The organism is Arthrobacter sp. AG367, from assembly GCF_007828995.1.
Taxonomy (GTDB): domain Bacteria; phylum Actinomycetota; class Actinomycetes; order Actinomycetales; family Micrococcaceae; genus Arthrobacter.
Window position 1 is genome coordinate 1,439,758 of the sequence record NZ_VIVE01000001.1, and the last position, 57,190, is coordinate 1,496,947.

The 57,190-nt window shown below is 66.1% G+C and carries 55 protein-coding genes and 1 tRNA gene (2 of these 56 running past the window's edge); 18 read left to right on the forward strand and 38 right to left on the reverse strand.

Going from position 1 to position 57,190, the window contains the following annotated elements; translation table 11 throughout:
- Positions 1-129, forward strand: the 3' end of a protein-coding gene (locus FB478_RS06655) for an amino acid ABC transporter permease (protein WP_018768597.1). The gene continues 522 nt to the left of window position 1, outside the view; 129 of the gene's 651 nt are visible here — the last part of the coding sequence; the start codon falls outside the window, past its left edge; its stop codon occupies positions 127-129.
- A complete protein-coding gene (locus tag FB478_RS06660; protein ID WP_018768598.1) occupies positions 126-965 on the forward strand; it encodes an amino acid ABC transporter permease in 840 nt (279 codons plus the stop codon). The genes FB478_RS06655 and FB478_RS06660 overlap by 4 nt, the downstream gene beginning before the upstream one ends.
- Before the next feature lie 73 nt (positions 966-1,038).
- On the opposite strand, the gene dapE is transcribed toward FB478_RS06660, so the two are convergent.
- Entirely contained in the window at positions 1,039-2,175 is a 1,137-nt protein-coding gene (dapE, locus tag FB478_RS06665; protein ID WP_056394095.1) for a succinyl-diaminopimelate desuccinylase, read from the reverse strand.
- A 51-nt stretch (positions 2,176-2,226) separates the two neighbouring features.
- On the opposite strand from dapE, the gene dapD reads away from it, so the two are divergent.
- Entirely contained in the window at positions 2,227-3,249 is a 1,023-nt protein-coding gene (gene dapD, locus FB478_RS06670) for a 2,3,4,5-tetrahydropyridine-2,6-dicarboxylate N-succinyltransferase (RefSeq protein WP_144599991.1), read from the forward strand.
- 7 nt (positions 3,250-3,256) lie between these two features.
- A complete protein-coding gene (locus FB478_RS06675) occupies positions 3,257-4,114 on the forward strand; it encodes a hypothetical protein (RefSeq protein ID WP_018768601.1) in 858 nt (285 codons plus the stop codon).
- A 30-nt stretch (positions 4,115-4,144) separates the two neighbouring features.
- Here the strand turns inward: FB478_RS06675 and FB478_RS06680 are convergent, their stop codons facing one another.
- On the reverse strand, positions 4,145-4,756 hold the full coding sequence (locus FB478_RS06680) for a hypothetical protein (protein ID WP_018768602.1): 612 nt from the start codon (positions 4,754-4,756) through the stop codon (positions 4,145-4,147).
- 114 nt (positions 4,757-4,870) lie between these two features.
- Positions 4,871-5,479, reverse strand: a complete 609-nt coding sequence (locus FB478_RS06685) for a TetR/AcrR family transcriptional regulator (protein ID WP_144600057.1) — start codon at positions 5,477-5,479, stop codon at positions 4,871-4,873.
- Positions 5,480-5,588: 109 nt separating this feature from the next.
- On the opposite strand from FB478_RS06685, the gene galE reads away from it, so the two are divergent.
- Complete coding sequence (galE, locus tag FB478_RS06690; RefSeq protein WP_144599992.1) at positions 5,589-6,602, forward strand: UDP-glucose 4-epimerase GalE; 1,014 nt, start codon at positions 5,589-5,591, stop codon at positions 6,600-6,602.
- A gap of 76 nt (positions 6,603-6,678) precedes the next feature.
- Here the strand turns inward: galE and FB478_RS06695 are convergent, their stop codons facing one another.
- The 3 genes from FB478_RS06695 to fdxA form a co-directional block, all read right to left on the reverse strand.
- On the reverse strand, positions 6,679-7,965 hold the full coding sequence (locus tag FB478_RS06695) for a citrate synthase (RefSeq protein ID WP_018768605.1): 1,287 nt from the start codon (positions 7,963-7,965) through the stop codon (positions 6,679-6,681).
- 237 nt (positions 7,966-8,202) lie between these two features.
- Positions 8,203-9,354: a succinyldiaminopimelate transaminase gene (gene dapC, locus FB478_RS06700; RefSeq protein ID WP_056394105.1), complete on the reverse strand. Its 1,152-nt coding sequence runs from the start codon at positions 9,352-9,354 to the stop codon at positions 8,203-8,205.
- A 14-nt stretch (positions 9,355-9,368) separates the two neighbouring features.
- Positions 9,369-9,695 (reverse strand): ferredoxin, encoded by a 327-nt coding sequence (gene fdxA / locus FB478_RS06705; protein WP_026265673.1) that lies wholly within the window; start codon positions 9,693-9,695, stop codon positions 9,369-9,371.
- A gap of 137 nt (positions 9,696-9,832) precedes the next feature.
- Between fdxA and FB478_RS06710 the strand changes: the two genes are divergently transcribed.
- Entirely contained in the window at positions 9,833-10,072 is a 240-nt protein-coding gene (locus FB478_RS06710) for a hypothetical protein (protein ID WP_043424755.1), read from the forward strand.
- Positions 10,073-10,121: 49 nt separating this feature from the next.
- Here FB478_RS06710 and FB478_RS06715 read toward each other — a convergent pair whose 3' ends face one another.
- Both FB478_RS06715 and typA read right to left on the reverse strand, forming a co-directional pair.
- A complete protein-coding gene (locus FB478_RS06715) occupies positions 10,122-10,769 on the reverse strand; it encodes a hypothetical protein (protein ID WP_144599993.1) in 648 nt (215 codons plus the stop codon).
- 360 nt (positions 10,770-11,129) lie between these two features.
- On the reverse strand, positions 11,130-13,058 hold the full coding sequence (gene typA / locus FB478_RS06720) for a translational GTPase TypA (protein WP_018768610.1): 1,929 nt from the start codon (positions 13,056-13,058) through the stop codon (positions 11,130-11,132).
- Positions 13,059-13,326: 268 nt separating this feature from the next.
- Here typA and FB478_RS06725 point away from each other — a divergent pair, with 268 nt between their 5' ends.
- Complete coding sequence (locus tag FB478_RS06725) at positions 13,327-14,190, forward strand: SGNH/GDSL hydrolase family protein (protein ID WP_144599994.1); 864 nt, start codon at positions 13,327-13,329, stop codon at positions 14,188-14,190.
- A 58-nt stretch (positions 14,191-14,248) separates the two neighbouring features.
- On the opposite strand, the gene FB478_RS06730 is transcribed toward FB478_RS06725, so the two are convergent.
- The 6 genes from FB478_RS06730 to ychF all read right to left on the reverse strand — a co-directional run bounded on the left by FB478_RS06730 (position 14,249) and on the right by ychF (position 22,863).
- Entirely contained in the window at positions 14,249-15,955 is a 1,707-nt protein-coding gene (locus FB478_RS06730) for an ABC transporter ATP-binding protein (RefSeq protein WP_018768612.1), read from the reverse strand.
- Positions 15,956-15,966: 11 nt separating this feature from the next.
- The gene (locus tag FB478_RS06735) at positions 15,967-16,911 is read right to left on the reverse strand and encodes an ABC transporter permease (RefSeq protein WP_018768613.1); all 945 of its coding nucleotides are present in this window, start codon (positions 16,909-16,911) and stop codon (positions 15,967-15,969) included.
- Positions 16,901-17,830 carry an ABC transporter permease gene (locus tag FB478_RS06740; RefSeq protein ID WP_018768614.1) on the reverse strand — a complete coding sequence of 310 codons (930 nt, stop codon included), beginning with the start codon at positions 17,828-17,830 and terminating at the stop codon, positions 16,901-16,903. Before FB478_RS06740 ends, FB478_RS06735 begins: the two co-directional genes overlap by 11 nt.
- 126 nt (positions 17,831-17,956) lie before the next feature.
- On the reverse strand, positions 17,957-19,645 hold the full coding sequence (locus FB478_RS06745) for an ABC transporter substrate-binding protein (protein ID WP_018768615.1): 1,689 nt from the start codon (positions 19,643-19,645) through the stop codon (positions 17,957-17,959).
- Between the two features lie 286 nt (positions 19,646-19,931).
- Entirely contained in the window at positions 19,932-21,692 is a 1,761-nt protein-coding gene (locus tag FB478_RS06750; protein ID WP_018768616.1) for an ABC transporter family substrate-binding protein, read from the reverse strand.
- An 85-nt stretch (positions 21,693-21,777) separates the two neighbouring features.
- On the reverse strand, positions 21,778-22,863 hold the full coding sequence (ychF, locus tag FB478_RS06755) for a redox-regulated ATPase YchF (protein WP_056394238.1): 1,086 nt from the start codon (positions 22,861-22,863) through the stop codon (positions 21,778-21,780).
- A gap of 90 nt (positions 22,864-22,953) precedes the next feature.
- Here ychF and FB478_RS06760 point away from each other — a divergent pair, with 90 nt between their 5' ends.
- Positions 22,954-24,183, forward strand: a complete 1,230-nt coding sequence (locus tag FB478_RS06760; protein WP_018769255.1) for a DNA recombination protein RmuC — start codon at positions 22,954-22,956, stop codon at positions 24,181-24,183.
- A gap of 98 nt (positions 24,184-24,281) precedes the next feature.
- Here the strand turns inward: FB478_RS06760 and FB478_RS06765 are convergent, their stop codons facing one another.
- Both FB478_RS06765 and FB478_RS06770 read right to left on the reverse strand, forming a co-directional pair.
- Entirely contained in the window at positions 24,282-25,361 is a 1,080-nt protein-coding gene (locus tag FB478_RS06765) for a 4-hydroxy-3-methylbut-2-enyl diphosphate reductase (protein ID WP_026265762.1), read from the reverse strand.
- Positions 25,362-25,370: 9 nt separating this feature from the next.
- Positions 25,371-26,222 (reverse strand): hypothetical protein, encoded by an 852-nt coding sequence (locus tag FB478_RS06770; RefSeq protein WP_134163754.1) that lies wholly within the window; start codon positions 26,220-26,222, stop codon positions 25,371-25,373.
- Between the two features lie 164 nt (positions 26,223-26,386).
- Between FB478_RS06770 and xseA the strand changes: the two genes are divergently transcribed.
- Together xseA and FB478_RS06780 are read left to right on the forward strand one after the other, a co-directional pair.
- The gene (xseA, locus tag FB478_RS06775; protein ID WP_134163753.1) at positions 26,387-27,757 is read left to right on the forward strand and encodes an exodeoxyribonuclease VII large subunit; all 1,371 of its coding nucleotides are present in this window, start codon (positions 26,387-26,389) and stop codon (positions 27,755-27,757) included.
- Positions 27,754-27,972 carry an exodeoxyribonuclease VII small subunit gene (locus FB478_RS06780; RefSeq protein WP_018769251.1) on the forward strand — a complete coding sequence of 73 codons (219 nt, stop codon included), beginning with the start codon at positions 27,754-27,756 and terminating at the stop codon, positions 27,970-27,972. Before xseA ends, FB478_RS06780 begins: the two co-directional genes overlap by 4 nt.
- 65 nt (positions 27,973-28,037) lie before the next feature.
- Here FB478_RS06780 and FB478_RS06785 read toward each other — a convergent pair whose 3' ends face one another.
- The 6 genes from FB478_RS06785 to FB478_RS06810 all read right to left on the reverse strand — a co-directional run bounded on the left by FB478_RS06785 (position 28,038) and on the right by FB478_RS06810 (position 33,822).
- A complete protein-coding gene (locus FB478_RS06785; RefSeq protein ID WP_134163752.1) occupies positions 28,038-28,892 on the reverse strand; it encodes a polyphosphate kinase 2 family protein in 855 nt (284 codons plus the stop codon).
- 50 nt (positions 28,893-28,942) lie between these two features.
- Complete coding sequence (locus FB478_RS06790) at positions 28,943-30,163, reverse strand: pyridoxal phosphate-dependent aminotransferase (RefSeq protein WP_134163751.1); 1,221 nt, start codon at positions 30,161-30,163, stop codon at positions 28,943-28,945.
- Between the two features lie 143 nt (positions 30,164-30,306).
- Positions 30,307-31,269, reverse strand: a complete 963-nt coding sequence (locus FB478_RS06795; RefSeq protein ID WP_056394123.1) for an ABC transporter substrate-binding protein — start codon at positions 31,267-31,269, stop codon at positions 30,307-30,309.
- A complete protein-coding gene (locus FB478_RS06800; protein WP_056394126.1) occupies positions 31,266-32,012 on the reverse strand; it encodes an ABC transporter permease in 747 nt (248 codons plus the stop codon). The genes FB478_RS06795 and FB478_RS06800 overlap by 4 nt, the downstream gene beginning before the upstream one ends.
- On the reverse strand, positions 32,009-32,722 hold the full coding sequence (locus FB478_RS06805; RefSeq protein ID WP_018769246.1) for an ABC transporter permease: 714 nt from the start codon (positions 32,720-32,722) through the stop codon (positions 32,009-32,011). The genes FB478_RS06800 and FB478_RS06805 overlap by 4 nt, the downstream gene beginning before the upstream one ends.
- On the reverse strand, positions 32,722-33,822 hold the full coding sequence (locus FB478_RS06810) for an ABC transporter ATP-binding protein (RefSeq protein WP_134163749.1): 1,101 nt from the start codon (positions 33,820-33,822) through the stop codon (positions 32,722-32,724). The genes FB478_RS06805 and FB478_RS06810 overlap by 1 nt, the downstream gene beginning before the upstream one ends.
- Positions 33,823-34,027: 205 nt before the next feature.
- Between FB478_RS06810 and FB478_RS06815 the strand changes: the two genes are divergently transcribed.
- Complete coding sequence (locus FB478_RS06815; protein WP_018769244.1) at positions 34,028-35,044, forward strand: pirin family protein; 1,017 nt, start codon at positions 34,028-34,030, stop codon at positions 35,042-35,044.
- 52 nt (positions 35,045-35,096) lie between these two features.
- On the opposite strand, the gene FB478_RS06820 is transcribed toward FB478_RS06815, so the two are convergent.
- Together FB478_RS06820 and FB478_RS06825 are read right to left on the reverse strand one after the other, a co-directional pair.
- Positions 35,097-36,047: an N-acetylglucosamine kinase gene (locus tag FB478_RS06820; protein ID WP_144599995.1), complete on the reverse strand. Its 951-nt coding sequence runs from the start codon at positions 36,045-36,047 to the stop codon at positions 35,097-35,099.
- A gap of 96 nt (positions 36,048-36,143) precedes the next feature.
- Positions 36,144-37,118 (reverse strand): LysR family transcriptional regulator, encoded by a 975-nt coding sequence (locus tag FB478_RS06825; RefSeq protein ID WP_144599996.1) that lies wholly within the window; start codon positions 37,116-37,118, stop codon positions 36,144-36,146.
- Between the two features lie 119 nt (positions 37,119-37,237).
- Between FB478_RS06825 and FB478_RS06830 the strand changes: the two genes are divergently transcribed.
- Together FB478_RS06830 and FB478_RS06835 are read left to right on the forward strand one after the other, a co-directional pair.
- On the forward strand, positions 37,238-38,476 hold the full coding sequence (locus tag FB478_RS06830) for an MFS transporter (RefSeq protein ID WP_144599997.1): 1,239 nt from the start codon (positions 37,238-37,240) through the stop codon (positions 38,474-38,476).
- A 138-nt stretch (positions 38,477-38,614) separates the two neighbouring features.
- Positions 38,615-39,118, forward strand: a complete 504-nt coding sequence (locus tag FB478_RS06835) for an Lrp/AsnC family transcriptional regulator (protein ID WP_026265760.1) — start codon at positions 38,615-38,617, stop codon at positions 39,116-39,118.
- Between the two features lie 22 nt (positions 39,119-39,140).
- On the opposite strand, the gene FB478_RS06840 is transcribed toward FB478_RS06835, so the two are convergent.
- Positions 39,141-40,388 carry an MFS transporter gene (locus FB478_RS06840; RefSeq protein ID WP_018769239.1) on the reverse strand — a complete coding sequence of 416 codons (1,248 nt, stop codon included), beginning with the start codon at positions 40,386-40,388 and terminating at the stop codon, positions 39,141-39,143.
- Positions 40,389-40,558: 170 nt separating this feature from the next.
- Here FB478_RS06840 and FB478_RS06845 point away from each other — a divergent pair, with 170 nt between their 5' ends.
- Together FB478_RS06845 and corA are read left to right on the forward strand one after the other, a co-directional pair.
- Positions 40,559-41,053: an Lrp/AsnC family transcriptional regulator gene (locus FB478_RS06845; protein ID WP_026265759.1), complete on the forward strand. Its 495-nt coding sequence runs from the start codon at positions 40,559-40,561 to the stop codon at positions 41,051-41,053.
- Positions 41,054-42,049, forward strand: coding sequence for a magnesium/cobalt transporter CorA (gene corA, locus FB478_RS06850; protein ID WP_018769237.1), 996 nt, complete (start codon positions 41,054-41,056; stop codon positions 42,047-42,049).
- Here corA and FB478_RS06855 read toward each other — a convergent pair.
- From FB478_RS06855 to galU, 7 genes are all read right to left on the reverse strand, one after another.
- On the reverse strand, positions 42,046-42,738 hold the full coding sequence (locus FB478_RS06855; protein ID WP_144599998.1) for a Pr6Pr family membrane protein: 693 nt from the start codon (positions 42,736-42,738) through the stop codon (positions 42,046-42,048). The two genes, corA and FB478_RS06855, sit on opposite strands and share 4 nt — an antisense overlap.
- A gap of 157 nt (positions 42,739-42,895) precedes the next feature.
- Positions 42,896-43,048, reverse strand: a complete 153-nt coding sequence (locus FB478_RS21085) for a hypothetical protein (RefSeq protein WP_018769235.1) — start codon at positions 43,046-43,048, stop codon at positions 42,896-42,898.
- A gap of 10 nt (positions 43,049-43,058) precedes the next feature.
- Positions 43,059-43,277, reverse strand: a complete 219-nt coding sequence (locus tag FB478_RS06860; protein WP_144599999.1) for a hypothetical protein — start codon at positions 43,275-43,277, stop codon at positions 43,059-43,061.
- Between the two features lie 414 nt (positions 43,278-43,691).
- Positions 43,692-43,767: transfer RNA gene (locus FB478_RS06865), tRNA-Ala, on the reverse strand.
- A 131-nt stretch (positions 43,768-43,898) separates the two neighbouring features.
- Entirely contained in the window at positions 43,899-44,822 is a 924-nt protein-coding gene (locus FB478_RS06870) for a hypothetical protein (RefSeq protein WP_144600058.1), read from the reverse strand.
- Between the two features lie 105 nt (positions 44,823-44,927).
- Complete coding sequence (locus FB478_RS06875; RefSeq protein WP_018769232.1) at positions 44,928-45,548, reverse strand: GNAT family N-acetyltransferase; 621 nt, start codon at positions 45,546-45,548, stop codon at positions 44,928-44,930.
- A 4-nt stretch (positions 45,549-45,552) separates the two neighbouring features.
- Complete coding sequence (gene galU / locus FB478_RS06880; RefSeq protein ID WP_018769231.1) at positions 45,553-46,458, reverse strand: UTP--glucose-1-phosphate uridylyltransferase GalU; 906 nt, start codon at positions 46,456-46,458, stop codon at positions 45,553-45,555.
- 107 nt (positions 46,459-46,565) lie between these two features.
- Here galU and FB478_RS06885 point away from each other — a divergent pair, with 107 nt between their 5' ends.
- From FB478_RS06885 to FB478_RS06895, 3 genes are all read left to right on the forward strand, one after another.
- Positions 46,566-47,186, forward strand: coding sequence for a 5-formyltetrahydrofolate cyclo-ligase (locus FB478_RS06885; RefSeq protein ID WP_018769230.1), 621 nt, complete (start codon positions 46,566-46,568; stop codon positions 47,184-47,186).
- A 110-nt stretch (positions 47,187-47,296) separates the two neighbouring features.
- Positions 47,297-47,563, forward strand: a complete 267-nt coding sequence (locus tag FB478_RS06890; RefSeq protein ID WP_144600000.1) for an FmdB family zinc ribbon protein — start codon at positions 47,297-47,299, stop codon at positions 47,561-47,563.
- A gap of 112 nt (positions 47,564-47,675) precedes the next feature.
- Positions 47,676-48,419: a Flp pilus assembly protein CpaB gene (locus FB478_RS06895; protein WP_186447735.1), complete on the forward strand. Its 744-nt coding sequence runs from the start codon at positions 47,676-47,678 to the stop codon at positions 48,417-48,419.
- A gap of 27 nt (positions 48,420-48,446) precedes the next feature.
- Here FB478_RS06895 and FB478_RS06900 read toward each other — a convergent pair whose 3' ends face one another.
- The 6 genes from FB478_RS06900 to FB478_RS06925 all read right to left on the reverse strand — a co-directional run.
- Entirely contained in the window at positions 48,447-52,736 is a 4,290-nt protein-coding gene (locus FB478_RS06900; RefSeq protein WP_144600001.1) for a DUF4011 domain-containing protein, read from the reverse strand.
- A gap of 128 nt (positions 52,737-52,864) precedes the next feature.
- Complete coding sequence (gene guaA / locus FB478_RS06905; RefSeq protein ID WP_056394155.1) at positions 52,865-54,454, reverse strand: glutamine-hydrolyzing GMP synthase; 1,590 nt, start codon at positions 54,452-54,454, stop codon at positions 52,865-52,867.
- A gap of 127 nt (positions 54,455-54,581) precedes the next feature.
- Entirely contained in the window at positions 54,582-55,091 is a 510-nt protein-coding gene (locus tag FB478_RS06910; protein ID WP_056394158.1) for a DUF3817 domain-containing protein, read from the reverse strand.
- A complete protein-coding gene (locus FB478_RS06915; RefSeq protein ID WP_056394160.1) occupies positions 55,088-55,978 on the reverse strand; it encodes an SURF1 family protein in 891 nt (296 codons plus the stop codon). Before FB478_RS06915 ends, FB478_RS06910 begins: the two co-directional genes overlap by 4 nt.
- Positions 55,979-56,075: 97 nt before the next feature.
- Positions 56,076-56,564, reverse strand: coding sequence for a PTS sugar transporter subunit IIA (locus tag FB478_RS06920; protein WP_056394163.1), 489 nt, complete (start codon positions 56,562-56,564; stop codon positions 56,076-56,078).
- Between the two features lie 40 nt (positions 56,565-56,604).
- Positions 56,605-57,190, reverse strand: the end of a protein-coding gene (locus tag FB478_RS06925; RefSeq protein WP_056394166.1) for a glycerol-3-phosphate dehydrogenase/oxidase. It continues 1,154 nt past the right edge of the window; only the last 586 of its 1,740 coding nucleotides appear in the window; the start codon falls outside the window, past its right edge; its stop codon occupies positions 56,605-56,607.

The following is a 57,190-nucleotide window of genomic DNA, read 5'->3' on the forward strand; positions in this document are numbered from 1 at the left end:
CTGGCCAACGCCAACGGCGACGCCGTCATCACCGTCCTGCTGGGCACGGCGTTCTTCTATCTGCTCCTCACCGTTCCGCTGGGAATCCTCGCCAACACGGTGGAACGAAAGGTGGCGATTGCCCGATGAGCTCGGTTCTCTACGACGTCCCCGGCCCCAAAGCGCGCCGGGTTTCCCTCATTGCCTCCATCATCGGCGGCCTGCTGATTCTCGGCCTGCTGGCCTGGGTGGTTACGATCCTCGCCCAGCAGGGCATCTTCGAGGCGCGCCGCTGGCAAATCTTCACCCGCGGCGACGTGTGGCAACTGCTCGGTAAAGGGCTGGGGTCCACGCTTTCCGCAGCCGCACTGGCGGCAGTCATCGCGTTCCCGCTGGGCCTGCTGCTGTGCCTGCTCCGCATTTCGGATGCCGCATTCATCCGGATTCCCATGAGGATCATCCTGGAATTCCTCCGCGGCATGCCTGTGGTCCTCATGATGCTCTTCATCCTGCTCGGGTTCGGCACCTCGGCGTTCATCGCCGTCGTGGCCGGCCTGGTGCTGTACAACGCTGCGGTCTTTGCCGAGATCATCCGCGCCGGCATCCAGTCCCTGCCCAAGGGACAACGGGAAGCCGGCCTGGCCATCGGCCTCACCAGCTACAAGTCCCGCATGCTGATCGAGCTGCCGCAGGCGATCCGCCGCATGATGCCATCCCTCGTGGCGCAGATGGTGGTGCTGCTGAAGGACACCTCGCTGGGCTACATTGTGGCGTACGGCGAGCTGCTGCGCGCGGTGCAGGTCATGGCGGACTTCCTTGGCACGCAATACCTGTTCCCCATCTTCTTCGTGGCGGCGGCCATTTACATCGCCATCAACATCTCGGTCTCGCGGCTTGCCGTATGGATCGAGCGCCGCGGCTCCAAGAAGGCAGCCGGGGGCATGGCGAAGGCCGAACCCGATGTTTTGGAAGCTGCGGCTCCGTAGCTTCCAAGAGCCCACAACAGGAAAGGTCCGGAGCTCCCGTGGGGAGTTCCGGACCTTTCCTGTTCGTGGACCGTCAGGCAGCGAGCCAGCTCTCCAGGGCGGCCAGGCACTTGCGGATGGCGTCGGCGTGGACGTGCTCGTCGTCCTTGTGCGCCAGCAGCGCGTCCCCCGGGCCGAAGTTCACCGCCGGGATGCCCAGCTCACTGAAGCGGGCGACGTCGGTCCAGCCGTATTTGGGCTTGGGCTCGGCTCCCACGGCGGCCACGAACGAGGCGGCAGCCGGGTGCTGCAGTCCGGGCCGCGCGCCGGCGGCGGCATCGGTGCGGACCACGTCGAAGCCCGCCAGCAGCTCCCGGACGTGGGCTTCGGCCTGGTCCGGCGTCTTGTCCGGGGCGAACCGGTAGTTGATCTCGACGACGCAGCGGTCCGGGATGACGTTCCCGGCCGTGCCGCCGTTGATCTTCACCGCGTTGAGGCTTTCCCGGTAATCGAGCCCGTCGACATTGATGGTCCGGGGTTCGTAGGCAGCCAGGCGGGCAAGGATCGGTGCCGCGGCGTGGATGGCGTTGCTGCCCATCCAGGCGCGGGCCGAGTGGGCGGCCTCCCCCACCGTGCTTGCCTCGAACCGGCTGGTGCCGTTGCAGCCGCCCTCCACCGTGCCGTCCGTCGGTTCCAGCAGGATGGCGAAGTCCCCCTTCAGCAGGTCGCCGTGGTTGCGGACCAGGCGTCCCAGTCCGCTCTTCACGGCCTCCACTTCCTCGTGGTCATAGAAGACGAAGGTGACGTCCCGCTTGGGCTGCGCGCCGCCGTCGAACAATCCTGCCGCCAGTGCGAGCTGGACCGCCACCCCGCCCTTCATGTCCGTGGCCCCGCGGCCGTACAGGACGCCCTCGCCCGGAACACCCGATTCCCAGCTGGAGGGAACGGTGCCCCGGGATCCTTCGGTGAGCGGAAGCGGCACTGTGTCCAGATGGCCGGCAAGGATCACACGTTCGGCGAGTCCAAGTTCGGTCCGGGCGATGATGGCGTCGCCGTCGCGCACCACGGCCAGCTGGGGAATCCCAAGCAAGGCGGACTCAACGGCGTCCGCGAGCTGCTTTTCATTGCCGGACACGCTGTTGATGTCCATGAGCGCTGCGGTCAGCAGCGCCACGTCCTGGCGGAGGTCAAGGGTGGACACGGAAGAGTCTGGGGCGGTTTCAGCAGTCACGAAGCCAGTCTAGTTCGAACCCCATGCCCCGCCCTCGATAGACTGGGGCACATGACTGAGACCGCTTCCTCTGCCGTGCCCGAAACCCTGACCTCCAACGCTGATGACCGTTCCGCCTACGGTTTTGGCGTAGCCACCATTGCCACCGGCGACGCCACGGTCCTGGACGTCTGGTTCCCCGCGCCGGCACTGGGAGTTGCGGCGGAGAACCTCCGCACGGTGGACAACGCGGATGAAACCCTGGTGCAGATCGCCGAGAACGGCACTGACGAGGACCGCGGCACCGAGCAGAAGGTGGTCTTTGTCCAGATCAACCTCGATGAAGCCCCGGCGGACACCGCGGACGCCTACCTCCGCCTCCACCTCCTCTCGCACCGCCTGGCCCAGCCCAACACCATCAACCTGGACGGCATCTTCGGCAAGCTTCCCAACGTGGTGTGGACCAACTTCGGCCCGGCCGCCGTCGAAGGCTTCGAACTGACACGCGCAAGGCTTCGCCGCCGGGGCGCCGTCACCGTCTACGGCGTGGACAAGTTCCCGCGCATGGTGGACTACGTGGTCCCCTCCGGCGTCAGGATTGCCGACGCCGACCGGGTCCGCCTGGGCGCCCACCTCGCCGCCGGCACCACAGTCATGCACGAGGGCTTCGTCAACTTCAACGCCGGCACCCTGGGCACCTCCATGGTGGAAGGCCGTATCTCCGCAGGTGTCGTGGCCGGCGACGGCAGCGATGTTGGCGGCGGCGCCTCCATCATGGGCACCCTGTCCGGCGGCGGCAAGGAAAAGATCACCATCGGTGAGCGCGTCCTGCTCGGTGCGAACTCCGGCGTGGGCATCAGCATCGGGGATGATTCCGTGGTGGAAGCCGGGCTTTACGTCACGGCAGGCACCCGGGTCCGCGTTCCGGGCCCCAAGGACGAGGTGGGCGATGACACCACCAAGATCGTCAAGGCCGCCGAACTCTCCGGCGTGCCCAACCTGCTGTTCCGCCGCAACTCCACCACGGGGGCGGTGGAGGCCCTGCCCCGCAAGGGCCAGACCGTTGAACTGAACGACGCCCTGCACGCCAACTGATCCCTTCGTGGCACGCAGACGCGGCCTGCGCCGCCTGGCGGTGCTGCTGCTCACCCTCGCACTGGCAGCGGGCGGAATTTACACAGCAGTGTTCTTCGTGCAGCGTTCCGAAACCCTCGTTTCGGAGCGCTGCACCGCTGCGGCCGGCAACCGGACCGGTGAACTTGCGCCGGACCAGGCGGCCAACGCCGCGCTGATCACCGCGGCGGCCGTCAGGCGGGGACTGCCGGCGCGCGCCGCCACCATTGCCATCGCCACCGCCATGCAGGAGTCGAAGCTGCGCAACATCGGGCACGGCGACCAGGCCGGTCCGGACTCGCGGGGGCTTTTCCAGCAGCGTCCGTCCCAGGGTTGGGGCACGGAGGCCGAGATCATGGACCCCTACTATGCCGTCAATGCCTTCTATGACGCGCTGGTGAAAATTCCGGGCTACGAGGCGCTCGACATCACCGATGCTGCTCAGCGGGTCCAGAAGTCGGCCTACCCCAAGGCATATGCCCAGCACGAGGACATGGGCCGGGCCTTTGCCTCCGGACTCACCGGACAGACGCCGGCCGGAGTGCAGTGCACGCTCCGCTCCCCGGCGGCCGGCGGGACAACCGCATCGGTGGCCACCGACCTGGACCAGGCCTACGGCGGCGTGGACTCACAGGTTGACGGGGCCACCCTGGTGGTGGACGCCGACGGCGCGCTGGCATGGTCGGTTGCCCAGTGGGCGGTTGCCAACGCCAAGGACCTGGCCGTCACCCAGGTGGAGGTGGCAGGCCGGACCTGGCACCGTCCCGATGGGGACGGATGGCAGGCTTCAGGGGCCCCGGAGGGACAGGTGCGCATCACCGTACGGCAGGACGACGGCGGCAGCTGAAGGGCCGCCGTCGTCCTGCCTTAAGGGTGGCTAGACCAGGATTTCCAGCACCGGCTGGACGTAGCTGCGGAGGAGGTCCGGCTGCCCCATCAAATCCTGGCTCATGATGATCTTGTCGGGCTCCAGGTACCAGGCCCGCTGCTCGTCCAGCGGCAGCTCGATGATGGTCAGCTTGAAGTCCCGCGAGTCCCGCCCCACTTCCATCAGCCTGTCGTCCACCATGTCCTCAAGCAGCTGGTCCGTTCCGGAGGCCACCCGTTCGGCCTCGAGCTCGGCGTATTCGCTCCTGCGCTCCCTGGCCCAAGTGAGGGCGGAGCCGAAATGGGCCTGCAGGACCCGCTGCAGGGCCGGAGAGTTGCCGAACGCGTCAAAACTGGGCGGGGAGAGTTCCGGCGATGTGTGCGGATGGGCCTTCAGCAGCTGCTCCCACCAGGCCTCCCACTCGGTCTTCAGCGCGCTGATGCCACCAACGTCGGCCGTCAGGTGGGAGTGGTCAGCCGAACGGACCTTCGGCGACGCATGGGACAGCATCGGTTGTCCCACTCCGTTCAAGCCGGCCGCATCCCGGACGTACAGTGCGATCATCATGGGCCCGGACGTGTCGGTGGTGATCTGCCACCCTGAACCGCTTGCGTGATGCATCCAAAGTCCTTCCCTGGCCTTCCCATGCCGGGCGGCATGACCCGCTCTGCAGTACCCGGCTATCAGTCTATTCCCGCAGCCAGTTCCCGGTAGTGCAGGATTGGACCCGGGCGCCTACCGTGCCAGTCCGTCCAGGTGCCGCTCAAGCACGTCGCGGCACATCTGCGCTGTCATCCAGCCCGGTTGCAGCAGGGCATGCATGCACAGGCCGTCCAGGGTGGCCAGAAGGCGTTCCGCCTCCACCACCAGGTTCTCCTGCGGTTCATCTTCGGGGAGCAGGGAGGCAACCACTACGCCCACGATGGCGGCCACCTCGCGGTGGCTGCGTTCGGCCTCGGCGGCAAGGAACGGCCTGATCCGCGCCGCGTTCTTGAAGGCAAGCCAGGCGCAGGCCTCCACAGCTGATTCCTCATCCAGCGGAAGCATGCCGCCCAGGAGGGTCAGAACCGCCTGCCGCTGTTCAGGGCTGGCCTGGGCAGCCTCCTGCACGCCCGGCAGCAGTGCCTCCAGCCTGCCGACCACCCGGTCCACCACGGTGCCGAACGAGAAGGCCAGCAGTTCATCACTGCCAGCGAAGTAGTGCCGGACGGAACCGACTGCCAGGCCGGCCTCGTCCGCCACTTCGCGCAGCGAGGCACGTTCCAGCCCATCGACGGCGATGATGCGCAGAACCGCTTGGACAACATCCTGACGCCGGGCATCCGCGTCTACTATTTTGGGCACCATTCTTATTAGCACACTTGTGCTTCCACTGCCGCCTCCACCGTCAGGTCGACGCCCGCCATCCGGGACGCAGGGGCGGGGACCGCTTCCCGTGGGATAGCGTTGAGGCATGAAAATCTTGGTCACAGGGGGTACCGGCTACATCGGTTCCCACACTGTTCTTTCCCTGCAGGAAGCCGGCCACGACGTGGCCGTCATCGACAACCTGGTCAACTCCAGCGAGGAGTCACTGCGCCGCGTGGCTGAGCTCAGCGGCAAGACCGCGGAGTTCCACAACGTCGACCTGGTGGACGAGGCCGCCGTCGACAAGGTCTTCGCCGGCGCCGGCATTGACGCCGTCATCCACTTCGCCGGGCTCAAGGCCGTGGGCGAATCGGTGCAGCAGCCGCTCAAGTACTACTACAACAACCTGGTGGGCACGCTCAACCTCATCCGCGTCATGGACCGGCACGACGTCCGCTCCATTGTCTTTAGCTCGTCCGCCACCGTCTACGGCGAACACAACCCCATCCCCTATGTGGAAAAGATGGAAATCGGCGCCAACAACCCCTACGGGCGCACCAAGGAACAGATCGAGGACATCCTCTCCGATCTTGGCGCAGCCGACTCCCGCTGGCACATAGCACTGCTGCGCTACTTCAACCCGGTGGGCGCGCACCCCTCAGGACGCATCGGCGAAGATCCCCAGGGCATCCCCAACAACCTGGTTCCCTTCATCGCCCAGGTGGCGGTGGGCCGCCGCGAGAAGCTCATGGTCTTCGGCGGCGACTACGACACCCCGGACGGCACCTGCCTGCGCGACTACATCCATGTGGTGGACCTGGCGGCAGGGCACGTCGCGGCACTGGACCACATTGCCGGCCGGACGGGCGTCTTCCGCTGGAACCTCGGCTCCGGCAAGGGCTCCTCCGTTCTGGAGGTCCTGCGCTCCTTCGAGAAGGCTGTGGGCAAGCCCATCCCCTACGAAATCACCAGCCGCCGGGCAGGGGACCTGCCCGCCTTCTGGGCCGACGCCACGTCCGCCCTGGCGGACCTGAGCTGGTCCACCACCAAGACGGTGGACCAGATGTGCGAGGACCACTGGCGCTGGCAGAAAAACAACCCCCAAGGCTACGCCTCGTAGTCCCCTTGAATGTGGCACAACGCGAAGCGGCCGCCCACCTTGGAAAGGTGGGCGGCCGCCGTCGTTATGGCCGGTTTCAGCGGACCGGGTAGTCCCGCTCCGGCTCGCCGATGTACAGCTGGCGCGGACGGCCGATCTTGGTGTTGGGATCGCTGATCATTTCACGCCACTGGGCAATCCAGCCGGGCAGGCGGCCGATGGCGAACAGGACGGTGAACATCTTCTCGGGGAAGCCCATGGCCTTGTAGATCAGGCCGGTGTAGAAGTCCACGTTCGGGTAGAGCTTGCGCTGGATGAAGTAGTCGTCGCTAAGCGCCTTCTCTTCCAGCCGCATGGCGATGTCCAGCAGTTCGTCGTTGCCGCCGAGCTTGCTGAGGATCTCGTGCGCCGTGGCCTTGACGATCTTGGCGCGCGGATCGTAGTTCTTGTACACGCGGTGCCCGAAGCCCATGAGGCGGACGCCGTCTTCCTTGTTCTTGACCTTCTCCATGTAGTCCTCGGGCTTGAGGCCCTCGGCCTGGATCTGGCGGAGCATCTTGAGCACGGCCTCGTTGGCACCGCCGTGGGCCGGGCCGAAGAGGGCGTTGATACCCGCCGAAACGGACGCGAAGAGGTTGGCGTTGGAGGAGCCCACCAGGCGCACGGTGGAAGTGGAACAGTTCTGCTCGTGGTCAGCGTGGAGGATGAGGAGCAGGTCCAGGGCCTTGACGATGACCGGGTCCAGCTCATACTGCTCGGCGGGCAGGCCGAAGCTGAGGCGCAGGAAGTTCTCCACCAGGTTCATCGAGTTGTCCGGGTACAGCATGGGCTGGCCGATGGACTTCTTGTGGGCATAGGCGGCGATGACCGGCAGCTTGGCCATGAGCCGGATGGTGGAGACCTCCACCTGTTCGGCGTTGAACGGGTCCAGCGAGTCCTGGTAGAACGTGGACAGCGCGGACACGGCCGAGGACAGCACCGGCATGGGGTGCGCGTCGCGGGGGAAGCCGCCGAAGAAGCCCTTGAGCTCCTCGTGCAGCAGGGTGTGGCGGCGGATCTTCTGGTCGAACTCGTCCAGCTCGGTGGGCGTGGGCAGGTTGCCGTAGATCAGCAGGTAGGACACCTCAAGGAAGCTGGAGTGCTGCGCCAGCTGCTCGATGGGGTATCCGCGGTAGCGCAGGATGCCCGCATCGCCATCGATGTAGGTGATTGCCGAGGTGGTTGCTGCGGTGTTCATGAAGCCGGGGTCGAAGGTTACGGCACCGGTCTGCTTCAGCAGCTTGGAGACGTCGTAACCCTCGTTCCCTTCAACAACCTGGATGCGCGGGAGCTTCAGCTCGCCACCTGCGTGGAGCAGGGTCGCAGCATTGTTGGTCTCAGTCATGGAGTCCCCTTCATGAGGCTTCTGGGCCTCTGTCGAAAGCTTGATCCAACATCAGGTGAGCCGCGCACGAAGCCTGAGAAGACAGGTTCCAACACCCGGGCTGCCTTCTTGTAGAAAGCCACCATTGATAGTCACTTAAAAAGTACCGCCCCTTGGCGGGTGTCACTAATCCGCAGCCGTCAAATGCACCCTAAAACGCGCCGGATGTGGGGCGAGTCACACGATTATTACGTACCCTTAGGAGCCCGATCCGGCCAGGCGTGCCACGGCCGCGTCGATCCGCTCGTCGGATCCGGTGAGGGCAACGCGGACATAGCCGTTGCCGGCGTCCCCGTAGAAGACGCCGGGTCCCACCACAATGCCGCGGTCAGCCAGGCGGGCCACTGTGTCCCACGTGTCCTCCCCCGCCGTCGACCAAAGGTACAGGCCGGCGTCGGAATCCTTGATCTCCAGGCCGAAGTCCAGCAGGGCGGGCACCAGCCGCTCCCGCCGGCCCCTGTAGAGGTCCTTTTGGGCCTCGACGTGGGAGTCGTCCCCCAGGGCCACGCGCATGGCCTCCTGGACCGGGTAAGGGACGATCATGCCCGCGTGCTTGCGGCTGTTGACCAGGTTGGGCATCAGGTCCGGATCACCGGCCACGAATGCCGCGCGGTAGCCGGCGAGGTTGGACTGCTTGCTGAGCGAGTACACGGCAAGCAGGCCCTGGTGGGAGCCGCCCGCCACCTGCGGGTCCAGGATGCTGGGAACGCGCCGGCCGCCGCGCTGGACGTCCCAGTCCCCCCATCCGAGTTCGGCATAGCATTCGTCCGAGGCCACCACGGCACCCAGCTCACGCGCCTGTTCCACAAGCGCCTGGAGGGATTCGATGCCCCGGACGCTTCCCGTGGGGTTCCCGGGGGAATTGACCCAGATGAGGCGGACGCGCGAGCGGGTGGCGTCATCGAGTTCGTCCAGGTTGTCCGTTGCCACGGAGGTGACGCCTGCGAGGGTGGCGCCGATATCGTACGTCGGGTAGGCCACCTTGGGGCGTACGACGACGTCCCCCGGCTTGAGGCCAAGCAGCAGCGGAAGCCACGCAACGAGTTCCTTGGACCCCACCGTGGGCATGATGTTCCGGGGATCAAGGCCGGACACGCCGCGCCGGCGCTCGAACCAGCCCGCAATGGCTTCCCGGAGCGCCGGGGTGCCGTGCACCGTGGGATATCCCGGGGCATTCGCGGCCGCCTTCAGTGCATCCTGTATCAGCTGCGGCGTGGGATCGACGGGTGTCCCGATCGACAGGTTCACGGCTCCGCCGGGATGCTCCGAAGCCTTCGCCAGGTACGGCGCCATGGCCTCCCACGGGTAGTCGGGCAGGTCCAGGCCAAACGAATTCGTTGCTGCGGTCACGGCTTGCGTCCGCGTCAGTGGTCTTGGTTCTGCGGCGGCAGGGCGGCGATCATGGGGTGGTCCTTGCCCGTGTTGCCGACCTTGGCCGCGCCCCCCGGGGACCCGAGGTCATCGAAGAACTCAACATTGGCCTTGTAGTAGTCGGCCCATTCCTCGGGGGTGTCATCCTCGTAGTAGATGGCCTCCACCGGGCACACCGGTTCACAGGCGCCGCAGTCAACGCATTCGTCCGGATGGATGTACAGCGAACGCTCGCCCTCATAGATGCAGTCGACCGGGCATTCCTCAATACATGCCTTGTCCTTAACATCCACACACGGCTGCGCGATTACGTACGTCACGTCCCTGGCCTCTCCACGTTGGGTTCCGGCTTCCCGCCGGCTCTTGCATCCGGCAGCACGGCCGGACTGTTGACATCTGAGCCTATTATCCCCCAGCCCGTTCCCGCGAACCTAGCCGGCGCACCTAGTATGAACTGGTGAGTCAGCCACTACCCGCACCCGCCCGCTTCCTTGCCTCGGCTGCGCCCGGCATCCGCGTGGTGGTGCGCTACCGGATCGAAGGCGGCCTCACGGACGCCCTGGGTCACCTGCTGGCCTGCGACGCCGGTTCCTGTACAGTCCGCACCCGGCAGGCCGACGTCGTTATTCCCCTTGGGCAGGTGGTGGCCGCCAAGGAGGTCCCGCCTGCTCCCCCGCGCCGCCCGGCCGTGCGCTGACTGCCGCTCCCGGTGCGCCCGGACTGCTCCTGCGCGCTGATCCCGGGCTTCATCGCGCCGTCCCGTACATGGCAAGTGCCTTGCGGACGATTCCAACGAACTCCGCGGGGTCGCGGACCAGCATCTCGAACGTCACCCGGAGAGTTGGGACACCCCTGATGACGGTGACATTCCAACGCCGCCTGTCTTCCCGATAGGCCTGCCGGCTGCTGCGATGGGCATAGCCGTCCGCCTCAATGCCCAGCAGCCCATCAACAAGGAGATCCAGGTGGCCCATGCCAGGAATGTGCACCTGCAACTCGACTGTAAGCCCCGCTTCTTCAAGCAGATACCGGGCGATGGTTTCGATGATGGAGCCGGACTGGGGTCGGATTCTGCCAACCAGGTTCAGCAGGGCCTTTTCACGGACGGCCGGAAACCGCGCCCGCAGCTCCGCGAGTTGGATTTGGCCTTTCTTGACGGCGGACTCCGCGATAGTCAGTCCCTCAAGAGGGGGCAGACAGCGGAGAGACTGGCAGACGACGTCCAGAGGAGTCAACGGAAGGTCGCTGCGGTGCACCATACAGCCGGCTATTGGCCTGCCATGGCGGGCGGCAAGATGCGGCCTATCCGGAACCTTGATCACCCATAACCCGGAAGCCACTGCGGCCGTGACGCAACCAGGTGCGGCGTGATGGCGCGCCGCATGGACAAGCACGGGGTCAGCATCCGGAAGGGCGAATACGCCGCGGGCGATCCTTTGGATGGACCCGTCTGACAGTCCGGCTTCCAGACATCGGCGGGAGACGCCGGCCACTAACAGTGTTCGGGTGCCCGCAACGCCGCCCAAGGCAGCCAGCGCTTCAGAGATAGTTCGCATGTCTGAAGCCTGCGCCTCGCGGCGAGCGTCCGCAGGTGGTGGAAACGGCTATGTGGAGAACGGACCCTGGCGCCGAAGTAGGCGCCCAGTGCGCCCACGCCGTCCCTGCGCATCGAGGCCTGGGTTGGCCGCGCCGCCCGGCTTAACGCAGAATGCCACCGGTGCAATACCGGTGGCATTCTTGGCGTTCAGGCGTTGCTATGCCTTGGCGCGGGCGCGGTTGGCCTTGGCGCGCTCGTTGGTGTCCAGGATGACCTTGCGGATGCGGATGGCTTCCGGGGTCACCTCGACGCACTCGTCCTCGCGGGCGAATTCCAGCGATTCCTCGAGGGTGAGCTCGCGCGGCGGGGTCAGGTTCTCGAAGGTGTCGGAGGAAGCGGCACGCATGTTGGTGAGCTTCTTTTCCTTGGTGATGTTGACGTCCATGTCGTCGGCGCGGGAGTTCTCGCCCACGATCATGCCCTCGTACACCTCGGAGGTGGGCTTCACGAAGAAGGAGCCGCGTTCCTGCAGGTTGATCATGGCGAACGGGGTCACAACACCGGCGCGGTCAGCAACCATGGAGCCGTTGGTGCGGTACTCGATGGGGCCGGCCCAGGGCTCGTAGCCTTCGGAGATGGACGCTGCGATGCCGGCGCCGCGGGTGTCGGTGAGGAACCGGGTGCGGAAGCCGATCAGGCCGCGGGCGGGAACGATGAACTCCATGCGGCACCAGCCGGTGCCGTGGTTGGCCATGTTGGTCATGCGGCCCTTGCGGGCAGCCATCAGCTGCGTGACGGCGCCCAGGTATTCCTCGGGCACGTCGATGGTCATGTGCTCCATCGGCTCGTGGATCTTGCCGTCAACGGTCTTGGTGACAACCTGCGGCTTGCCAACTGTCAGTTCGAAGCCTTCACGGCGCATCTGCTCAACCAGGATGGCCAGCGCCAGCTCGCCACGGCCCTGGACTTCCCAGGCATCCGGACGCTCGGTGGGGAGCACCTTGATGGAGACGTTACCGATCAGTTCCTTGTCCAGGCGGTCCTTGACCTGGCGGGCGGTGACCTTGGCGCCCTTGACCTTGCCGGCCAGCGGCGAGGTGTTGATACCGATGGTCATGGAGATCGCGGGATCGTCCACGGTGATCAGCGGCAGCGGCTGCGGGTTCTCGGCGTCGGTCAGGGTCTCACCGATGGTGATTTCCTCGATGCCGGCGACGGCGACGATTTCGCCCGGTCCGGCGGATTCCGCCGGAACGCGGTCCAGCGCCTTGGTGGCCAGGAGTTCGGTGATCTTGACGTTCTTGAGTTCACCGTTGGCGCGGGCCCAGGCAACTGTCTGGCCCTTGCGCAGGGTGCCGTTGTAGATGCGCAGCAGCGCCAGGCGGCCCAGGAACGGGGAAGCGTCCAGGTTGGTGACGTGCGCCTGCAGGACACCTTCGGGGTTGTAGGTGGGAGCCGGGATGTGTTCGATGATGGTCTTGAACAGCGGCTCAAGGTCCTCGTTGTCCGGGGCGGCACCGTTGGCGGGCTGCTCCAGCGATGCGCGGCCAACCTTGGCGGCGGCGTAGACAACGGGAACTTCCAGGACCTTGTCCAGGTCCAGGTCCGGCACCTCGTCGGCAAGGTCGGAGGCCAGGCCCAGGAGCAGGTCCATGGACTCGTGGACCACTTCGTCGATGCGGGCATCGGGGCGGTCGGTCTTGTTGACCAGCAGGATCACGGGAAGGTGCGCGGCAAGGGCCTTGCGCAGCACGAAGCGGGTCTGGGGCAGCGGGCCCTCAGAGGCGTCAACGAGGAGGACGACGCCGTCCACCATGGACAGGCCGCGCTCCACCTCGCCGCCGAAGTCGGCGTGGCCGGGGGTGTCGATGACGTTGATGGTGATGGTCTCGCCGTTGGAAGACGGACCGTTGTAGGCCACCGTAGTGTTCTTGGCCAGGATGGTGATGCCCTTTTCGCGCTCCAGGTCACCGGAGTCCATCACCCGGTCCTCGAGGTGGTTGTGCTCGGCAAAGGAGTTGGTCTGCTTGAGCATGGCGTCGACCAGGGTGGTCTTGCCGTGGTCAACGTGGGCCACAATCGCGACGTTGCGCAGGTCACTGCGCGATGCAGTGGCTACCGCGGTGTTGGTGGTGGTTTCAGACATGCGTAATGGCTCGATTCAGTGGAGTCAGCTGTTGTATCGCGACATTTCCAACTGGAACGCACGACGGACAAGGCCCTTGGCACAGGGCGCCTTCCTCTATTCTAGCCGCCCAGCCATTTGTTGGCCTAAATTCCGGCAGATTTGCCGGCGCCGGGAATGCCGCGATCAGGCCCAACCGATCCGGCATGTGACTAAGTTCACTCCCACTTCCGCGTACGTGGCATGATGACTGTGACACAGCCCACTTCCGAGACCGCCGGAGCCAACGATGCCCCCAGCCAAGGCCAGCACACCGCGGGGTGCCGTCCGGGCTGCCGCCGCCGCTGTGTCCGGCCTGGTCGCAGTATCGGCAGTGCTCGGACTCGCCGGCTGTGCACTGTCCGGGGACTCTCCCCAGGGCGGCCTGGCACGGGCGGCAGCCGGGCAACCGGCGGACGGACAGGCGGCCGCGGGGCAAGCCGGCGGCGCAGGAGCGAAACCGGCCGTGGTGGCCACGTCCCGGATCCGCAATCCCGGAAACGGACGGCTCGAGGCGGTGGTTCCGGACATCAGCAGGACCGTGCTGCTGATTGGCGATTCACAGTCGGAACCCGCGGATGGCTGGCCGCGCCTGGGCCTCGCCGCTGCCGGCTACAACGTCTACTTCTGCGGCCGCGGCGGCACAGGCTTCGTGGCGGCGAACGGCTCCACGGGCAATTACATCGATGCCCTGCAGCGCGGGGACTGGCTGCTTCCCGCCGGAACGCCGGCACTGATCGTGATTGAGGGTGGCGGGAACGACGCCGCCGGGGGCGCCGGCAACGCGCAGATCGCGGGAAACGCCCAGCGGTTGCTTGCCGAACTGCGGACCCGCTATCCCGGCACGAGGATTGCCATGATAGGCACCCTGGCGCGGGGAGCAAACGACGGCGGTGGGCGCCGCAGCGAGGTGGACGCTCTGCTGGGTGCCGTGGCAGCAGCCAACGGACTTCCCTTTGTTTCCGTGGGCGACTGGCTCACCCGGTACGGACTGGCGAAAGACCTGGCGGATGCCGTCCACATGAACGCCGAAGGCCGTGTGGCGCTCGGTGGGATTCTTGAGCACAGGCTGCGCGAACTGGGACTGGACCGGAAACCGGCAGTGGAGCAGTGAAACAGCTTGAGCCGGGACCCGAAGATCCCGGCTCAAGCCGTTCAGCGAAAACGTTCCGCTACGCCACCTCAGGAGGAAGCATCAGCTTCGCACCGGGGATGGCGTTCAGCAGCGCTTTGGTGTAGTCCTGTTTCGGCGCTTCGAAGACGTCGTCTGTGGACCCGGTTTCCACCAGGCGGCCCTTCTCCATCACGCACACGTGGTCTGCGATCTGCCGGACGACGGCAAGGTCATGCGTGATGAACAGGTAGGTCAGTCCAAGGTTGGCCTGCAGGTCGGCAAGCAGGTTGAGCACCTGGGCCTGCACCAGCACGTCCAGCGCAGAGACAGCCTCGTCACAGATGATGACTTCGGGGTCCAGCGCCAGCGCCCTGGCAATGGCAACGCGTTGCCGCTGCCCGCCTGACAGCTCGTTCGGATACCGCTGCATGGCGGACTGGGGCAGCGCCACCTGGTCCAGCAGCGTCCGGACTTTCTTTTCCCGGCTGGCCTGGTCGCCGATCTTGTGGACCCGCAGCGGTTCCTCGATGGTGCGGTAGATGTTGTACATCGGATCGAGCGAACCGTACGGGTCCTGGAAGATCGGCTGGACCCGCCTGCGGAACTTGAACAGTTCGGCAGGCTTCAGGGCGGAGGTGTCGACGCCGTCGAACAGGATCCTGCCGTCCGTCGGCTTCTCAAGCTGGAGCACCATCTTGGCCACTGTGGACTTGCCGGAACCCGACTCCCCCACGATCGCCGTCGTGGTGCCACGCCGGACGTCGAAGCTCACGCCGTCGACGGCGGCGAAGTCCGTGGTCTTGCCCAGCCCCTGGCGGAGCTTGTACACCTTCCGCAGGTCCTGGATCTGCAGGAAGGTATCGGACTTCACCGTTTCAGCGGCGGGCGCAAGGAGGTCCGCCGTCTCCACGCCCTGCTCCTTGGCCACCTGGATACGGCGGCTGGCAAGCGACGGAGCGGACTCCACGAGCCGCTTGGTGTAGGGGTGCTGCGGGTTGCGGAGAAGTTCCAGCGACGGTCCCGCTTCAACGACGCGGCCCTGGTACATGACCACGACCTTGTCCGCGCGCTCGGCTGCCAGGCCCAGGTCGTGGGTGATCAGCAGGACCGAGGTGCCCAGCTCGTTGGTCATGGTTTCCAGGTGGTCCAGGATCTGCCGCTGGACGGTGACGTCGAGGGCCGACGTCGGTTCGTCCGCGATCAGCAGGCGCGGCTGGCAGGACAGGCCAATCGCGATCAGCGCGCGCTGGCGCATGCCGCCCGAGAACTCGTGCGGGTACTGGTTGGCCCGCCGCTTGGCATCCGGCAGGCCTGCCTGGGAGAGCACCTTGGCGATGTCGTCCGGCCCGCTGGGACGGCCGTTCGCCTTCAGAGTTTCCCTCACCTGGTAACCGATCTTCCACACGGGGTTCAGGTTGGACATGGGGTCCTGCGGGACCATGCCGATGGTGTTGCCGCGCAGTTCGATCATGCGCTGCTCGCTGGCGTGGGCAATGTCCTCGCCGTCGAGCAGGATCTGGCCGCCGGAGACCCTGCCGTTGTTGGGCAGGAGCCCGATGGCCGCCAAGGCAGTGGTGGACTTTCCGGAGCCGGATTCCCCCACGATTGCCACGGTTTCGCCCGGCATGATGGTCAGGTGGGCGTCCCGGACAGCCTGGACTTCACCGCCGCCGGTCTTGAAGGTGATGGCCAGGTCACGGATTTCGAGCAGCGGCCTGACGCCGGTGGTGCCGGCCTCATCAATGCGGACGTCTGGAGTTGTCATCTCTTTATCTCTCATCGCTGACGGCTCTTCGGGTCAAGGGCGTCACGCACGGCGTCGCCCAGCATGATGAAGCTCAACACCGTAAGGGAGAGCGCGGCGGCCGGGTAGAGCATGATTTCCGGCCGGGTCCTGATTGATGCCTGGGCACCTGCAATGTCATTGCCCCAGGACATGATGCTTTGCGGGAGGCCGATGCCCAGGAAGGACAGGGTGGCTTCCGCAACGATGAACACGCCAAGTTCCAGCGTTGCCAGGACAATGATCGGGGCCAGGGCGTTCGGCAGGACGTGGCGGATCAGTGCGCCGAACTTGGAGACACCCAGCGCCCGTGCAGCGGTGACGAAGTCCGCATTGCGCACCTCGATGACAGCGCCCCGGGTGATGCGGGCCATTTGCGGCCACGCCAGGAGCGAGATAACGAATACCACGGTCCATACGCTCTTGTTCTCGCGGAACAGCGGGAGCTGCGTGATCACCAGTGCGCCCAGCACCAGCGGCAGTGCGAAGAAGATGTCGCCCAGGCGGGCCAGCACGGCATCGATCCAGCCGCCGTAGTATCCGGCGAGGGCGCCGAGGGTCACACCGATGACCAGGACGCAGAGTACCGAGAGCAGGCCCACGGAAAGTGAGGCCTGCGTGCCGTGGATGACCCTGGAATAGACGTCGCAGCCCTGGAAGGTGAAGCCGAACGGGTGCCCGGCGGTGGGGCCTGCCTCGGAGTTTGCGAGCTCACAGCCCTCGTTGGGCGGGGTTGACGTGAAGAGGCCCGGGAACAGCGCAATCACGATCAGGGCAAGGATCAGCAGTGCCGAGATGATGAACAACGGACGACGGCGGAGCTTGCGCCAGGCGTCAGCCCACAGGCTGAGCGGGGCCTGGTCGGTCTTGACGGCGTCCGTTGCCTGCAGAGGTGTCTCGTCGATGGGTGCCACAAAGTGGCTGTTATTACTGGTCATAGCGGATCCTCGGGTCAAGCCAGGCGTACAGGAGATCGACAAGCAGGTTGGCCACCACGAACACCAGCACCAGCACGCTGACGATGGAGACGATGGTGGGACCTTCACTGCGCAGGACGGCCTGGTAAAGCTTGTTGCCCACGCCAGGGACATTGAAGATGCCCTCGGTCACGATGGCACCGCCCATCAGGCCGCCAAGGTTGGCACCCAGGTAGGTCACCACCGGGATCAGCGAGTTGCGCAGGATGTGCGCCAGGACCACCCGGGGCCGGGACAGACCCTTGGCGGTTGCCGTCCGGACGTAGTCGGCGTTCATGTTTTCGCTCACCGATGCCCGGGTCAGGCGGAGGACGTACGCAAAGGAGACGAGTCCCAGGACCACTGCCGGCAGCAGCAGGGTGACCCAGTTGGCATTGGCGCCCACGGTGGGTTTGGCCCACCCCAGCTGGACACCAAAGACGAGCTGGAAGACGAAGCCCAACACGAAGGTGGGGACGGCGATGACCACCAGCGATGCCACGAGCACCGTGGAGTCGAACCAGCCGCCGCGGCGCAGGCCCGCGAAAACGCCGAACGCGACCCCGAAGATGGCCTGGATGGCCAGCGCCTCGATGGCGAGCATCGCCGTCACCGGGAAGACCCGCGCCAGGCTTGCCGCAATCGGCTGGCCGGTGAAGTCATTGCCCAGGTTGAAGGTGAAGAGGTTCTTGAGGAACAGGCCGTACTGGACCCAGAAGGGCTGGTCGAGGTTGTACTGGCTGCGCAGGGTGTCGATGACCGCCTGCGGGGGCTGGCGGTCGCCGAACAAGGCCGCAATGGGATCACCGGGCAGGGCGAACACCATGTAGTAGACCAAGAGGGTTGTGCCGAGGAAAACAGGGATCACCTGGAGGAGTCGGCGCAGAATGAACCGGAGCACAGTGTTACCTGCCTTCCGGTAAAGGAGAAAACGCGTTCATGAGTGCCTTCCTGCCGTTTGCAAGCCAATGGGGGCCCGGACGTAACCGGAACCCCCATCAGCCTTGACGGCAAGTTAGATCTGGGACTACTTGGCGGTGATGCCGTAGTAGAGGATTTCACCGTTCCAGCCGGTTTCGGCCTTCACGATGTTGTTGCTCCACACGATCGGCCGTGCCTGGTCCCAGAGCGGCAGGCCGGGCAGGTCCTGGAACAGGATCTCCTGTGCCTGGTTGAACTTGGCGTTGGCCTCGTCGGTGCTCTTGGCGGCCAGGCCCTCCTTGAGGAGCTTGTCGAACTCAGGGTTCGAGTACTTCTCGTAGTTGGAGGAAGCGCCCGTGGCCCAGACCGGTCCCAGGAAGTTGTAGAGCGACGGGTAGTCACCCTGCCAGCCCGCACGGGTCAGGCCCGGCAGCTGCTGGGACTTGCGCAGGTTCAGGACTTCGGCGAACTTGGCAAAGGGCTGGATTTCAGCCTGGATGCCGAGGTTGTTCTTGAAGCCGTTGGCGACGGCATCGATCCATTCCTTGTTGCCACCATCGGTGTTGGAGGCGATCTGGAGCGGCTTGGAGTTGTCGTACGGCTTGATCTTCTCAGCCTGTGCCCACAGGTCCTTGGCCTTGGCGGCGTCGAACTTCAGGACTTCGCTGCCCTTGATGCCTTCCTTGAAGCCATCGATGACCGGCGGCGCGAAGGCCTTGGCCGGGGTGCGGGTGCCGTTGAAGACCACCTTGGCGATTTCCTCGCGGTTGATGGCGTAGGACAGAGCCTGGCGGCGCAGCTTGCCGGCTTCACCCTGGAAGTTCGGGTTGTAGCCCGGGATGTTCAGGGTGGAATCGGTGGCTACCGGCTTGGTGGCGTTCCGATCCGGGAAGTCGTTGACGTAGGTCTTCAGGGCGTTGGACGGCAGGACATCGGTGATGTCCAGGTTGTCCGACTGAAGGTCGGTGTACGCGGGGCCCGGGTCGGTGTAGAACTTGAAGGTCACGCCGCCGTTCTTGGCGGGGCGGGTGCCGTTGTAATCAGCGTTCTTGACCAGCGTGATGGACTGGTCGTGGACCCAGGAACCCTGCTTCTCGAACTTGTAGGGGCCGTTGCCCACGGGGTTTTCGCCGTAGGTCTTGGGGTCCTTCAAAGCCGCGGAGGGCAGCGGGTAGAAGGCGGAGTAGCCAAGGCGCAGGGACCAGTCGGCCTCGGGCTGGGCGAGCTTGACCGTGATGGTGGAATCATCGGTCGCCTGCAGGCCGGACATGGTGTCGGCCTTGGGAGCGGGCGTGGTGGTGGTCTTGCCGTCAGCACCCTTGACGGAATCGACGGCGGAGACATCCTCGTACCCGGCAATGGATTCGAAGAAGAAGCCATTGTTCTGCAGGTTCTTGGAGTTTGCCGCGAAGTTCCAGGAGTCAACGAAGGTCTTGGCCGTGATGGCTTCACCGTTGGTGAATTTCTGGCCCTGCTTGACCTTGATGGTCCAGTTCTGCGCGTCCGACGAGTCGATCGAGTCGGCCAGCGCGTTGACTGCCTTGCCGTTCGCGTCGTAGCTGCGAAGGCCTTCGAACAGCAGGTTTACGACACGGCCGCCGTAGACCTCATTGGTGTTGGCAGGCAGCAACGGGTTTTGTGGTTCGTTGCTGTAGGCCGTGATGACCTTGTTCGGGTCGCCGGCAGCATTGCTGGCACCCTCATTGCTGCCACCGCCACCGGTGCCGCATCCGGTCAAGGCAAGCGCGGCGATTGCCACGATGCCCAATGCTTTGGAAGTGCGCGTAAAACGCATTCCGCCTCCTATGAGTTGTGGGAGAGATGTATAGGGGAATCTTGTGCTTCCCCGCAGGCCGGACGCAGCACACCGCTGTGACGAAACCTACATATACGGGTTAGCCTAACCGCACAAAGTCCAGATACTGGTACTCCGTTGCCAAACCGTGACCGGCGCAGTCAAATGCCCCAGGCCACAGTGGATAGTTAGGCACGTCACATGCTACTCGCCGGTAAGCCAGACGGCGAATCGGCTGGCGCGGCTCCCCGCAAGGGCCGGAAGACCTAAAGGAAACGCGGCTGCGTCAGGACAGACGCCAGTCCCATACGTTCCACCACACACCGAGGGGGCCGGGACTGGTCTTCACGCCGGCCACCTTGGAGTTGAAGGCAGTTGTGCCGAGGGTTTGGTAGAGGGGCAGCCCGTACGCGTCCTCCCAGACGTGCTTGTCGATCTCGGCCAGGAGTTCGTCCTGTTTGCCCAGATCCGTGGTCTGGGACAGTTGTTCCATGACCTTGTCCGCGTCGCCGTCGGAATAGCCCGTAAAGTTGCTGCCTGCCCCGGTGCGGAAGATCTGCGGCACCCGGCTCACGCCGGCCTCGGTCCCAATCCATCCGGACAAGGCGGCGTCATAGCCGCCACGGCTCAAGGCAGCTGCCCAGTCGGCACTCCCCTGGCCACCGTCCACCACCCGGAATCCTGCCAGGACGGCCGAGTCGCGGACCAGGGTGAACGCCCTGGCACGGTTGGGATTGTCGCGGTTGTAGAGAATCCGGACAGTGGGGGTTGCGCCCTTCAGGAGGCTCTTTGCGGCGTCGATGTCCACCTTGGCGTAGTTTGAGGAGCCGTTGTTCTTTACCGTCTCTTCGTATTTGGGCTGTCCAGGCAGGAAGACCTGCGAGTCCAGCGGCTTGCTGTCCGGCACCTGGTTTCCCAGCACTGCGTCCACGATTGCCTGCCGTGGAACCGTCTTGAGGAACGCTTCCCGGACGTCCTTGTCGGCGAACGGTCCGGCGAAGTTGAGGTCCAGGTGGTCGTAGCCGGACTGCTTGTACCGTTCAACGGTGATGCCCTGGCCGGACAGGCCCGTGAGGAGATTGTCCGTGGCAGCCGAGGGCCGGGGCGAGATGATGTCTGCCTGCCCGTTGCGCAGGGCATCAACTGCGGCCGGCACTGCCCCGGTGAACCTGACGTTGATCTCGTCCAGCCAGGGTTCGGAACCCCAGACGTAGTCCCGGTTCCGGACCAGCTTCATTGAAACCTCCGGGACGATGTCGCGGACAATGTAGGGGCCGCTGGACAGGTAGAGTGCCGGATCGTCGGGAATGGATTTTGTATCGAAACCGGTATTCCAGAAGTCGCTGACCTTCTTGAGCGCGGGGTTCGATGCCGGCTTTTCCGGATTGCCCCGCGGGGTGTCCTTGAGGAGATCAACCAGGTCCTCCTCATCGTTCAGCCCGCTCTTGGCGGCGACGACGTGGGCCGGGAGGCCGACGTCGAACGCCACTTCCCAGTCGGCATACGGTGCTGCGTACTCGATGGTGATGGACCGGCCGTCCGAGCCGATTTCAGGAAACTGGGTGCCTGCCAGCCCGGTGGTGTCAGACGCCACGGAGAAGTACTTGGTTCCCTTCCCGGCCGCTGGATCGACGTCGTCGAAGTAGCCTGACCCGGCGGCCCAGCTTAGTAGCAGGTCGGCCGCGCCAATTGGCGCACCGTCCGACCACTTGACGCCCTCGTTGACTGTGTACTTCACCTTGAGCGGCTGGTCGGAGACCTTTTCGAAGTGCCCGAACTTGTCATTGCGGACAACTTTGGAGCTGTCATCGAGGTAGTAGAAGCCGGAGTGGGTAATGGCACCGATCTTCGAGTTGATGTCGGTATTGCCGTTGGCGCTGTAGGGGTTGAACGAGGAGAAGGCATTGACCTCTGCCACCGTCACGCTGCCGCCGCGCTTCGCCTCCCCCACCACCACCGAGGGGGCACTGGTGCCTGAGCAGCCTGAAAGAACCAGGGCAGCCGCCAATACGGCGATGAGCAACTGCATCAGACGCCGGACCGGCATGCCGCCTCCTTGTGTTTTCCCTCTCCGGAGGGGACTGGGTCGCCACGATCACGCCCTACAGACTCAGGATAAGCCGTCCGGCCGGTCAGACGTTGAAGCGGAACTCCACCACGTCGCCGTCGGCCATGACGTATTCCTTGCCTTCGATGCGGACCTTCCCGCGGGACTTTGCTTCAGCCATGGAGCCGGCCTCCACGAGGTCGTTGAAGGAGACCACCTCGGCTTTGATGAATCCGCGCTGGAAGTCGGAGTGGATGACGCCGGCGGCCTGCGGTGCCGTGTCCCCCTGCCGGATGGTCCAGGCCCGCGCTTCCTTGGGCCCGGCAGTGAGGTACGTCTGCAGCCCCAAGGTGTGGAAGCCGACGCGCGCCAGCTGGTCCAGGCCGGATTCGTCCTGGCCGTTCATCTCGAGCATCTCGCGGGCCTCTTCCTCGTCGAGTTCCACGAGGTCTGCTTCGAGCTTTGCGTCAAGGAAGATGCAGTCCGCGGGGGCCACCATGGCGCGCAGCTCCTCCTGCTTTTCCGGGCTGCCCAGGATGGCTTCATCCGCATTGAAAACGTAGATGAAGGGTTTGGCCGTCAGCAGCCCCAGCTCCTTGAGGTGCTCCATCTCCAGCTTGTCGCTCTTGATGGAGGAGTAGATGGTGTCACCCCGTTCCAGGACCGCCTGCGCGGACTTGATGGCCGCAAGCTCGGCGGCCTCCCGCTTCTTGATCTTGACTTCCTTTTCGATCCGCGGGATGGCCTTTTCGATGGTCTGCAGGTCGGCGAGGATCAGCTCGGTGTTGATGGTTTCCATGTCCGAGCGGGGATCCACCTTGCCGTCGACGTGCACCACGTCGGGGTCATCGAAGACCCGGACAACCTCGGCGATGGCTTCAGCCTCGCGGATGTTGGCCAGGAACTGGTTGCCCAGCCCCTCCCCCTCCGACGCACCCTTGACGATGCCTGCGATGTCGACGAAGGACACGGCGGCAGGCAGGACACGCTGCGAGCCGAAGATCCCGGCGAGCTTCTGGAGCCTGGGGTCCGGGAGGTTCACTACACCAACGTTCGGTTCAATGGTGGCGAACGGGTAGTTCGCGGCCAGGACCTGGTTGCGGGTGAGCGCGTTGAAGAGGGTTGATTTGCCGACGTTGGGCAGTCCGACGATGCCAATAGTTAGAGCCACGAGCATTGATTCTACCCGTCCGGCCCCGGCAGCCCCTACCGGGGAATGTCATTGCCTTTGATTGTCAGAGGCCCGTGCAACAGTGAAGCCATGGATGCTTTTGCCTTGATTCTGGCCCTTCTCATGCTGCTGCTTGGTGCGCTTGCCGGCGCCGCGGCCACTTATTTCTCCCTGCGCAGGAACTCGCATGCCTTGGAGGCGGACTTTGACCAGGTGTCGTCCCGCCTTTCGGAGGTCACGGCGCAGCTGGCAGCGGCCGACGCCGAGCGGCGGCTTTTGGCGGTGCAGAACCGTGAGCTGGGCGAGGCCAGGACGCAGGACGGCAGTGTCCTGCGCGCCCTGGCCCCGGTGGCGGAGAAGCTGTCCGCTGTCCAGCAGCAGGTGGCGCTGCTGGAGCGGGACCGGGTGGAACAGTACGGCCAACTGGCGCAGCAGCTGCAGGAGGCAAGGCTTTCCGATGAACAGCTCATCCGGTCCACGCATGCCCTGGAATCGGCCCTGCGTTCCAACAGCGCCAGGGGCCAGTGGGGCGAGGTGCAGCTGCGGCGTGTAGTGGAGGCCGCGGGGATGCTGCGCCACGTGGACTTTGTGGAACAGGTGCACAGCGCCGGCCAGGACTCGGCTGTCCGCCCGGACCTGGTGGTGCAGTTGCCGGGCGACAAGCAGCTGGTGGTGGATGCCAAAGTCCCGTTGTCGTCCTACCTTGAGGCACAGGAACTGGGTGCGGTGGATCCGCGCGCCGGCCAGCCCTCCGGACTCCAGTCGGTAAGTGATGGGCGGAACCGGCAGGCGCTGCTGGCGGCGCATGCCAAGGCCCTGAGGGCGCACGTTGACGCATTGGGCACCAAGAAATACTGGGATATCCCGGGAAACTCTCCGGAACTGGTGGTCTGTTTCATTCCGGCCGAATCCATCCTGGCGGCGGCACTGACTGCCGACGCCGGGCTCCTGGATTACGCGTTGTCCCGCAACGTGGTCCTTGCGTCGCCGAGCACCCTGCTGGCCGTGCTGAAGTCGGTGGCATTCACGTGGCGCCAGGACGTCCTGACGGACAGTGCACGTGAGTTGTTCGAGCTCGCGCGGCAGCTGTACGACCGGATGGGCACCCTGGGTGAAAACGTCACCAAACTGGGCTCTTCCCTCAAGTCTTCAGTGGACCGTTACAACGCCATGGTGGGCACCCTGGAAGCCAGGGTGCTGCCCACTGCCCGGAAGCTCAACACGCTCGAGGAGTCCGGCCTGGTGACACCTCCTGTTGTGGAGGTGACGCCGCGCTCGCTGGTGGCACCCGAACTCCAGGGTGACGGCGAGGCCGCCTGACAACGGGCCGCGGATGCAGGACGGGCCGGGCAGTCGTGTGACTGCCCGGCCCGTCTTTTACGTCTGGTTGGCGTCCGGCTGCTGATAATGCAGGGGACTCAGCTGCGGGGCCGGCGTCCGCCAAGGGCGCGGCTGACGTCGCCGGCCTGCTTCAGGGTTGCGCGGAGTTCCTTGGGCAGCGAGAACAGGAGGTCTTCCTCTGCCGTGACCACTTCCTCCACCGCGCCGTAGCCATAGTCTGCCAGGAGCCTGAGGACGTCCTGGACCAGGACTTCCGGAACCGAAGCCCCGGATGTGACGCCCACGGTAGCGACGCCCTCGAACCAGGCTTCGTCAACCTCGTTGGCGAAGTCCACCCGGTAGGAGGCTTTGGCGCCGTACTCAAGTGCCACCTCCACCAGGCGGACGGAGTTCGACGAGTTGGCCGAGCCCACCACGATCACCAGGTCCGCCTTGGGTGCGATCTTCTTGATGGCGACCTGGCGGTTGGTGGTGGCGTAGCAAATGTCGTCGCTGGGCGGGTCCTGCAGGGTGGGGAACCGCTCCTTGAGCAGCCGGACGGTCTCCATGGTCTCGTCGACGCTCAGCGTGGTCTGCGAGAGCCAGATGACCTTCTCGGGGTCACGGACAGTTACCTTGTCCACTTCATGGGGACCGTTGATGATCTGGATGTGTTCCGGCGCTTCACCGGAGGTGCCTTCCACTTCCTCATGCCCGTCGTGGCCGATCAGGAGGATGTCGAAATCGTCCTTGGCGAAGCGGACGGCTTCCTTGTGCACTTTGGTAACCAGCGGACACGTGGCATCAATGGTGCGCAGGCCGCGCTCTTCGGCGGATTCGACCACTGCGGGGGAAACGCCGTGGGCGGAGAAAATCACCAGCGCGCCTTCGGGCACTTCGTCCGTCTCCTCCACGAAGATGGCGCCCTTTTCCTCCAGGGAGCTGACCACGTGGACGTTGTGGACGATCTGCTTGCGGACATACACGGGCGGCCCGTAGTGTTCCAGTGCCTTTTCGACGGCGATCACGGCCCGGTCAACGCCTGCACAGTAGCCACGAGGGGCAGCCAACAGCACCTTCTTGGTGCCGTTCACGGGGGCTGCCGCTGCTACGTCCTCAGGCGAGCGGCGCCTGCGTGGAATGGTTGGCATCGAGAGGGGTACAGCCGAGGTGGTCATCCCTCCATGCTACCGGCTGGCCCGCGCCCGTTTCCGGGATGCGAACAACGTCACAACGCCTGCTGCCATAAGAACGCCACCTGTCACCGTGGCCGCTGCGATCCACGTCTGGAAATCGGTGCCTGCGGCGGCCAGGAACTCGTCACGGAACATGTTGGCCACCGCATTGCCGGTGTCCGTGGCCTGGGCACGGGCCGAACCCAGCTGTAAGGCCAAGCCCCACGCCCCTGCAAGGGCCAGTCCGCCGAGTCCGGCTGCCAGCAGCACGGTCCAGCGGCGCCGTGCCGCGACGAGAGCCAGCAGGAACGCTATGGCTGAACCGATGGCCAGGATGTAGCCCATGGGTGCGTACGTGGCCAGCCGCTCGGTCCATTGCCGCTGAACGGGCTGGCCGACATTGATCAGCGTTTGCTCCGGAGGGTCGAGGGCAAGCCGGGTGGTGCGGGAGATCTCCTCCGAGCCGAGGGCAACCAACGGGGCGACGTCGAGGGTTAACGAGGATGCCGAGGCACCGCCCTGCGGACTGGCCGCCGGGTCGGCGAAACTTAGGCGGTGGCTCCGGCGGAGCGTCTCCTCCCACGCCGCCGGATAGCCGGGAAGCCCGGTCAGGGACTCCGCCGCCTTCTCGAGCATCGGCTGGACCAGCCCGGACAGGAAACCGGGGACAGATCCGGTATCGATCGTTCCCACCGCCGCCGCAGCGAGTTTCCTTTGGAAGTCTGAGTCCTTGCCGAGTGGAGCTGCAAGGCGGACAAACCCGTCTTCCTGGACAATGTTCCGGTCCACCCACATGGCGGGAACCGCAACGGCGGCCAGGAGGATGCCCAGCACGGTGGCGATGGCAGAGACAAAAGTGCGCACAACAGGTCCTTCGGGGTTGGGGGCCTTACCCCATCCTAGGCAGGGTGGAAGGGCCGTCCCTGTCAGTGCCCGGTGCTACACCTTATGGATAAGGTTGATTGACCGCCCACAACAGATGAAGGACCGCATGCCCGCAGCACCAGCAGCCTCCCAACGGCGTCCGCATGTCTGACCAGGCCTCCCTTCCGGGTGCGGCGCCCACTACCCTGCCGGCCACAGCGGCCGAAACCAGCCCGGACAACCCCTGGCCGCTGCAGCTGTTGTCGCAGAAGCTTAAGGCGCATATCGACCGCACCCCGTCGGCATGGGTGGAAGGCCAGGTCATCGAGCTGAACCGCCGCGGCACCAACGCCTACCTCACGCTTCGCGACGTGGACGCAGAGGTGTCCCTTCCCGCGTCGGTGTGGACCAAGGTGCTGGAACGGCAGAATCTGCCGCTGGAGCGCGGTTCACGGGTGGTGGCCCTGCTGAAACCGGAGTTCTGGTTGAAGACGGGCAGGCTCAACATGCTGGTGCGGGACATTCGGCCCGTGGGATTGGGCGACTTGCTGGCCAGGATCGAGCGGCTGCGCCAGGCGTTGGCGGCTGAGGGCTTGTTTGCCGACTCACGGAAGAAACCGCTGCCCCTGCTGCCTCACCGCATCGGCCTGATCACCGGGCGGGATTCGGACGCCAAGAAGGACATCCTGCGCAACGCAGCCCTGCGGTGGCCGGCGGTGGAGTTTGAGATCCGCGAGGTTGCTGTCCAGGGGAATACCGCCGTGGCCCAGGTGGTCCGCGCCCTGCGGGAACTGGACGCCCGGCCTGAGGTGGACGTCATTGTCATCGCCCGGGGCGGCGGGGCGCTGGAAGACCTCTTGCCGTTCAACAGCGAGGAACTGGTCCGGGCAGTGGCTGCCGCCGCCACGCCCGTGGTGAGTGCCATCGGGCATGAGGCCGACCGGCCGCTGCTGGATGATGTTGCAGACCTCCGGGCTTCCACCCCCACCGACGCCGCCAAGCGGATCGTTCCCGAAGTCTCGGAAGAACTCGCCGGCGTGCGCCAGGCGCGGGAACAATTGCGGCGGTGCATGGACCGGCTGGTGGACCGGGAGTCGGACCGGCTGGCGGCCCTGCATTCCCGGCCCGTCATGGCGGCACCCGAAGGAATGGTCTCCGTCCGGGCCGAGGAAATCGAGCGGCTGCTGCGGCGGTCCTCTGCGGCCGTGAGCTCCACCGTGGTGCGGGCAGCGGACCAGCTTGAACACCTGAAAGCCCAGGTCCGGGCCCTCTCGCCCCAAAAGACGCTTGACCGGGGGTACGCCGTCGTCGAACTGGCAGGAGACCAGGCCGCCCGGATCGCCCAGGCCGGCCACGCCGTTGTCCGCCGTCCTGCCGAAGCGCCGGCGGGGGCCGCCCTGTCCATCCGCGTGGCAGAGGGGCGCTTCGGAGCCACGTCTACCGGCACTATGTCCACCGGGGCCATGTCCACCGGGGCCGGCGGGTCACAATCAGGAAACCCCGACCACCACCAGGAATTGGAAGAGAAGTCATGACCGAACAGAAACCTGAGTCCGACGTCGCAGCCCTGAGCTACGAGGAAGCGCGGGAGCAGCTCATAGCAGTGGTGGGCAGGCTGGAGGCAGGAGGGGCAAGCCTGGAGGAGTCCCTGGCCCTGTGGGAACGAGGTGAGGCGCTGGCGGTACGCTGCGAGGAGTGGCTGGAGGGCGCCCGGAAGCGGCTGGCTGCAGCCCGGGACCAGCCGCTTTAGGCAAACCCGGAAGCGGGGAAAACCAAACAGGGAAGCTGAAGCAGGACCACGGCCAGGGCCGGCCCTCAGGAACGGGCCACCAGCTCCCGCTCGGCAGCTACGTCGAACTCGGCCTTGGGCCACTCCAGCTTCAGGCCGGACAAGGCGCCGAGCAGCAGCTGCTGGACCGCGATCCGGGCGAACCACTTCTTGTTGGCCGGAACAACATGCCATGGCGCGTTGGGCGTACTCGTTTCGTCGATGGCCGCCTGGTATGCGGCCATGTAGTCCTCCCAGTGGGCCCGCTCGTCCAGGTCTCCCCTGCTGTACTTCCAGTGCTTGGAAGGATCATCCAGCCGGGCCAGCAGCCTCTCCTTTTGCTCCGCACTGCTGATGTGGAGCATCACCTTGATGATCTTCGTCCCCGAGTCGGCCAGCCGTGTTTCAAACTCATTAATGGCCACGTAGCGCCGCTTGATCTCGTCCGGGGTGGCCCATCCGTGGACGCGATGGATGAGAACGTCCTCGTAGTGGGAGCGGTCGAACACACCCACCATTCCGGCCGCCGGAACTTCCTTTTCGATCCGCCACAGGAAGTCGTAGGACTTCTCCTCGTCGGTGGGCGCCTTGAATGCCTTGAACTGGACGCCCTGCGGGTTCATCGCCGCCATGACATGGCTGACGATTCCGCCCTTGCCGGCGGTGTCCATGGCCTGCAGGATCAACAGGATCCGTTTGGTCCCCCCGAACCGGGATTCGGCAAAGAGCTTTTCCTGCAACCCGGAAAGTTCGTCGTCCATCTCCGCCAGCAGCAGCCGGCCGTCAGCCTTGTTGCCGCTGTACCCGGGGGTCGAGTCCGGGTCCACTGCGGCAAGGGAGAACCCCTCCCCGGACCGAAGGGTTTCAGCAGGATGCTGGTCGAAGCCGACGACGCGGGCCATGGGAGTCCTTTCCGCAAGGTTGCACGGACCGGTGGGCCCGTGAGCACAGGCTAGTTCCCCTGGTACCTGGTTAGGAAGTCCCCCATCCGGCCGATGGCCTCTTCAATGTCCTTGACGTTGGGCAGCGTCACCATCCGGAAATGGTCGGGGCGCACCCAGTTGAAGGCACGGCCGTGGGACACCAGGATCTTCTGTTCCTTCAGGAGGTCAAGGACAAACTTTTCGTCGTCCCGGATGTGGTAGACCTCCGGGTCGAGCCGGGGAAAGAGGTAAAGGGCACCCCGGGCCTGCTGCGTGCTGACGCCCGGGATGGCGTTCAGCATGTCGTATGCCTTGTTGCGCTGCTCCAGCAGGCGGCCACCGGGGAGGATCAGGTCGTTGATGCTCTGGTAGCCGCCCAGCGCCGTCTGGATGGCGTGCTGGGCCGGGACGTTGGCGCACAGGCGCATATTGGCCAGGAGGTTGATGCCTTCGAGGTAGTCGGCGGCATCCTTCTTGGGCCCGGAGATGGCCATCCAGCCGGCCCGGTAGCCGCAGACGCGGTACGCCTTGGACAACCCGCTGAACGTCAGGCACAGGACGTCGTCACCGGTCAGTTTGGCGAGGTTCACATGGACGGCGTCCTCGTACAGGATCTTTTCGTAGATCTCGTCGGCAAAAATCACCAGGCCGTGCTTCTCGGCGAGGGCGACGATTTTCTTCAGCGTCTCTTCCGGGTAGACGGCGCCCGTGGGGTTGTTCGGGTTGATGACCACGATGCCCTTGGTGCGCGGCGTGATCTTCGCTTCCAGGTCGTCAAGGTCGGGCTGCCAGCCGGATTCCTCGTCGCAGAGGTAATGCACCGGCCTGCCGCTGGCCAGCGCCACGGACGCGGTCCACAACGGGTAGTCCGGCGTGGGGATGAGCACTTCATCGCCGTCGTCAAGAAGGGCCATGAGGGACATGGTGATGAGCTCGCTGACACCGTTGCCCAGGTAGATGTCATCCACGTGGATATTCTGGATCCCGCGGGTCTGGTAGTACTGCGAGACGGCGGTGCGTGCCGAAAAAATGCCGCGGGAGTCGCTGTAGCCCTGGGCATGGGGCAGGTGGCGGATCATGTCCACCAGGATGGCGTCCGGCGCCTCGAAGCCAAACGGCGCCGGGTTGCCGATGTTCAGTTTGAGGATTCGATGGCCCTCCGCCTCCATCTGCTGGGCGGCCTGCAGGATCGGTCCACGGATGTCATAGAGGACGTTGTTGAGCTTCGTGGACTGCCTGAATTCTGCCATCCCTCAAATATGCCACAGGAAGGATGCATCCCCGTTGAGACGTCCACCACACGGCCAGCGGCGGCTGCCGGACCCCCGCAGGTCCGGCAGCCGCCGTCGTTAATCACCAGTCCGTACCCTGCCCGTGCGGACAGGGAACCGATTTACTTGACGATGCCCTTGTCCTTCAGCCAGGCGGTTGCTGCCGCCTTGGCGTCCTGCTTCTGGCTGCCGCTGACTGCCCGGTTGAGGTTGATCAGGTCATCCGTCGTGAGCGTGCTGGACACGGAGTTGAGCGCCTGCTTGGCCTTGTCCGTCATCTTGGCCTTGTTGTACAGCGGCAGGACCTGCTGGGCGATGAAGTTGTTCTTCGGGTCCTCCAGCACCACCAGGTCGTTGTCCGCGATGGACGGCGTGGTGGTGTAGATGTCGGCCACCTGCACCTGGTTCTCCAGCAGCGCCTTGAGCGTCACCGGGCCGCCGCCGTCGCTGAAGGGCTCCAGCTTCTTGGGGACGCAGTTGTAGTTCTTCTTCAGTCCGGGCAGGCCGTACGCGCGCTCGGCGAACGTGGCCGGAGCCCCCACTACGATCTCGCTGCAGACCTTGGCCAGGTCCTCGATGGACTTCAACTGGTACTTCTCCGCCGTTGCCTTGGTGACCACCATGGCGTCCTTGTCCTCGGCCTTGGACACGTCCAGCACGCCGAGTCCGTCCGGCAGCTTGCCGGGCAGTGCCTTGGCGATGTCACCGGCGGAGACCTCCTTGGCTTCCTTGTCCACGTACAGCAGCAGGTTGCCGCTGTAGTCCGGCACCACGTCCACCGAGCCGTCCTGGACGGCCTTGAAGTAGACCTCGCGGGAGCCGATGTTCGGCTTGGTGGTGGCGGTGATGCCGTTGGCGTTCAATGCACCGGCATACAGCTCGGCGATGATCTGGCTCTCCGGGAAGTCCGCTGAACCCACCACGAGGGAGGTCGCCCCACCTGATGCACTGCCGCTGGTGGCCGGCGGGTTCTTCAGCGGATCGGACGACCCCCCGCAGGCGGACAATGCCACTGCCAGGCCAAGCCCGGCGGCCAAACCGCTGAACGCCCGCCTTCCGAGGCGCTGGGGACGGCTATCTTTCATGACTTACCTCCTTGAACAACAGTCTCCGCAACAACGGGGTCTGTGAGATCAACCGCAGCCTCATGGCTGCGGTAGGACAGCTTCGAGGCCCCTTGGGTCAGGAACAGCCTCTGGAACAGGGACAGGACAAGGTCGACGGCGATCGCCAGCGCCGCGATGAGGAGGGAACCTCCCAGCATCTGGGGGAAGTCACTAAGGACAAGGCCGTCGAAGAGATAGCGGCCCAGGCCACCTAGGTTGATGTAGGCAACGACGGAGACGGTGGCGATCACCTGCAGCACGCCGGTCCGGAAACCGCCGAACATGACGGTGAGTGCGTTGGGCAGCTCGGCCCGGAACAGGACCTGCAGTTCAGTCATTCCCATGGCCCGGGCCGCGTCCACCACATTCCGGTCCACGCTGGAGATGCCGGCATACGTCCCGGCCAGCAGCGGGGGCACGGTGAGGATCACCAGCGCCCAGATGGGAGGCATCAGCCCGATGCCGGCCAGCAGAACAAACAGGATGAGCAGGCCCAGGGTGGGCAGCGCGCGCAGGGCTCCGGCCAGGGCGACGACTGCCACCCGTCCCCTTCCCGTGTGGCCGACAAACAGCCCGACGGGAACGGCGATGGCAGTGGCGATCAGCATGACAAGTCCGGTGTACTGCAGATGCTCCAACAGCCGGGCGGGGATGCCCATGCTTCCGGACCAGTGCAGGGGGTCGGAAAGCCAGGCGAAGGTATCTGAAAAGACGTTGCTCACGCTGCTTCTCCCGCCAGGGTGGCGCGCTCCGCAGCGGCGGGCGCAGTGCCGCCTTCATCCCTGCGGCCCCGCCGCGTTCCTGCCCGTTCCCACGGAGTGAGGATGCGTTCCAGCAGGACGAGGACGGCATCCATCAGCAGCGCGAGGATCAGGATGGCGACGATCCCCACCACCACCTCGGTGACGAAGTCGCGCTGGAGGCCATCGGTGAAGAGCATGCCCAGGTTGCCGACACCCAGCAGGGCGGCGACGCTGACCAGCGAGATGTTGCTGACGGACACCACCCGCAGCCCGGCGAACAGGACCGGCAGGGAGAGCGGCAGGTCCACCTGCAGGAACCGGGCCAGCGGCTTGAAGCCCATGGCCTGCGCGGCCTGGCTGACGTCTGCGTCCACGGAATCGAAGGCATCCAGGGCGGCGCGCACCAGCAGTGCGACGGCATAGATGGTCAGGGCCACCACCACGTTGAGGGGATCCAGGATCCGGGTGCCCAGGATGGTGGGCAGGATGATGAACAGCGCCAGCGAGGGGATGGTGTAGAGGAGGGAGGAAGCCGTCAGGACCACGGAGCGGAGTGCACTGTTCTGCCGTGCCAACTGCGCCAGCGGAATGGAAATCAGCAGGCCCAGTGCCATGGGAACGAGTGCCAGCACCAGGTGCTGGCCGCCGCGTTCCAGGATCATGCCGGTGTTGGCCAGGAACCATTCCATCAGAGGGCAGCCTGCCGCAACTGGCGCGCCTCTTCGATCAGCGCCAGGACCTCACCGCCGCGGACCACGCCCAATACCGTGCCATCGGTATCAACGGCGACACCGAGGCCCGACGGGGACGACAGGGCCGCGTCAAGGGCCCGCCGCAGGCTCTCTCCCGGACGGAACAGCGACCCACCCGGAACGAGCTCGGTCTCGGTCCCTGGTGCCGACCATCCCAGGGGATGTTTGTCCGCATCCACCACCAACTGCCAGCCACCGGCAGCACTGGCATCAGACTCATATCCGTCCGGAGAGCGGACGATCGTGGGCACGGGATGGATGGCCACGCCGTCGGACGGCGTGAAGCCCAGGTGGCGGAAGCCGCGGTCCCGCCCCACGAAGGATGCGACGAAGTTGTTGGCCGGTGCCCGCAGGATTTCCTCCGGGGTGGCGTACTGGGCCAGCTTGCCGCCGGTGGCAAAGACGGCGACCTTGTCGCCCAGGATGGTGGCCTCGTCGATGTCGTGGGTTACGAACACGATGGTCTTGGCCAGGTCCTTCTGGAGGCGCAGCAGTTCCTGCTGGAGTTCGTCCCGGACAACGGGGTCCACGGCGCTGAACGGCTCATCCATGAGGAGAACAGGCGGATCTGCGGCGAGCGCGCGTGCAACGCCAACGCGCTGCTGCTGGCCGCCGGACAGCTGGGAGGGGTACCGCTTGCCGAGGGAGTGCGCCAGGCCCACCACGTCCAGGAGCTCCTCTGCGCGCTTCCGGGCGTCAGCTTTGGAGACGCCGTTCAGCCGAGGAACGGTGGCGATGTTGTCGAGGACCGAGCGGTGCGGCAGCAGACCTGCCGACTGCATGACGTAGCCCATGGAGCGGCGCAGTTCGGCCGCCGGCACCGTGGTGACATCCCGGCCGTCCACGGTGATGGTCCCTGACGTGGGTTCCACCATGCGGTTGATCATCCTGAGCGATGTTGTTTTACCGCAGCCGGAAGGACCCACGAAGACCGTCACAGTGCCTTTGGCAATGGACATGGACAGCCCGTCCACCGCCGGCTGGCCGCCCGGGTACTGCTTGGTAACGCTCTGGAACTCGATCATCGCCTGGTCCATGGTGCGGACTTACCTGTTCTCTTGGACGGGCTGTTGTCAGCACCGCGACATTGCCATCAGCACGCTGATAGTTACGGTAACCCAAACGGGGGCCGGCTTCAGCAGATGAGGCCCTAATCCCCGCAAAGGAATCCCTACTGTAATCATTCGGTACCCCGCTTGGCGTGGATGGGTAGCCGAAGCCGGGCGGGCCTAAAGTGGAGGCGTGACCAACTTGGAAGTTTCACCCCAGCAGGAAGTTTGTCCGCCCGCACCTGCCGGAGGCACGTCGGGCCCGTGCCTGCAGCTGTGGCCCGAACGTGAGGTGCCCCTGGGCGGGGTGCGCGCCATGAACGTCAAGCGCACCCTGCCCCAGCGCGGACTGCCCACCATCGGCGCGTGGTGCTTCCTGGACAGCTTCGGGCCGGACCGTACCGCCATGTCTGTCCTCCCCCATCCCCATATCGGGCTGCAGACGGTGACGTGGCCGCTGGCTGGGCACATCCGACACCGGGACAGCGTTGGCAGCGACGTGGTAGTGCGCCCCGGGGAGCTGAATATCATGACGGCGGGGCACGGGGTCTCGCACTCTGAATTCGCCGTGCTTCCCGACGGCGGGGAGTTGCCGCTGCAGCGGGGCCTGCAGCTCTGGGTGGCCCTTCCCGACGGGGAGAGAAACCGGGAGCCGGCGTTCGAACAGCACCGGGAACTGCCGCGCGTCGCCGGCCACGGCTTCACCGCCACCGTCATGGTGGGTGGGTTTGCGGGCGTCGTGTCCCCCGCGACGATGTTTTCGCCGATCGTTGGCGCGGACGTTTCCTGCGAAGGGGACGCGGTACTGCCACTGGACCCCGCCTTTGAGCACGGCATCCTGGTGCTCGACGGCGGCCTGGCGGTGGACGGGCAGGACCTGCCGGCGGGGCCGCTGGGCTACTTGGGCACCGGCCGCAGCGAACTCCGGATGGAGGCCCGCCCCGGCACGCGGTTCCTGCTGATTGGCGGTGAGCCGTTCGGTGAAGAACTGCTGATGTGGTGGAACTTTGTGGGCCGCACCCACGACGAAGTGGAGCAGGCCCGGGAGGACTGGGAAGCGCAGGCCGGGCTGCCGGATGCCGAAACGGCTGCGGCCAGGTATGGACTGGTGCCAGGCCACGGTCCGGAAGCCGGGGCGGAGGCCGGCCGCATTCCCGCTCCCCCGCTGCCCGGCGTGCGGTTGACGCCCCGTAAGCGCGCCGTCGACTAAGCGCGCCGCCTGGCCCGCTGACGGGCAAGCGCGGTTTGGTTCCTGTCGGCCGTCAGGCCGGTTCGGCCAGGAGTTGCAGGACGCCGAACACCGGTTCCTGGTCCAGGACCCTCACGTCAGTGATGCCGCCTGCTTCGAGGTTCCGGCGGAATGACTCCTGCAGCGGTGCCACGTTCATGCCCAGGCCGCCGCCCAGGATCACCGGACCTTCAATTTTCAGCTGGCCCAGCACCTGCCCGGCCAAGGCGGCAAGGTCGCGGCCGGCCTGCTCCAGCAGGGCTGCACTGTCCTGGTGCCCGGCAGCGGCCGCTTCCACGACATGCCTGGCCTGCTGGGCCCAAAAGCGCCGTCCCGTGTCCGGGGAATGGAACAGCGCAATCAGCTTGTTGGGGTGGTCCAGGCCGCAGGATGCCAGGAGGGATGCCGTGAGCTGGTCAATCGGCAGGCCCTGGTTCATCCTGCGCAGGCTGTGCCGGACCGCTTCCCTGCCCAGCCAGTAACCGCTGCCCTCATCCCCCAGCAGGTAGCCCCATCCGCCCGCCCGGGCCTCGCCGCCGTCGGCGTTGCGTCCCCAGGCAGCCGAGCCGGTACCTGCAATGACCGCAACTCCCGTACTGGCACGGCCCGCGGCCAGCAGCAGGCGGGAGTCGTGGACAACGGTGATGCGGGCCTCCGGGACGAGTGGCTGGATCAGGGCCGCCAGGGCGGCGGCGTCCTCGTCGGTATCGATTCCGCCGGACCCTGCGTACACCCGGTCCACGCGGCCGCCACCGATCCTGGCGAAAAGCTCCGCCAGGTTCCGTGCTGCCTGGTCGCGGCTGACGTTCTGGACGTTGGAGCTCCCCGCCGCATCGTCCCCGACGGGCACTCCGTCTTCAAAGCGGATGCCGTGTGTCTTGGTGCCGCCGATGTCCAGGCCGATCGTGACGCCGTGCAGTGGGTTGCCTGGCGAGTCCGTGGCGTGCTGGTCGGGACTGGTGGAGGGGTTCTGGGTGTTCGTCACGTCACAAGGGTACTTGCGTGGCCTGGCTTTGGGGCGCCGCGCCTGCCTTCCGCGGAGGCGCTGCCGCCACCCGCCGTCGTCATCCGGTTCCCCGGGTCAGCGGCCCGCCCTGGTGACCAGCCCGGCCAACAAGCGTGGCCCCTGGGCCACCACCAGCTCGCGGAAGAGCCTGGCGGGAACGGGTTCGGTTTCGGGTTTCCGGCGCCGCCAGCTCACTCCGACTTCCCGGAAGGCCAGCTCCGAGTCCAGCGGCACCTCCACCCAGCCGAGGTCTCCGGTTTCCGGGCGCAGCGTCCTACCGGGGGCGTCGCCGCCGGGCGGCAGGATGCTGACGCCCAGGCCTGCCGAGACCAGTCCGCGGACCGTGTGTGAATCCTGGCTCTCGAAGGCGATCCGCGGCCGGTATCCCGCCTCGCGGAACAGGGCGTCCGTCAGCGAACGCAGCCCGTATCCGGTTCCCAGCGCCACGAACGGTTCCGTCCGGATATCGGCCAGCCGGGCCATCCGCTGCCTGGCCAGGGGATGGGCGTGATGCACCACCAGCCGGAGCGGTTCCCGGTACAGCGGGGCCGAATCGAGGGTTTTGCCCGCCGGCGCCACGGGAGCGGTGAGGGCCAGGTCCGCTTCCCCGGATGACAGCTCTTCAAGGCATGCGCTCCGGGCGCCCTGGCTGAGCCGGAACCCGGTCCCGGGATGCCGGGCACGGAAGGCGCTGATCAGCAGGGGCAGGGTGGCCTCGCCGAAGGTGTGCTGGAAAGACAGGGACACGGTGCCCCTGACCAGTTCGGACTCGTTCCGGACCAGGTCCAGGCCGGCCTGGACCTCCGCGAGCGCCTGCTCGATGTAGGGCAGCAGGGTGCGGGCTGCGGGCGTCAGGCGGACACCGCGGCCGTCCCGGACCAGGAGTTCGGTGCCGACGGCGGCGCTGGCCCTTGCCACTGCCCTGCTCACCGTCGATTGGGGTAATCCGAGGAGTTCGGCCGTCTCCGTGACGTGTTCGGTCCGTCCCAGCTCGGCGAGTACCGGCATGAGGGGCAGCAGTTGGGCCAACTGTTTCCGGTCCGGTTCCATGGCTGCTCCCTTGCCGGCTCCCGAGCTTTCCCGGAACCGGGAAGCAATCCGATATTGCTATCAGTTTGGCATGAAATATGCATTGGAAGCATTCATTGCCCGGGGACTACGCTTGCTTGATGCCACAGAAAGCGAGCTCCGGCACGGCGGCTTCCCCTCCGTGGAACGGCCATCCCAAGGGGTCCAGGGCCTACGGGCGGATCCTGGCCGGTCTGTCATGCGCAGGGGTTGCAACGTTCGCGCAGCTTTACTCCACCCAGGCGGTCCTGCCCCTCCTGGCGGCCGATCTGCGCGTCACTGCCGCCGAGGCTGCCCTCACCATTTCCCTGGCCACCGTGGGTTTGGCCGCAACCGTGATCCCCTGGTCCTTCCTGGCGGACCGGATCGGCCGGGTGAAGGCGATGATGTGGGGCATCACGGCGGCCACGGTGCTGGGACTGCTGGTGCCCCTGTCCGCCAGCTTCGGCATGCTGCTGGTCCTCCGGCTGTTGGAGGGGATGGCGCTGGGCGGAATCCCCGCCATCGCCATTGCCTACCTCAACGAGGAGGTCAGCAAAGCGCACGCCGCGCTTGCCGCCGGAAGCTATGTTGCCGGGACCACCCTGGGGGGACTTTCAGGGCGGCTCGTGGCCGGCCCTGTCGGCGAACTCTTGGGCTGGCGGTCGGCAGCCCTGGCAGTTTCCGTGCTGGCGACGATTGCCGCCGTCGCCTTCCTTGTCCTGGTGCCCCGGGCCAGGGGTTTTGTTCCTGCCCGGGCCGCCGGACTCCGGAGCGCCGTCCGGACGCTCGGGGGCCACCTTAGGAACATCCGGCTGCTGGCCCTGTATGCCCAGGCCTTCCTGATGATGGGCGGGTTCGTGGCCGTCTACAACTATCTGGGGTTCCGGTTGTCGGGCGCCCCGTTCGGGCTGCCGGCCACCGTGATCAGCCTGATCTTCCTGGCCTATCTGTCCGGCACCTTCTCCTCCCGCTGGGCAGCGGGGATGACCTCGAAATACGGGCGCCGGAACGTGCTGCTGGGCGGACTTGGCCTGGCTGTTGGCGGCCTCGCCCTGACCCTCACCCCGTCCCTGGTGCTGATCCTGTGCGGGCTGGTGGTGTTCACGGGCGGCTTCTTCGCAGCCCACAGCATCGGCTCCGGCTGGACGGGCGCCATCGCCAGCACCGGCCGCGCGCAGGCAGCGTCCCTTTACAACCTGGCCTACTACCTGGGCTCCAGCCTCCTGGGCTGGGCAGGTGGCCTGGTCTTCCAGGCCTGGGGCTGGAACGCACTGGCTGGAGCCGTGATCGCCCTGGCGTGCCTCACTGCCGCAACTGTCGCCGTCGTCCATTCCCGCGCGGAAACGGCCGCTGCCTGACTCGGTGCCGCACTCGAATTAACACGCTCCAGCAGCTTCGAGGATAGAGCGGATGTTCGGCAGGACGCGTGCCTGTGGAGCCGATGGTGGAGATTCTGCGGTCTAGGATGAACTAAGGACCGTGTGGAAGGAACCGCCGTGAGTACGAATGCCAGGAACACCAGGCCCGGGGCGCACCTGGAGCCGCTGGATGCCATTGACGAGCGCCTCCTTGCGGCCCTCGTGGCAGACGCCAGGATTTCCAACAAGCAGCTCGCCGAAATGGTGGGTATTGCGCCGTCGACCGCCTTGATGCGCACCCGCGCCCTCTCGGAGCGCGGGATTGTGCAGGGCTATGAGGCGAAGCTGAGCCTGTCGGCCATCGGCCGGTCGGTGCAGGCCCTGGTGGCCGTACGGCTCCGTGCCCACGACCGGGACCAGATCGACCGTTTCACTGCGCGCGTGCCGCACCTGCCCGCCGTGCTGTCGACCTTCCACACCTCAGGTTCGGTGGACTACCTGCTGCACATCGCCGTCGGAAGCACCGAAGACCTGCGGGACTGGGTCCTGGACAATTTGGCTACCGATCCCGTGGTGGGCCACACCGAAACCACGCTGGTCTTTGAACACATCCAAGGCAACCACGGCCCGCTTCCGGACTAGCGCCGCTGTAGATCCACCCGGCTCAGACGGACCCCTGTTTCGCTGCTTTGATGGAAGCGGTGAGGGTGACGGCTGACAGGGCGAGTGCCGCCGAGCCGCACAGCAGGACGAATCCCTGCACGGCTGCCGCCATTCCGAACACGGCGCTGGCCCAGCCCAGGCCGAGGACCGGCACGGCGCTGCCCAGATAGGTGATGACGTACACGGTGCTGATGATCTGCGCGTGGCGTGCCGGCTCCACCTTGCCCGCCACCTCGTTGAAAACCATCCGGAAGGCCATGCCCTGCCCCAGGCCGGCGGTAACGGCAGCCCCAACGAGCAGCAGTGGGCTGTGCCATGCGCCGGCGGCTCCCAGCAGGATGACGGAGACGCCCAGGACGGCCAGCCCCGCAGGCACGGCCAGGCGCCCGCGCAGGGTCACCAGCTGGCTCAGGGCTGACGCCCCCAGCGGGAGGCCGGCCAGCACGCCGATCAGTGGCCGGGAGTCCGTGCCCAGGACCTGCGCGAAGTAGCCCGGGGCCAGTGACAGGGAGAAGCCAAACACGGCAAAGCTCAGGAAGCCGACGCCGGACGCCAGCCAGAAAGCGCCCCTCGCCTGCCGTGAAACGGAGGGACGGCGCGGGGCAAGGACGTGCAGCGGGCGGGACACTGCCGGCACCATGATGGCCGGGCGTGCGCGGATCAGGTACAGCGGGACAAGGAGCGCGGCCAGCAACAGCGAATGGACGACGTACGGAGCCGTGGTGGCACCGGGAAGCAGCGACAGCAGTCCGCCGATGACGGGACCCGCCGCTACGCCCCCCGAGGAGGCCAGCAGCGTAAAGCGCGATGCCCACTCCGGCCGGGACGGGAGCAGCTCGCGAAGGGCTGCCGCGCTGGCCCCCGTGGCGAGCGCAACGGCCATTCCCTGCAGCGCCCGTCCGGCGCACAGGGCAGCCAGCGTGCCCGCTTCGGCGAAGATCCAGCCGCCCGCCAGTCCGGTCAGGACAGCGACCAGGAGGGCGGCCCGGCGGCCGATATGGTCCGACCAGTGCCCGGCGAGCAGCAGCGTCCCCACCAGGGCCAGGACGTAGCTGGCGAAAGCCGCCGTTACGTCGAGGCTGGACAGCCCGAGGTTGGCCTGCAGCAGGGGGTACAGCGGGGTGGCAAGGTTGGCGCCCACCAGGAGCATGAAGATGACCGCGCCGGAAATCACCAGCCGCGCCGTAGTGGTGGCATTCCATCCGCTGGCCGTGGCCGGGCGCATGCGCAGTTCGCTGAAGACCGTCATTGTGCCGCCTTAGGGGTCGCCGCGGCGGGTGGTCCTTGTGGGAGCCCGGCGCGGATACAACTGTGATGGTTCAAGAATGCGGTACCGCTGCGCCATATCTTTCGACCTTGCAGGGATAATTGAGCAAAATCATCAACTTATGGATCCAGGAATGATGGAGAGTGACGATCTTGAACAAATTGGACCCCACGGACCTGAAGATCCTGCTGGCCCTCATCCGGGATCCCCGCATCCAGATCGGTGAGCTGGGCGAGTCCCTGGGCATCGCCCGCAACACGGCCCAGTCACGGGTTCGCCGCCTGCTGCGCAGCGGGGTGCTGCGCCCGGGCGGGCGCGAGGTTGACCTGGAGGCGGTGGGCTATGACGTGGTGGCCTTTGTGACCATTGAGGTCTCCCACCGGGAGCTGGACGGCGTCGTGGCAGCACTGCGGCTCATCCCGCAGGTCCTGGAAGTCCACGAGATCTCCGGCCGCGGCGATGTCTGGTGCCGGGTGGTGGCCACGGACACCCACAACCTCCAGTCATCCCTGCGGCAGGTCCTGCGGATCAAGGGTGTCATCCGGACAGAGACCGTGCTGGCCCTGCACACCCATATCCCCTACCGGACCGAGCCCCTCATCAGCGGCCTGAGCAGTGCCGCAGCTCCGGCGGCTAGGATTTCCTGAATGACCATCATCGATAACGCCGTCTACGTCAACGGCGTCCGCCATGCAGAGCCCGACAGTCTTGAGCAGACCTTTGAGACCCTGTCCCTGCATGGCGGCATGGCATGGATCGGCCTCTACCGGCCCACGGCGGAGGAAATGGCGGCCGTGGCCAGCGAGTTCGGACTCCATGCCCTCGCAGTGGAGGATGCCGTTTCGGCCCACCAGCGGCCCAAGCTGGAGCGTTACGACGACAACCTTTTCACCGTCCTGCGGCCCGCCCGGTACGTGGACGAGGACGAAACCGTGGAATTCGGCGAACTCCACGTGTTCACCGGCAAGAACTTTGTGGTGACTGTGCGGCATGCGGAAACGGCAGGCGTTGCCAGGGTGCGGCAGCGGCTGGAAGGGCGGCCTGATCTCCTGCGGCACGGGCCCGAAGCGGTGCTGTACGCCCTGCTGGACCGGGTGGTGGATGACTACGCCCCGGTGGTGGCGGGGCTGGAAAACGACATTGACGAGATCGAGGACCAGCTGTTCAGCGGCGATTCCTCCGTGTCCCGCCGCATTTACGAACTGGCCCGGGAGGTCATCCAGTTCCAGCGCGCCATCCACCCCCTGCCCGAGATGCTGGACCAGTTGAAGCGCGGCTTCGAGAAGTACGAAGTGGAAAGCGAGCTGCGGCATAACCTGCGTGACGTGGAAGACCACGTTGAGCGGGTGATTTCCCGGGCGGACTCCTTCCGGGACTTGCTGCAGAACGCCCTGACCCTGGACGGGACACTGACAGCCAACCGGCAGAACGAGGCCAGCGCCGAGCAGAACGAACAGGTCAAGAAAATCTCGTCCTGGGCGGCCATCCTGTTTGCGCCCTCATTCGTGGCCGGGATCTACGGCATGAACTTTGACAACATGCCCGAACTCCATTGGTCCTTCGGCTACCCCCTGGCGCTGCTCCTCATGGTGGCTGCCGGCGGCCTTATGTACGGCATCTTCAAGAGGAAGGGCTGGATCTAGCGGGGCGGGATCACCGTCGCGGGCAGCCGTCCGGTGGCCAGCGCCACCCGCATATTGCCCACCGCGTGCACCATGAGGGAAACAACCAGGAATGCCACCAGAACCTGGCCGGTGGAACCCAGCACCCTGACCCATCCGCCATCGAGGGTTGGGTCAAGGAAGTCGTACACGTACCATCCGTCAAGGCCGCCCCGGATCCACGAAAACGCAAGGAAGGCCACCGGGTAGCCCAGCCAGGCGAGGGGCCGCCACCAGGGACCTCGGACCGTCCGGGTGACGAGAATCCAGTCAAGCGCCGCCGCCAGCGGGGCCAGGCGGTGGTGGGCAACCTGCGGCCAATACAAATCCCATGTCCACCACGGCTCTTCCGGCGGAGCCACGAGCACGATGTAGATGATGCCCGTCATGACCATGTACAGGACCAGCGCGCCGAACATCTGGTCCCACCACAGCGGCGGCCGGCGTCGCCGCAGCACCCCTGAAATGATCAGGACAAGCCCGAAGACAAGATTTCCCTGCACAGTGAATTCCGAATACAGCTGCGGGACATCCACGTCGTTGCCGGGCAGGGTGGCGTCGAAGGTCTTTTGCACGATTGCGGCCAGCACGACAAGACCGACGCTGATCCGGGTGGCCCGGATCCATGGGCGGTCGGGGTGCAGGGCACGGTTGATGGCAAAGTTGCGCACGACCGGCGGAGCCAGCTGTGGGGGGGTGCCCTTCCTTCTTCGTGAGGCTCATGGAGCAAGGATCACGCCGGCAGGAGGAAAAAGACAGGGTCCTTCGACCGCTAACGCCCACCGCCCACCCGGGCCGGTGACAGCCGGTCCGGGCAGGCGGTGACGGTCAGGCGTTGGTTCTGCGCTTCAGCCAGCCCCAGACGCCGGTGGCGACGAAGAGGACCAGGCCGATGATGGCGAGCCAGAGAAGGCCCTTCACGACGAAGCCGACGATGGACAGGATGAGCCAGAGGACAAGAAGTCCGATGATGATTCCCATGAGGCCCACTCTAGGCCCCCACCCCTCCGATCGAGCCTGCATCCGGGGGCGTTTTGCCTATGGGAACGGTAACGCGTCCCGCGGTTCCGTCCACCACCACTGTTTGCCCGTTCACGAGGGTGCGGGTTGCGGACCTACCTTCCAGCTCACTGCGTTTGGCGGCGCGGGCCAGCACACGCCGGCGGTGCCGCTCCTTCTCCGCCGGCGGCAACGCCCCGCCGTCGGGCATTGCCGCAAAGTTCCTCGAAGCGCAGGTGAGTGACATCCGTGGGCCCGGCCAGGACACCGGCTTCCGTGAGGCGCCCGCCCAGCGTATGCGGCGGCACCGGAAAGCCTCCGCGCAGCAGTTCGCCCAGGTTGGCGCCCTTGCCGCCAGCCAAGGCCACATCCAGGGCCCCCTGACGATGTCCCCACCCTCTGCTCCCTACAAGCCAGGCCCGGGAACCGTGGTGCACAACCAGGGGCCCCAGGCGCCCTTTGCCCGGTCTGCGGAAGCGGCTCGTTGCATCAGGGCCACGGGAAGGGACGAGCGAGGGAAGGATCCGCGGAGTCCGCCCGCGGACAGGAATCGCCCGGCGGTGGGCACCTGCGTTTGAAAAGGAAGGCAAACCAGGTGTTCTGGCTCTGGCAACACGCCTGCAAATGGTGGAGCTAAGGAGATTCGAACTCCTGACCTCTTCGATGCGAACGAAGCGCTCTACCAACTGAGCTATAGCCCCGGAATCGGCCGCAACCTGCAAGGCGTTCCAGGATGGTGCGGAACCGGTGTCCCTAGGCTACAAATTTTCCCGGCCCAACGCCAATTGACGCTCCGGCCGGCCGCGGGACCCCAAGGTGCCCCGCCCAAACTTTACGCGCGCCGGCGCTGAAGAACGTCGTCGAGGTTGCTCAGCGCGCTCTGCGCCTTGGTCAACTGCTGATCGGCCACCTGCTGTGCTTCCGCGGACTCCGCTGCCTGCACCCCGGCAGCGCCCTGCTTCAGGGACGGCTTGCCAACTGCCTTAGGCGCCTCAGGAAGTTCAAGAGGCTGCGGCTCCGGGCGCTTTGCCTTGGCTGCGTCCACGTAAACGGGCTTGGGGACTTCCACCGGCTCCCAAGGGGTTCCCGCCGGAGTGGCCGGGGCCGCCTCTGCAGCACTGGTATCGCCGGCAGCCACCGCGACGGCGAGGGCTGCTTCACGAAGCTCAACTGCCGTGAGCCGCTTGATCCCGGCCTGGCCTGCCTCGGCATCGAAAAGCGGGCTGTCCGGCCGCGCGGGGGCGGCCTCAGGTTTTGGGGGAATCGCGTCGGCCGTCTCCGGGCGGCGTGCAGGCGCACTCATGGCCGAGCGGAACGCAGCATTGACCTTTGCCTTGCGGTCGCGGACGGCAAGCATACGCAGCAGCGCCACCGACCCGACAGTCAGCACCGTGCACAGGATCGGAAGGGCAGGCGAACCGATGCCAAAGGCAGCCAGGATCCCGGAAATGAATGCAGTGACAAGGGAGAGCAGCCCCACCAGGGCCAGCGCGGTCCGGCCGTAGCGGATGCGGAGCCGGGCCGGAGGGGGGGTGCTGGCAGCGCCGGCACCGGGTGCCGGACTCTTCCTGGGTTCCATGGCTTTCTCCTGCTGGGCGGCGACGTTCAAGACCAGGCCGGCGTGCGGATCCGGCCCCTCATCGGCGGGGGCGTCTGCCAGGAAGTCGACGGCAGGCTGGAACTGGTGCCGGCGGTTCCGGAGGACGTAAGGGGCAACCCATACAATCCAGAGCGCGACGGCAACCACGAGGATCACTGAGCTGCTAAGGGGGAAGTCCACACTCAAAACCGTATGAGCATCATGCCTGCTCAGGCCGCATTAGCCCCGGTGTGTCGTGCCCCCTCTGGCAAACCGTTGGATTTATGACCGGCGCGAGGCCAGCCAGGGGCCCAGCAGGCCCTCCGGGACTTCTTCCGCGGTGAGGGCGAAGGAACGGTGGTCGGCCCATTTGCCGTTGATGTGCAGGAAACGGGGCCGGTACCCCTCGTCCCGGAATCCCAGCTTTTCCACCACCCGCAGGCTGGGTCCGTTCTCGGGCCGGATATTGATTTCCATCCGGTGCAGGCCGAGGGTCCTGAAGCAGTGGTCCGTCACCAACGCCACGGAGGTGGGGGCGATCCCCCGTCCAGCCCGTGCCTGGTCAACCCAGTAGCCAAGGGTTGCCATCATGGCCGAACCCCACACGATTGACGACACGGTCAACTGGCCCACGATGGCGGGGCTGCTGAGGCCCGGCCTCCACTCGGTAATAAGGAAGGGCAAAGCTGTGGCCTGCGCGGCCTGCACTTTGAGCGACCGGACCATGTGCCGGTAATCGGGCAGCCCACCGCCCGGATCCGGATTGGAGGCCTCCCACGGCTGCAGCCACTCACTGTTACGCGAGCGCACCTCCATCCATTCATTCTTGTCGCGGTACCGGATGGGCCGCAGGACCAAGTCGCCGCACTCCAGGGTGACCGGCCAGATGGGACCACTGCGCATGGCGCTAGCGGGAAAGGTCCGAGGTGAAACCTGGCAGCCATTCCCGCAGGCCCGGGCCCAGGTCGTCGCTGTCGATGGCGAGCTGGATGCAGGCCTTGAGGTAGCTGAGTTTGTCGCCGGTGTCGTAACGCCGGCCCCGGAACACGACCCCGTACACCCCGTGCCCTTCACCATCACCGGAGGCAAGTTCCTGGAGGGCATCCGTCAACTGGATTTCCCCGCCCCGGCCCGGTTCGGTGTGTTCAAGGACGCCGAACACGGCGGGGTGCAGGACATAACGCCCGATCAGGGCCAGGTTGGAGGGCGCTTCCTCGGGTGACGGCTTTTCCACCAGCCGGTTGACGCGGACGTAGTCTTCGCCGTCGATGTCCTGGATGTCCGCACAGCCGTAGGCGCTGATCTCCGACGGCTCCACTTCAATCAGGGCGACGACGGACCCGCCGGTTTTGGCCTGGACGTCAATCATCGTGCTGAGCAGTTCGTCGCGGGCGTCAATCAGGTCATCTCCCAGCAGGACAGCGAAGGCTTCGTCACCCACGTGCTGTTTTGCGCGGAGCACCGCATGGCCCAGGCCGTGGGGGTCGCCCTGCCGGACGTAGTGGATGTCACCCAACTGGCTGGCCGCCTGGATGGACGCCAGCTTCTCCGTGTCCCCTTTGTCCTCGAGCGTTGACTCAAGGGACGGCACGCGGTCGAAGTGGTCTTCCAGGGCCCGCTTGTTGCGGCCGGTAATCATCAGGATGTCGTGGAGGCCCACGTGGACGGCTTCCTCCACCACGTACTGGATGGCAGGCTTGTCCACGACGGGGAGCATTTCCTTGGGCATCGCCTTGGTGGCTGGCAGGAACCTGGTGCCCAGGCCCGCGGCGGGAATGACGGCTTTGCGGACTCTGGGGTTACTGGTGTTCACCGGTCTAATCTAACGTCAGCGTCAAGCATTTCAGTAACCACCGGAGCGGCAAGCCCGTGCCGGTGCGGGAAGAACCTCCCAATACGGGGCATCGCAGGAAGGACACCATGCTGCAGGAGACCAACGCAGTCAAGGACGGCATCAGGGCCGCCCACCGCCGGCGGCGGGCAGCGCTGACGCCGGCGCAGCTCGAAGCTGCCGGCGCGGCCCTGGCCGTCCATGGGGAAGCATGGGCGGGGACGGTCACAGGGAAGCACGCCTCGATAGCCTGCGTGTACCTTGGCGTGGGACACGAACCGCCCACCCTGCCCCTGATCAACGCCCTGCATCGCAGCGGCCATCAGGTACTGCTTCCGGTGTGCGAGGAAGGCCGCGAATTGAGCTGGGTGTTCTGGACGCCGGAGACCAGCTTCGAGCGCAGCAAATATGCACCAATCCTGGAGCCCACGGGGCACCGTCACGGGCCGGAAACGGCCGGTGGCGCAGCGGTGCTCTTTATTCCGGCCACCGCAGTGGACCTCGCCGGCAACAGGATCGGGCAGGGCGGAGGCTACTACGACAAATTCCTGGGGCACCTGGCTACGGCAGGGAAGGAAATTCCCCTGGCCGCTGTTATCTACGATGACGAATTGCTGCCCGCCGGCCGGATACCGGCCGAGAAGTTCGACCGACCGGTCCCGGCCGTCCTGGCCCCGTCCGGATACCGGCCATTGGCGGGCAACGCCTGAGCCCGTCCATTCGGGCACAGTGATAGAATTAGCACTCAGGCCCTGCGACTGCTAACGGTTTACCCGGTGGCAGCACGGGACCTCTCGTTTGCCCAAGAGGAGGAGCACCAGTGCCAACATATGCTTACGCCTGCAAGGATTGCGGCCACGCCTTCGACATTGTCCAGTCGTTCTCGGACAGCAGCCTGACGTCCTGCCCGGAATGCGAGGGCACGTTGCGCAAGAAGTTCAACAGCGTCGGTGTCGTCTTCAAGGGCTCGGGTTTCTACCGCACGGATTCCCGCGATTCCAAGGGCAGCTCCGTCTCCCCCGCACCCGCAGCGACGCCCGCTGCCACCCCCGCCGCGTCGGCGCCGGCAGCAGCTGCCACCAGCTAAGCAGCCCAGGACTTTACGACGGCGGCCGGACGCTCCCTGCGTCCGGCCGCCTTTGTCCACATAGCCGCCATCCGGGCTCCCGTGCCGCTTTGGCGTCACCTAGCGTGGGCGCATGCCAGTACTCTTCCGACGTCGCCGCGACGGTCTCCGGTTCCCCGGCCATGTCCATGCTGCAGGTGCCCGTAACATCCACCGCCACCCCGGACGGCGTCCCCTGCACTCGCGGTTTGCCGGCTGGCTAAGCCGCAACCGACGCCTCGTAGCGGCCCTGCTCTTGTGCGCAGCTGCAGCAATCGCTGTCCAGCAACTCACTCCCGCCCCGCTCACCACCGTCACGGCGCTGTCCGCTGCCCGGGATCTGCCCGCGGGAACAACGGTAACGGCAGCAGACCTGGCCCAGGTCCAGGTGCCGCCCGGGATGGTGACCGACGGCTTCCTCCGGGATGGATCCGCAACCGCAGGCAAGCAGCTCGCAGCGCCGCTGCGGAAGGGCCAGCTCCTCACCGACGCCCAGCTGCTGGGCCCCGGGCTCCTGGCAGGGACGCCCCCCGGTTCGGCCGCGGTTCCCCTGCGGATGGCGGATGCCTCATCCATCCAGCTGGTCTCCCCCGGCCAGCTGGTCAACATTGTGCTGACATCAGCCAACGGGTTCGACCAGAAGAGTCCCTCTGAGGTCCTGGCGTCTGCCGTCCCGGTGCTGTGGACCTCGAACAACGGCGGCCAAGGGGGTCAATGGCTCGGCACCACCGAGACCGATGGACTGATCGTGGTGGCAGCCACCGCCGAACAATCACTGCGCCTGGCCGGCGCCTCCACCCAGGGCAGGCTGTTCTTCGTCCTGGTCGGGCCGCCCTGACCTCAAGCGTGGCCCGGATGATGTGGGTCAGCCCCAGTGCGGCGGTTTCTGTTCCTTCAACCAGGTATCGTGATCGTCCTCCCGGTCACCCCAGCTGCGGGCGTCGTCTTCCGCCGCCTTGCTCGGGAGGATCTCGTCGGTGCCCCCCGCTGCCGGCCGCGCCCCCGGAGAAGGCACCGGCGCTGCGGAATCCGCGGGAGCGGCACCGCGGTCAGTTCCGGCTGCGGCCCCGCTCCTGTTCGCGCCGCCGTTCTTGTCCAGGTCGTCGTTCCTGTTCGAGCCGCCGTTCTTATCCAGGTCGTCGTTCCTGTTCAGGTCGTTCGTGTTCCGGGTGTTGTTCTCGTTCTGGCGCATGTCTTCCTCGGGCCTGTCTTTCCCAGGCCGGTCTTCTCTCGTCGTGGCACCCGCTTCCCTTGTCCCCTGGGCGCGCCGGCCTTGGCTGACAGCCTCGGAAGGCAGGTAGGAAACACCGGCAGCAGGCGCCCCATCAATTCCGTGAAGTGCGTGGTTGAAGTCATCGTCCAGGAATCCTGTGCTGGACGTGGTCCGGCCCGGAAGCACCATCTTCTCAAGTCCCAGGTAACCGGCGATGCGGTCCGCGCAGGACGAGGGGTCCGTGAAGACCTCGATGGTCCACAGCGGCATGTACCGCCATCCCAGGCGTTCCAGCAGTTGCGGCCGCAGCCTGCTGCGCTCACGCACGCTCATGGTGCGGTACTGGGCCGTGCCGTCGGATTCGATGGCCACGGGCCGCGGGAGGTCGGGGTCGTCCTGGCCCATGGTGTTCAGGGGATCCGCCGCGGCAACCACGTCGATGGCGCCGTCGTACTGGTGCCAGACCCTGGCGCCACGGGCCCGCAGCCGGTCCCCCAGGTCCGCTACCAGCGGGTCCGCTCCCAGCGCCTGCTCGCTGGCCGCGGCGCGGGACGCGGGAGTCCCGAGATCGGTGTTGCCGGAAATTTCCCGGTCCAGCAGCGTATAAAGATCCACCGCCCCGTGGGTGAGCCTGGTGTGGTCCAGGTCCTCCGGCCGGAAGCAGGTGAGCACGTGCATGGAACGGCGCGCCCGGGTCATGGCCAGGGCAAACTTCTCCCGGCCGCCCTCCGCGGAGAGCGGCCCGAAGTTGTGCAGGGCGCGGCCGTGCGGGGTCCGCCCGAATCCGGGCGAGAAAATGACGTGGTCGCGGACCAGGCCCTGGGCGCGTTCAAGGTCAACTACCCGGAAAGATTCCGGCCCGGCGCCGAAGAAGCCGGCCAGGCCCGGCTGGTTGGACAGCTGGAGCCTGATGGATTCACCAATCCTGGCGGCGTGCCGCAGGCTTGCGGTAACCACTGCCAGCGACGTTCGCGGGCGCAGGCGGGCGTGTTCGAAGACGAGCTCCACCACGCGGTTGACCTCGGCCACCACAGACTCCACGCCTTCGTCGCCGGCACTGGGCAGGCCCGTGCCGTCCGGCAGGTATTCCACAAGCAGCGACCGGTCCAGCCCCGTGGCCGACTGGCCTTCCGGCAGCCGGCGCAGGCCGCCGTCGTAAAAGTTCTTGCTCAGCTGAAGGACCAGGTCCTCGTCCACCGCCCGGTACACCACGTTGAGCCGCCACACCGGAAGCACGGCAGACAATGCCGTGAAGGCACTTTCCACCCGGTGGTGGGCCGACTCGCCGGGCGCCAGCCGTTCCACCCCGACGGTGAAGGTCCGCGGCGTGGCAATGCGCGAGTCGCCAAAGGCAATCACCTGCCGTGCACGGGCGATTGCCGGCAGGACAGCCTGAAGCGAGGTGGCTTCCGCATCGAGGATCACGACGGCGTCGAAGTGCTGTTCCGCCGGAAGCAGGCCCGTCATCAGGTACGGGCTGACAGACCAGACGGGAACCAGGGTGCCGATCAGGTCCGGAGCCTGTGCGGTAAGGGCCGGCAGGGAGACCCGGCCGTCCTTGAGCAGGCTCCGCAGCAGGTCGGCCTGGCGGGGCTGGGCAGCGATGGCTGTGCGCCACCGTTCCGCCAGGTCCCACCGCAGTCGGGCGGCGCCGCTGGCAACGTGGGCGTTGTCCGCCAGCCGGTACTCTGCCTCAAGCTGGCGCAGCGCGTCGCCGTCGGACATGGCCAAGTAGTCGTCACCGCTGATCATTGCCTCAAGCGCGGACTGCCACCAGGCCAGCTCCAGCTCGGCGGCAACGGATCCCTCCGGGACTTCCCGCTCGGCGAGGTCGGCCAGGAGCTCGCCCAGGCCGTGTTCGCGCATGTTCTCGACCAGGAGGGTGCGCTCGGGCAGGGTCTTAAGCGTGTCGGTGTCCGCCACCAGGCGCTCCAGGCGTTCCATCAGCCGCGCGTAGGGAACGGTAGACAGCGAGCCGCCGCCTTCCGTGTGCCGCAGCGCCTCACCCAGCTGTGCCAGCTCGCCGTCCAGGGACCGGTACATGGCAATCATTTCGGCCAGGCCGGAAGGTACGGCGGGGTGCCGCTGCGTGGTGGCGTAGCCCGCCCACAGGGCGCGCTGCTCCTGCACCAGCACCAGGGATGAGTGCAGGTCTGCGATGTGGACGCCCGGGCGCACGTACTCCTTGGCGACCCGGCGCAGCCTTGAGCGCTGCATGGCAGTCAGCTCGATGCCGCGCTCACGCCGCCAGGCGGACGGCGCGGTGGCGGAAATTAGGTCCGTCACGGGCCGGTCAAAGATGTCCGGGGTGAACTTGTCCAGGCTTCCGCGGACGGCGACCAGCAGTTCCAGCTGCTCGCCCCACTCGGCGAATGATTCGCCCAGGCGGATTTCGGCGTGCTCCGCAACGGCGTCCATGCGGTCGCGGAGGAGGGGAAGGCTCTTGGCGACGGAGCGGACCAGGTCCTGGGCTTCCTCCGTCTCCTTGCGGGTCAGCAGCCGGGCCCCGTGCCAGGGGCTGGTGGTGGCCGCCTTACTGAAGCTGCCCAGTTCCGCGGCGCGCCTGAGCCTGCCGGCCAGCTCCTCGCGGTCCCGGATACTGTCCAGGACGCTGCGCTTGAGCCGGACGGTGGTGGCCGGCGCGGGGTGGATGGAGGTGAGCTCCGCGAGTGACTGCATGGCCTGGTAGGGCGAGCAGCCCCAACGCTCGCGGACGTTGTGGAGCGACGCCACGTGGTCCATGAGGGCGTGCCGGTGTTCCACCAGGGTGTTGTGGAGGTTCCCGAGCTGGGGTTCCAGTGACTTTTCGTTGCGCACGATCGCCCGGAGCAGCTGGCCCTTCAGCTGCTGCGCCGTGACGTTTCCGGAGAGCTGGAACAGGATGGACTCCAGCCCCAGCGACTCCAGATGCCCGGAGACCTCGTTGAGGCTGGCGCGGCGGTCGCCCACCACCAGGACAGTCTTGCCGGCGTCCACCAGGGCACCGATGGTGTTGATGGCCGTCTGGGTCTGCCCGGTGCCGGGCGGACTGCTGACCACCAGGGAGTCTCCGGCGCGGGCCGCGTCCACGACGTACTGCTGGTCAGTGTCCGCATCCAGCAGCAGCAGCTCGTCCTTGGGGTGCCTGTTGTCCAGGTGGGGGAAGCGGGAGAGGTCGGGTTCCTCCACGTCCACCACTTCGCCGCCGGCAGCAGTTGCCAGCGCGGACACAAGGGGATGGGAGTCGTTGATCCAGGGATCGTCGAGGTTGCCGGAGAGGTCGGCGAACGTGGAAACGAGCAGGTTGTGCTGGGTTTCCGCGCCGTGGATGGGCCGGATCAGGGTGGCCAGCCGGTCCAGGACAGGCTGGGGGTCAAACCGGGCGGTGCTGTAGGCGAGGCGGGTCACGGCGTTGACGTCAAAGACGATCCCGTGGATGTTCTTCAGGTGCCGCACCAGGGCCGGGTTGATGTGCGCCTGCTCGGTGAGCTGCAGTTCGAAGTCGTCCTCCCCCGGCCGTACCGTGAGGGAGATGGCGGTCAGCATGACCGGAGCGGACACCCGCTGGGGTTTGCCGCCGACGGCTGACGTCCACACCACAGTGCCGGCGGACAGGTAGCCGGCATCGATGCCGCGGTCGTTGGCGAGCTCGAAGATCTTGGACCGGATGTTGCGCGAAGCGCGGGCCGCCACCACATACTGCTGCCGGTCACGGATCAGGGTGGACAGGCGTGTGCGGCGCCCGGCCATGAGCTGGGCGAGCCCGGAGGGGTGTGCCGACGTAAGGTCGATGGAGCCTTCGGGTGTCTTGGTGAAGCGCAGCATCGTGTCCGCGCCGGTAACGGGTTTAAGCCCGGACAGCCATTTGCGAAGCTCTTCCGAGCCTTCCGGGTGGCCTTGACCAACTGACACTTCTGCCTTCTTTTCTGCGCTTGCACGTGACGTCCTGGACCATACCGGCATAGATTCGAGAGTAGCCGCTTCGGCGCCGGACTTGAGCGACCGCAACACTGGAGCACGGGAAATTGCCGGGATTCATCCGGGAAAAGCAGCGGCCGGCCCCCGCTGGCGGAGGCCGGCCACTTAGGATGCTATTCCCATTCGATGGTTCCCGGCGGCTTGCTGGTGACGTCCAGGACCACCCGGTTGACGCCGTCCACCTCGTTGGTGATCCGGCCGGAGATCCGGGCCAGGAGATCGTAGGGCAGCCGCGACCAGTCGGCCGTCATGGCGTCCTCGGAGGAGACGGGGCGAAGCACGATGGGGTGGCCGTAGGTACGGCCGTCGCCCATGACGCCCACGCTGCGGACGTCCGCCAGCAGGACGACGGGCATCTGCCAGACCTCGTTGTCCAGGCCGGCTGCCGTGAGTTCGGCGCGTGCAATGGCGTCTGCCTTGCGCAGCAGGTCCAGCCGCTCCTTGGTCACTTCGCCGACAATCCGGATGCCCAGGCCGGGGCCGGGGAACGGTTGGCGGCCAACGATTTCCTGCGGCAGCCCCAGCTGGGCACCCACTGCGCGGACCTCGTCCTTGAACAGGGCGCGCAGCGGCTCAACGAGCTCGAACTGCAGGTCCTCGGGGAGGCCGCCCACGTTGTGGTGGCTCTTGATGTTCGCGGCACCTTCGCCGCCGCCGGATTCGACGACGTCCGGGTACAGGGTGCCCTGGACCAGGAACTTGATCTTCTCGCCGTGGGCAGCGGCCTCGGCGATGATGGCCAGTTCGGCTTCCTCAAAGGCGCGGATGAACTCGCGGCCGATGATCTTGCGCTTGGTTTCCGGATCGCTGACGCCTGCCAGGGCCGAGAGGAAGCGTTCCTGTTCGTTGGCGACGTACAGCTTCACGCCGGTGGCGGCCACGAAGTCGCGCTCCACCTGCTCCGCTTCGCCTTCACGCAGGAGTCCGTGGTCCACGAACACGCAGGTGAGCTGGTCGCCTACGGCACGCTGGACCAGGGCTGCCGCCACTGCGGAGTCCACGCCGCCGGAGAGGCCGCAGATGACCCGTGCATCCCCCACCTGCTGGCGGATGCGTTCCACCTGCTCTTCCAGGATGTTGCCGGTGGTCCAGTTGGGCTCGAGCTTGGCGCAGTTGAACAGGAAGTTCTCCAGCACCTGCTGGCCGTAGGCGGAGTGCTTGACCTCCGGGTGCCACTGCACGCCGAAGAGACCCTTTTCCTCGTTGGCGAAGGCAGCTACCTCCGCGCCCGCCGTCGTCGCCAGGACTTCGAAGCCTTCCGGCGCCTGGTGGACGGAGTCGCCGTGGCTCATCCAGGTCTTCTGGTGCTGGGGCATGCCCTCAAGCACCGAGCGGCTGTCACCGAGGATGGTGGTTTCGGTGGATCCGTACTCCCGCAGGCCGGTCTTGTCCACCTTGCCGCCCAGGGCGTTGGCCATGGCCTGGAAGCCGTAGCAGATGCCAAAGACGGGGACGCCGGCTTCGAAGAGGTCGGCACCCACGCTCGGGGCGCCGTCGGCATAGACGCTGGAAGGTCCGCCGGACAGGATGATGGCGGCGGGATTCTTGGCCAGGAGCTGCTCGGTGGTGTAGGTATGCGGAACCACTTCCGAATACACATTCGCTTCCCGGACGCGGCGGGCAATCAGCTGCGCGTACTGGGCACCGTAATCAACAACCAGCACCGGCTTCTGGGAAGTTTGGGATGCAGTGGGAGTAGTCACCGTAATAGCCTACTTGGCGCCGTTGCACCGGCGCACCTTGAGACGCCGTGCTGTGACGGAGCAGACGTACGACGGCGGGCGGCCGCCGCGAGGGGCCAGGCACCTCAGCGGCCGGCAGCCCGGAGGGCTAGTACCGCTGCGGAGCCTGCGGGTTGGCAGCGAGTTCGGCCTCCGCCTCGGCGTGGAACTTCTTCTCGACGATGAAGGACAGGAACGGCACCACGCCGCCAAGGGCCAGCAGGACCAGCTTCAGGAAGGGCCAGCGCATCAGGGACCACAAGCGGAAGTTGGAGATCAGGTAGACGACGTACATCCAGCCGTGCACGATCAGGACCGTAACAGAGACGTTCACGCCGTTCAGTACTCCCGGCGGCTCGGCGTCCGCGAACCCGAAACCGAACGGCTGGCCGGTCACGGCGTTGGTGCCGCCGGCGAACAGGTACTGCCCGAAGCCGTACCGGGCCACGAGTTCAGCGCACAGCAGGAGCAGCATGGTGCCGGTGAGGTAGGCCATGACCCTATAGAACTTCAGGGCCGACCGGATCTGGGCCTCGGTGCCGCCGAAGCGGCGCTTCCTGCCGGACGTCTTGCCGCCGGGAGCCTGCGGGGACGGGGTGGCCGGTTTCGGATCAATCATGGCTGTACCTTCTGCTGGGACTGGTCAGGCTGCTGGTGCTGGTCAGGCTGGTGCGGGGGAAGCTGGTGCGGTTCGTGCGGTTCGTCCTGCTCGGAACCTTCGGCGTCATCGAGGGCCTCCTCGAGGTCCCGGTGGTAGTCGTCCTTGACCAGCCGCCACCAGATGAAGAGGGCAAAGCCGGCGAAGACGACCCACTCGATGGAGTAGAAGAGGTTGAGCCAGTTGATGTGCTGTGCCGGCGGCTGGGGGCCGATGTCCAGCGGCAAGAGGTTGCCGGGTACGGCCGCGGCACTCACGTCCTGGCCGCCCACCACCTCTGCGGTGGCCGACACGAAGCCCGGGTAGCTGCTCACGTCCCAGTAGTTGATGAGCTCCGCCACGGACACAGCCGAGGCCTCCCCCGGCTTCGGCGCTTTCCCGGCCACCGGCGCCTCGGACGGCAGCAGGCGTCCGGTCAGTTCAACAAGGCCCGACGGCGGTGCTGCCGCGTCCTGCGGTTCCGCCACCCACCCGCGTGCCACGGGGATCCAGGTCTGCGGTGTTGCGGCGGCTCCGGTCAGGGTGGGGGCGCCGTTCACGGCGAAGGCCGAGACCACCCAGTAGCCGCTCTTTCCGTCATGGAGCCGGCCGGGAACCAGGACCTGTTTGTCCGCACTGTACGTTCCCTGCGCAGTGACCATCTGGTCCGCGACGCTGCCGTGGAAGAACTCGCCAGGCTGGAGCGTGCTTGTCAGCGGCTGGACCTGTTCGGTGGCCGGATTAACGGGCACTTCGGGTTGGGTGGAGCGGCCGAACTGCCATTGGCTCAACAGCACGAAGACCCCGGAGAGCGCGATCGCGAAGACAAAGCCTGCGATCCATCGGGGCTTGAGGGCTGTTTTCCACACGTCTTAACCGTACTTCGTACTCTTGTAGAACAACTAAACGCCGGGGACGCCCGGACCTGGAAAGGGCGGACACGCGGGCCTGGTGGTCCGGGCGGACCTAGTGGTCGAAGAACACCAGGCTGGAGTTGATGAGTTCGGCGATCACTTCGGCGTCGTAGGCGCGCCGCAGCGATTCGCGGAAGGATTCCTTGGAAAGCGACCGTGCCAGGGTGGCCAGCACTTCCAGGTGGTCCGAAAAGGAACTGGCGGGGGTGGCAATCAGCAGGATCACCGTGGCCGGACCGTCGGCGGCGCCGAAGTCCAGGGCATGGCCGTACTTGGCGATCCCCACCGCGATCGAGGTCTGGGAGACGAACTCGCTGCGCGCATGCGGCAGCCCGATGCCGCCCGGGAGCCCCGTGGCAAGCTGGTGCTCGCGGGCATTGACGTTCTTCAGGAACCCGTCAAGATCCGAGATCCGCCCGGCTGCGTGCAGCCGTTCCGCCAACTGGGTGGTGGCGTCGGTCTTGTCCTTCGCTTCCATTTCCAGGATCACCATGTCGGCAGTGGTGAGGTGGGCGTCATACGGGTCCAGTGGTTCCGCCAAGGCGTATCCCTTCTGTCAGCAGTGCAGGGCGAACGGCCCCTCAGCGCAAGGGCACGATGTTTTCCGCGCCCAGACGGGCGGCGTCTGCGGATTCGTCGTCCGGCTGTTGCTGGCTGAGGCGTTCGGCTTCCACGCGGGCAATGTAGTGGCGGACCTCGTTTTCACGCTGCGCGTCACTCCAGCCAAGGACGTCACCCATCAGTTTAGCGACAACAGGGGCAGCGGACACGCCGCGGTCCCAGGCCTCGATGGAAATGCGCGTCCGCCGGGTCAGGACGTCCTGCACGTGGCGGGCCCCTTCATGGGTTGCGGCATAGACCGCCTCCGCCTGCAGGTAGTCATCCGCTCCCGGGATGGGCTCGGCAAGTTCCTTGTTCTGCTCGATGATGGCCAGCACCTCGGGCGTCATGGAGCCGTACCGGTTGAGCAGGTGCTCGATCCGTGCCACATGGACCCCGGATTCCTCCGCGGTGCGGTTCCGCCGGTTCCAGGCCGCACGGAAGCCGCTGGCGCCCAGCAGCGGGATGGTTTCCGTGCAGCTCGGCGGGACCCGTTCGTCCATGGTGCGGGTGGCCTCGTCCACCGCATCCTTGGCCATGACCCGGTAGGTGGTCCACTTGCCGCCG

Bases quoted from the DNA above. Each gene is read 5' to 3' on its own strand.
- FB478_RS06660 (WP_018768598.1), top strand. From the start codon at position 126: ATGAGCTCGGTTCTCTACGACGTCCCCGGCCCCAAAGCGCGCCGGGTT.
- dapD (WP_144599991.1), top strand. From the start codon at position 2,227: ATGACTGAGACCGCTTCCTCTGCCGTGCCCGAAACCCTGACCTCCAAC.
- FB478_RS06680 (WP_018768602.1), bottom strand. From the start codon at position 4,756: ATGCATCACGCAAGCGGTTCAGGGTGGCAGATCACCACCGACACGTCC.
- galE (WP_144599992.1), top strand. From the start codon at position 5,589: ATGAAAATCTTGGTCACAGGGGGTACCGGCTACATCGGTTCCCACACT.
- FB478_RS06695 (WP_018768605.1), bottom strand. From the start codon at position 7,965: ATGACTGAGACCAACAATGCTGCGACCCTGCTCCACGCAGGTGGCGAG.
- typA (WP_018768610.1), bottom strand. From the start codon at position 13,058: ATGTCTGAAACCACCACCAACACCGCGGTAGCCACTGCATCGCGCAGT.
- FB478_RS06725 (WP_144599994.1), top strand. From the start codon at position 13,327: ATGCCCCCAGCCAAGGCCAGCACACCGCGGGGTGCCGTCCGGGCTGCC.
- FB478_RS06730 (WP_018768612.1), bottom strand. From the start codon at position 15,955: ATGACAACTCCAGACGTCCGCATTGATGAGGCCGGCACCACCGGCGTC.
- FB478_RS06735 (WP_018768613.1), bottom strand. From the start codon at position 16,911: ATGACCAGTAATAACAGCCACTTTGTGGCACCCATCGACGAGACACCT.
- FB478_RS06745 (WP_018768615.1), bottom strand. From the start codon at position 19,645: ATGCGTTTTACGCGCACTTCCAAAGCATTGGGCATCGTGGCAATCGCC.
- FB478_RS06750 (WP_018768616.1), bottom strand. From the start codon at position 21,692: ATGCCGGTCCGGCGTCTGATGCAGTTGCTCATCGCCGTATTGGCGGCT.
- FB478_RS06760 (WP_018769255.1), top strand. From the start codon at position 22,954: ATGGATGCTTTTGCCTTGATTCTGGCCCTTCTCATGCTGCTGCTTGGT.
- FB478_RS06765 (WP_026265762.1), bottom strand. From the start codon at position 25,361: ATGACCACCTCGGCTGTACCCCTCTCGATGCCAACCATTCCACGCAGG.
- xseA (WP_134163753.1), top strand. From the start codon at position 26,387: ATGTCTGACCAGGCCTCCCTTCCGGGTGCGGCGCCCACTACCCTGCCG.
- FB478_RS06780 (WP_018769251.1), top strand. From the start codon at position 27,754: ATGACCGAACAGAAACCTGAGTCCGACGTCGCAGCCCTGAGCTACGAG.
- FB478_RS06785 (WP_134163752.1), bottom strand. From the start codon at position 28,892: ATGGCCCGCGTCGTCGGCTTCGACCAGCATCCTGCTGAAACCCTTCGG.
- FB478_RS06790 (WP_134163751.1), bottom strand. From the start codon at position 30,163: ATGGCAGAATTCAGGCAGTCCACGAAGCTCAACAACGTCCTCTATGAC.
- FB478_RS06795 (WP_056394123.1), bottom strand. From the start codon at position 31,269: ATGAAAGATAGCCGTCCCCAGCGCCTCGGAAGGCGGGCGTTCAGCGGT.
- FB478_RS06805 (WP_018769246.1), bottom strand. From the start codon at position 32,722: ATGGAATGGTTCCTGGCCAACACCGGCATGATCCTGGAACGCGGCGGC.
- FB478_RS06810 (WP_134163749.1), bottom strand. From the start codon at position 33,822: ATGGACCAGGCGATGATCGAGTTCCAGAGCGTTACCAAGCAGTACCCG.
- FB478_RS06825 (WP_144599996.1), bottom strand. From the start codon at position 37,118: ATGGAACCGGACCGGAAACAGTTGGCCCAACTGCTGCCCCTCATGCCG.
- FB478_RS06830 (WP_144599997.1), top strand. From the start codon at position 37,238: ATGCCACAGAAAGCGAGCTCCGGCACGGCGGCTTCCCCTCCGTGGAAC.
- FB478_RS06840 (WP_018769239.1), bottom strand. From the start codon at position 40,388: ATGACGGTCTTCAGCGAACTGCGCATGCGCCCGGCCACGGCCAGCGGA.
- corA (WP_018769237.1), top strand. From the start codon at position 41,054: ATGACCATCATCGATAACGCCGTCTACGTCAACGGCGTCCGCCATGCA.
- FB478_RS21085 (WP_018769235.1), bottom strand. From the start codon at position 43,048: ATGGGAATCATCATCGGACTTCTTGTCCTCTGGCTCATCCTGTCCATC.
- FB478_RS06860 (WP_144599999.1), bottom strand. From the start codon at position 43,277: ATGCCCGACGGCGGGGCGTTGCCGCCGGCGGAGAAGGAGCGGCACCGC.
- FB478_RS06875 (WP_018769232.1), bottom strand. From the start codon at position 45,548: ATGCGCAGTGGTCCCATCTGGCCGGTCACCCTGGAGTGCGGCGACTTG.
- FB478_RS06885 (WP_018769230.1), top strand. From the start codon at position 46,566: ATGCTGCAGGAGACCAACGCAGTCAAGGACGGCATCAGGGCCGCCCAC.
- FB478_RS06895 (WP_186447735.1), top strand. From the start codon at position 47,676: ATGCCAGTACTCTTCCGACGTCGCCGCGACGGTCTCCGGTTCCCCGGC.
- FB478_RS06900 (WP_144600001.1), bottom strand. From the start codon at position 52,736: ATGCCGGTATGGTCCAGGACGTCACGTGCAAGCGCAGAAAAGAAGGCA.
- FB478_RS06910 (WP_056394158.1), bottom strand. From the start codon at position 55,091: ATGATTGATCCGAAACCGGCCACCCCGTCCCCGCAGGCTCCCGGCGGC.